The 55,836-nt window shown below is 64.1% G+C and carries 56 protein-coding genes and 1 pseudogene (1 of these 57 only partly in view); 28 read left to right on the top strand and 29 right to left on the bottom strand.

Going from position 1 to position 55,836, the window contains the following annotated elements:
• From BLR51_RS22655 to BLR51_RS22630, 6 genes are all read right to left on the bottom strand, one after another.
• On the bottom strand, nt 1-390 hold the 5' end (the start) of the coding sequence (locus BLR51_RS22655; protein WP_089851312.1) for an ABC transporter permease. It extends 435 nt beyond the left edge of the window; the window shows 390 of its 825 coding nt (coding positions 1-390); its start codon is at nt 388-390; its stop codon lies off the left edge, out of view.
• A gap of 14 nt (nt 391-404) precedes the next feature.
• Nucleotides 405-1,358 carry an ABC transporter permease gene (locus tag BLR51_RS22650; RefSeq protein WP_089851271.1) on the bottom strand — a complete coding sequence of 318 codons (954 nt, stop codon included), beginning with the start codon at nt 1,356-1,358 and terminating at the stop codon, nt 405-407.
• Nucleotides 1,359-1,452: 94 nt separating this feature from the next.
• Nucleotides 1,453-3,018 carry an ABC transporter substrate-binding protein gene (locus BLR51_RS22645; RefSeq protein ID WP_089851269.1) on the bottom strand — a complete coding sequence of 522 codons (1,566 nt, stop codon included), beginning with the start codon at nt 3,016-3,018 and terminating at the stop codon, nt 1,453-1,455.
• Between the two features lie 52 nt (nt 3,019-3,070).
• Nucleotides 3,071-4,555 (bottom strand): aldehyde dehydrogenase family protein, encoded by a 1,485-nt coding sequence (locus BLR51_RS22640; protein ID WP_089851268.1) that lies wholly within the window; start codon nt 4,553-4,555, stop codon nt 3,071-3,073.
• Nucleotides 4,552-5,727 (bottom strand): mandelate racemase/muconate lactonizing enzyme family protein, encoded by a 1,176-nt coding sequence (locus BLR51_RS22635; protein ID WP_089851265.1) that lies wholly within the window; start codon nt 5,725-5,727, stop codon nt 4,552-4,554. The genes BLR51_RS22640 and BLR51_RS22635 overlap by 4 nt, the downstream gene beginning before the upstream one ends.
• A complete protein-coding gene (locus tag BLR51_RS22630) occupies nt 5,724-7,334 on the bottom strand; it encodes a GMC family oxidoreductase (protein WP_089851263.1) in 1,611 nt (536 codons plus the stop codon). The genes BLR51_RS22635 and BLR51_RS22630 overlap by 4 nt, the downstream gene beginning before the upstream one ends.
• Nucleotides 7,335-7,438: 104 nt before the next feature.
• Here BLR51_RS22630 and BLR51_RS22625 point away from each other — a divergent pair, with 104 nt between their 5' ends.
• Together BLR51_RS22625 and BLR51_RS22620 are read left to right on the top strand one after the other, a co-directional pair.
• Nucleotides 7,439-8,314 (top strand): LysR family transcriptional regulator, encoded by an 876-nt coding sequence (locus tag BLR51_RS22625; RefSeq protein ID WP_089851261.1) that lies wholly within the window; start codon nt 7,439-7,441, stop codon nt 8,312-8,314.
• A 175-nt stretch (nt 8,315-8,489) separates the two neighbouring features.
• Nucleotides 8,490-9,266, top strand: a complete 777-nt coding sequence (locus BLR51_RS22620; protein WP_089851259.1) for a transglutaminase-like domain-containing protein — start codon at nt 8,490-8,492, stop codon at nt 9,264-9,266.
• A 14-nt stretch (nt 9,267-9,280) separates the two neighbouring features.
• Here BLR51_RS22620 and BLR51_RS22615 read toward each other — a convergent pair whose 3' ends face one another.
• The 8 genes from BLR51_RS22615 to BLR51_RS22580 form a co-directional block, all read right to left on the bottom strand.
• Nucleotides 9,281-9,919: an NrsF family protein gene (locus tag BLR51_RS22615; RefSeq protein WP_089851257.1), complete on the bottom strand. Its 639-nt coding sequence runs from the start codon at nt 9,917-9,919 to the stop codon at nt 9,281-9,283.
• The gene (locus tag BLR51_RS22610; protein ID WP_242656815.1) at nt 9,916-10,458 is read right to left on the bottom strand and encodes a sigma-70 family RNA polymerase sigma factor; all 543 of its coding nucleotides are present in this window, start codon (nt 10,456-10,458) and stop codon (nt 9,916-9,918) included. Before BLR51_RS22610 ends, BLR51_RS22615 begins: the two co-directional genes overlap by 4 nt.
• A gap of 209 nt (nt 10,459-10,667) precedes the next feature.
• A complete protein-coding gene (locus BLR51_RS22605) occupies nt 10,668-11,123 on the bottom strand; it encodes a DoxX family protein (protein WP_089851255.1) in 456 nt (151 codons plus the stop codon).
• A gap of 3 nt (nt 11,124-11,126) precedes the next feature.
• Nucleotides 11,127-11,876, bottom strand: a complete 750-nt coding sequence (locus BLR51_RS22600; protein WP_089851252.1) for an HvfC/BufC N-terminal domain-containing protein — start codon at nt 11,874-11,876, stop codon at nt 11,127-11,129.
• The gene (gene bufB / locus BLR51_RS22595) at nt 11,860-12,708 is read right to left on the bottom strand and encodes an MNIO family bufferin maturase (RefSeq protein ID WP_089851250.1); all 849 of its coding nucleotides are present in this window, start codon (nt 12,706-12,708) and stop codon (nt 11,860-11,862) included. The genes BLR51_RS22600 and bufB overlap by 17 nt, the downstream gene beginning before the upstream one ends.
• A gap of 60 nt (nt 12,709-12,768) precedes the next feature.
• Entirely contained in the window at nt 12,769-13,065 is a 297-nt protein-coding gene (locus BLR51_RS22590) for a BufA1 family periplasmic bufferin-type metallophore (protein WP_375342697.1), read from the bottom strand.
• Nucleotides 13,066-13,182: 117 nt separating this feature from the next.
• Nucleotides 13,183-14,421 carry an amidohydrolase family protein gene (locus BLR51_RS22585; protein WP_089851246.1) on the bottom strand — a complete coding sequence of 413 codons (1,239 nt, stop codon included), beginning with the start codon at nt 14,419-14,421 and terminating at the stop codon, nt 13,183-13,185.
• 147 nt (nt 14,422-14,568) lie between these two features.
• Nucleotides 14,569-15,066 carry a cupin domain-containing protein gene (locus BLR51_RS22580; protein ID WP_089851244.1) on the bottom strand — a complete coding sequence of 166 codons (498 nt, stop codon included), beginning with the start codon at nt 15,064-15,066 and terminating at the stop codon, nt 14,569-14,571.
• Nucleotides 15,067-15,240: 174 nt separating this feature from the next.
• On the opposite strand from BLR51_RS22580, the gene BLR51_RS22575 reads away from it, so the two are divergent.
• Together BLR51_RS22575 and BLR51_RS22570 are read left to right on the top strand one after the other, a co-directional pair.
• Nucleotides 15,241-15,789: an AAA family ATPase gene (locus BLR51_RS22575; protein WP_089851242.1), complete on the top strand. Its 549-nt coding sequence runs from the start codon at nt 15,241-15,243 to the stop codon at nt 15,787-15,789.
• 529 nt (nt 15,790-16,318) lie between these two features.
• Entirely contained in the window at nt 16,319-17,416 is a 1,098-nt protein-coding gene (locus tag BLR51_RS22570) for a hypothetical protein (RefSeq protein ID WP_089851240.1), read from the top strand.
• Nucleotides 17,417-18,138: 722 nt separating this feature from the next.
• Here the strand turns inward: BLR51_RS22570 and BLR51_RS22565 are convergent.
• Both BLR51_RS22565 and BLR51_RS22560 read right to left on the bottom strand, forming a co-directional pair.
• Entirely contained in the window at nt 18,139-19,269 is a 1,131-nt protein-coding gene (locus tag BLR51_RS22565) for an SAVED domain-containing protein (protein ID WP_089851238.1), read from the bottom strand.
• A 163-nt stretch (nt 19,270-19,432) separates the two neighbouring features.
• Nucleotides 19,433-20,779 (bottom strand): nucleotide-binding domain-containing protein, encoded by a 1,347-nt coding sequence (locus BLR51_RS22560; protein ID WP_089851237.1) that lies wholly within the window; start codon nt 20,777-20,779, stop codon nt 19,433-19,435.
• Between the two features lie 92 nt (nt 20,780-20,871).
• On the opposite strand from BLR51_RS22560, the gene tnpA reads away from it, so the two are divergent.
• From tnpA to BLR51_RS22540, 4 genes are all read left to right on the top strand, one after another.
• On the top strand, nt 20,872-21,252 hold the full coding sequence (tnpA, locus tag BLR51_RS22555) for an IS66-like element accessory protein TnpA (RefSeq protein ID WP_089851235.1): 381 nt from the start codon (nt 20,872-20,874) through the stop codon (nt 21,250-21,252).
• Nucleotides 21,249-21,596: an IS66 family insertion sequence element accessory protein TnpB gene (gene tnpB / locus BLR51_RS22550; RefSeq protein WP_089851233.1), complete on the top strand. Its 348-nt coding sequence runs from the start codon at nt 21,249-21,251 to the stop codon at nt 21,594-21,596. The genes tnpA and tnpB overlap by 4 nt, the downstream gene beginning before the upstream one ends.
• A gap of 62 nt (nt 21,597-21,658) precedes the next feature.
• Entirely contained in the window at nt 21,659-23,284 is a 1,626-nt protein-coding gene (gene tnpC, locus BLR51_RS22545; RefSeq protein ID WP_089851232.1) for an IS66 family transposase, read from the top strand.
• Nucleotides 23,284-23,580: a hypothetical protein gene (locus BLR51_RS22540; RefSeq protein ID WP_089851230.1), complete on the top strand. Its 297-nt coding sequence runs from the start codon at nt 23,284-23,286 to the stop codon at nt 23,578-23,580. Before tnpC ends, BLR51_RS22540 begins: the two co-directional genes overlap by 1 nt.
• Here the strand turns inward: BLR51_RS22540 and BLR51_RS28045 are convergent.
• The 9 genes from BLR51_RS28045 to BLR51_RS22495 form a co-directional block, all read right to left on the bottom strand.
• Nucleotides 23,558-23,806, bottom strand: coding sequence for a nucleotidyltransferase family protein (locus BLR51_RS28045; RefSeq protein ID WP_089851228.1), 249 nt, complete (start codon nt 23,804-23,806; stop codon nt 23,558-23,560). The genes BLR51_RS22540 and BLR51_RS28045 overlap by 23 nt on opposite strands.
• A gap of 92 nt (nt 23,807-23,898) precedes the next feature.
• The gene (locus BLR51_RS22530) at nt 23,899-25,767 is read right to left on the bottom strand and encodes a hypothetical protein (RefSeq protein ID WP_207543677.1); all 1,869 of its coding nucleotides are present in this window, start codon (nt 25,765-25,767) and stop codon (nt 23,899-23,901) included.
• 67 nt (nt 25,768-25,834) lie between these two features.
• Nucleotides 25,835-26,995 (bottom strand): T6SS phospholipase effector Tle1-like catalytic domain-containing protein, encoded by a 1,161-nt coding sequence (locus BLR51_RS22525; protein ID WP_089851226.1) that lies wholly within the window; start codon nt 26,993-26,995, stop codon nt 25,835-25,837.
• A gap of 301 nt (nt 26,996-27,296) precedes the next feature.
• Complete coding sequence (locus tag BLR51_RS22520) at nt 27,297-29,216, bottom strand: UvrD-helicase domain-containing protein (RefSeq protein WP_089851224.1); 1,920 nt, start codon at nt 29,214-29,216, stop codon at nt 27,297-27,299.
• A complete protein-coding gene (locus BLR51_RS22515) occupies nt 29,203-31,506 on the bottom strand; it encodes an AAA family ATPase (protein WP_089851222.1) in 2,304 nt (767 codons plus the stop codon). Before BLR51_RS22515 ends, BLR51_RS22520 begins: the two co-directional genes overlap by 14 nt.
• Nucleotides 31,507-31,846: 340 nt before the next feature.
• Nucleotides 31,847-32,890: a nucleotidyl transferase AbiEii/AbiGii toxin family protein gene (locus tag BLR51_RS22510; protein ID WP_089851220.1), complete on the bottom strand. Its 1,044-nt coding sequence runs from the start codon at nt 32,888-32,890 to the stop codon at nt 31,847-31,849.
• Complete coding sequence (locus BLR51_RS22505; RefSeq protein ID WP_089851218.1) at nt 32,883-33,476, bottom strand: DUF6088 family protein; 594 nt, start codon at nt 33,474-33,476, stop codon at nt 32,883-32,885. Before BLR51_RS22505 ends, BLR51_RS22510 begins: the two co-directional genes overlap by 8 nt.
• A 135-nt stretch (nt 33,477-33,611) precedes the next feature.
• On the bottom strand, nt 33,612-33,875 hold the full coding sequence (locus tag BLR51_RS22500) for a pyocin activator PrtN family protein (RefSeq protein WP_020043354.1): 264 nt from the start codon (nt 33,873-33,875) through the stop codon (nt 33,612-33,614).
• Nucleotides 33,876-34,112: 237 nt separating this feature from the next.
• Entirely contained in the window at nt 34,113-35,342 is a 1,230-nt protein-coding gene (locus tag BLR51_RS22495; RefSeq protein ID WP_207543676.1) for a hypothetical protein, read from the bottom strand.
• Nucleotides 35,343-35,782: 440 nt separating this feature from the next.
• On the opposite strand from BLR51_RS22495, the gene BLR51_RS22490 reads away from it, so the two are divergent.
• The 14 genes from BLR51_RS22490 (at nt 35,783) to BLR51_RS22430 (ending at nt 49,222) form a co-directional block, all read left to right on the top strand.
• Nucleotides 35,783-36,745: an ArdC family protein gene (locus BLR51_RS22490; protein ID WP_089851214.1), complete on the top strand. Its 963-nt coding sequence runs from the start codon at nt 35,783-35,785 to the stop codon at nt 36,743-36,745.
• Nucleotides 36,742-37,137 (top strand): DUF2958 domain-containing protein, encoded by a 396-nt coding sequence (locus BLR51_RS22485; protein ID WP_089851212.1) that lies wholly within the window; start codon nt 36,742-36,744, stop codon nt 37,135-37,137. Before BLR51_RS22490 ends, BLR51_RS22485 begins: the two co-directional genes overlap by 4 nt.
• Nucleotides 37,138-37,247: 110 nt before the next feature.
• Entirely contained in the window at nt 37,248-37,736 is a 489-nt protein-coding gene (gene radC, locus BLR51_RS22480; RefSeq protein WP_188758804.1) for a RadC family protein, read from the top strand.
• A 116-nt stretch (nt 37,737-37,852) separates the two neighbouring features.
• Nucleotides 37,853-39,979 (top strand): ParB/RepB/Spo0J family partition protein, encoded by a 2,127-nt coding sequence (locus BLR51_RS22475; RefSeq protein WP_089851207.1) that lies wholly within the window; start codon nt 37,853-37,855, stop codon nt 39,977-39,979.
• Nucleotides 39,980-40,075: 96 nt separating this feature from the next.
• On the top strand, nt 40,076-40,381 hold the full coding sequence (locus tag BLR51_RS22470; protein WP_089851205.1) for a hypothetical protein: 306 nt from the start codon (nt 40,076-40,078) through the stop codon (nt 40,379-40,381).
• A gap of 414 nt (nt 40,382-40,795) precedes the next feature.
• The gene (locus BLR51_RS27225; RefSeq protein WP_009573755.1) at nt 40,796-40,960 is read left to right on the top strand and encodes a hypothetical protein; all 165 of its coding nucleotides are present in this window, start codon (nt 40,796-40,798) and stop codon (nt 40,958-40,960) included.
• Nucleotides 40,961-41,332: 372 nt separating this feature from the next.
• Nucleotides 41,333-43,087: a relaxase/mobilization nuclease domain-containing protein gene (locus BLR51_RS22465; protein ID WP_089851203.1), complete on the top strand. Its 1,755-nt coding sequence runs from the start codon at nt 41,333-41,335 to the stop codon at nt 43,085-43,087.
• Between the two features lie 27 nt (nt 43,088-43,114).
• Nucleotides 43,115-45,100, top strand: a complete 1,986-nt coding sequence (locus BLR51_RS22460) for a conjugal transfer protein TraG (protein WP_085816333.1) — start codon at nt 43,115-43,117, stop codon at nt 45,098-45,100.
• Nucleotides 45,101-45,102: 2 nt separating this feature from the next.
• Nucleotides 45,103-45,534, top strand: coding sequence for a hypothetical protein (locus BLR51_RS22455; RefSeq protein ID WP_043870020.1), 432 nt, complete (start codon nt 45,103-45,105; stop codon nt 45,532-45,534).
• Between the two features lie 384 nt (nt 45,535-45,918).
• A complete protein-coding gene (locus BLR51_RS22450) occupies nt 45,919-46,497 on the top strand; it encodes a DsbE family thiol:disulfide interchange protein (protein WP_236549773.1) in 579 nt (192 codons plus the stop codon).
• Nucleotides 46,494-47,015 carry a TlpA family protein disulfide reductase gene (locus BLR51_RS22445; protein ID WP_035746432.1) on the top strand — a complete coding sequence of 174 codons (522 nt, stop codon included), beginning with the start codon at nt 46,494-46,496 and terminating at the stop codon, nt 47,013-47,015. Before BLR51_RS22450 ends, BLR51_RS22445 begins: the two co-directional genes overlap by 4 nt.
• A 115-nt stretch (nt 47,016-47,130) precedes the next feature.
• Nucleotides 47,131-47,832, top strand: coding sequence for a cytochrome c biogenesis CcdA family protein (locus tag BLR51_RS22440; protein WP_373282748.1), 702 nt, complete (start codon nt 47,131-47,133; stop codon nt 47,830-47,832).
• Nucleotides 47,833-47,836: 4 nt separating this feature from the next.
• Nucleotides 47,837-48,451: a class I SAM-dependent methyltransferase gene (locus BLR51_RS22435; protein WP_067631010.1), complete on the top strand. Its 615-nt coding sequence runs from the start codon at nt 47,837-47,839 to the stop codon at nt 48,449-48,451.
• 111 nt (nt 48,452-48,562) lie between these two features.
• A complete protein-coding gene (locus BLR51_RS22430; RefSeq protein WP_082849320.1) occupies nt 48,563-49,222 on the top strand; it encodes a cation diffusion facilitator family transporter in 660 nt (219 codons plus the stop codon).
• On the opposite strand, the gene BLR51_RS22425 is transcribed toward BLR51_RS22430, so the two are convergent.
• Genes BLR51_RS22425 through BLR51_RS22415 form a run of 3 tightly spaced genes read right to left on the bottom strand, consistent with a single transcriptional unit; the run spans nt 49,206 to nt 51,808 of the window.
• Nucleotides 49,206-50,453, bottom strand: a complete 1,248-nt coding sequence (locus BLR51_RS22425; protein ID WP_089851199.1) for a cytochrome P450 — start codon at nt 50,451-50,453, stop codon at nt 49,206-49,208. The genes BLR51_RS22430 and BLR51_RS22425 overlap by 17 nt on opposite strands.
• A gap of 3 nt (nt 50,454-50,456) precedes the next feature.
• Nucleotides 50,457-50,957, bottom strand: a complete 501-nt coding sequence (lspA, locus tag BLR51_RS22420) for a signal peptidase II (RefSeq protein ID WP_035714444.1) — start codon at nt 50,955-50,957, stop codon at nt 50,457-50,459.
• Nucleotides 50,954-51,808 carry a cation efflux transmembrane domain-containing protein gene (locus BLR51_RS22415; RefSeq protein WP_089851198.1) on the bottom strand — a complete coding sequence of 285 codons (855 nt, stop codon included), beginning with the start codon at nt 51,806-51,808 and terminating at the stop codon, nt 50,954-50,956. Before BLR51_RS22415 ends, lspA begins: the two co-directional genes overlap by 4 nt.
• A 56-nt stretch (nt 51,809-51,864) precedes the next feature.
• On the opposite strand from BLR51_RS22415, the gene BLR51_RS22410 reads away from it, so the two are divergent.
• The 6 genes and pseudogenes from BLR51_RS22410 to BLR51_RS22385 all read left to right on the top strand — a co-directional run.
• Complete coding sequence (locus tag BLR51_RS22410) at nt 51,865-52,209, top strand: ArsR/SmtB family transcription factor (RefSeq protein ID WP_089851196.1); 345 nt, start codon at nt 51,865-51,867, stop codon at nt 52,207-52,209.
• Nucleotides 52,206-52,394, top strand: a complete 189-nt coding sequence (locus tag BLR51_RS22405) for a multicopper oxidase domain-containing protein (RefSeq protein ID WP_035746442.1) — start codon at nt 52,206-52,208, stop codon at nt 52,392-52,394. Before BLR51_RS22410 ends, BLR51_RS22405 begins: the two co-directional genes overlap by 4 nt.
• A 560-nt stretch (nt 52,395-52,954) precedes the next feature.
• Entirely contained in the window at nt 52,955-53,902 is a 948-nt protein-coding gene (gene trbB / locus BLR51_RS22400; protein ID WP_425352949.1) for a P-type conjugative transfer ATPase TrbB, read from the top strand.
• A complete protein-coding gene (locus BLR51_RS22395; RefSeq protein WP_043870011.1) occupies nt 53,899-54,231 on the top strand; it encodes a TrbC/VirB2 family type IV secretion system protein in 333 nt (110 codons plus the stop codon). The genes trbB and BLR51_RS22395 overlap by 4 nt, the downstream gene beginning before the upstream one ends.
• Nucleotides 54,231-54,512 carry a VirB3 family type IV secretion system protein gene (locus tag BLR51_RS22390; RefSeq protein ID WP_009573786.1) on the top strand — a complete coding sequence of 94 codons (282 nt, stop codon included), beginning with the start codon at nt 54,231-54,233 and terminating at the stop codon, nt 54,510-54,512. Before BLR51_RS22395 ends, BLR51_RS22390 begins: the two co-directional genes overlap by 1 nt.
• A 6-nt stretch (nt 54,513-54,518) precedes the next feature.
• Nucleotides 54,519-55,484 (top strand): annotated as a pseudogene (locus BLR51_RS22385) (conjugal transfer protein TrbE); the annotation flags it as partial.
• A 67-nt stretch (nt 55,485-55,551) separates the two neighbouring features.
• On the opposite strand, the gene BLR51_RS22380 reads toward BLR51_RS22385, so the two are convergent.
• Nucleotides 55,552-55,836, bottom strand: a 285-nt coding sequence (locus BLR51_RS22380; protein ID WP_165616902.1) for an ATP-binding protein, incomplete at its 5' end; no start/stop codon positions are given.

Raw genomic sequence — 55,836 nt, 5'->3', positions numbered from 1 at the left:
GGCCAGCATCATCAGCGCAAGGATCAGCGGCGGCACCGCCATCACCACATCGATGGCGCGCGACAGCAGCTGGTCGGTCCAGCCGCCGCGCAGCGCCGCCAGCATGCCCAGCACCGACCCCGCGGCAAAGGCCATGCCGGTGGTCAGCATCGCCAGCCCCACGGTGTTGCGGGCGCCGAAGATCATGCGCGACAGCATGTCCCGGCCCAGATTGTCGGTCCCGAGCGGATGCGCGGCGCTCCATGGCTGGAACTGCGCGCCGACGATCTCGGTCTCGGCATAGGGGGCGATCCATGGCGCGCCAAGCGCCACGACGATGGTCAGCGCCACCACGGCCATGCCGAACCATGCGGTGGGCGGGGCGGATTTCAGGGTGGTCGTCACGGTCATCACATTCATCTCGGTCAGCCGCGGCGCAGGCGGGGATTGGACAGGATCGACAGGATGTCGGCCAGCACGTTCAGCGTCACATAGGTTGCGGCAAAGAATAGCCCGACCGCCTGCACCACCGGCAGGTCGCGGCTCGACACCGCATCGACCAGCAGCTGCCCCATGCCCGGATAGGAGAACACCGCCTCCACCACCACGACGCCGACGATCAGATAGGCGAGGTTCAGCGCCACGACATTGATGATGGGGGCTGCGGCATTGGGCAGGGCATGGCGCAGGATGATCCGCCAGCGCGGCACGCCCTTCAGCCGCGCCATCTCGATATAGGGGGAGGCCAGCACGTTGATCACGGCGGCGCGGGTCATCCGCATCATATGCGCGACCACCACCAGCATCAGCGTCAGCGCGGGCAGGAAACAGCGATAAAGCGCGTCGCCAAGCGACTGCGCCTCGTCGATGCGCGCCAGCGTCGGGAACCAGCCCAGCTGGATCGAGAAGACGAGGATCAGCACATAGGCGACAAAGAATTCCGGCATGGAAATCGCGCTAAGCGCGCCGACATTCACGCCCCGGTCGAAGATGCCGTTGCGCCAGAGCGCCGCAAGCAGCCCCAGCACCACCGCGACGGGCACGGAGATCACCGCCGCATAGCCCGCAAGGAACATCGTGTTGGCCAGCCGCTGCGACAGCAGATCCGCCACCGGACGGCGCGAGGCCAGCGAATTGCCCAGATCGCCCTGCATCACGCCGCCCAGCCAGTTCAGGTAGCGGACATGCGGTGGCAGGTCGAGGCCAAGTTCCGCCCGCCATGCGGCAAGCGTGTCGGGGGTGGCGGACTGGCCAAGGATCTGCTCGGCCAGATCGCCGGGCTGCAGTTCGATCCCGACAAAGATCAGCGCCGAAACGAGGAACAGCGTGACCACGCCCAGAACAAGGCGCTGCAGGATCAGTTTGGGGACAGGCGACATCGGGTGTTCTCCGCAGGCCGCCCGGCCAAGGACTGGCACGGGCGGCAAGGTGGTGTCAGGGCGACCGGATCCGGTCGCCGCCATGGGGCTGGCGTCAGGCCATCCACCACCGCTCGATGAAGCGGACGCTGTCGAGATCCCACATTTCCGAGATCTGTTCCGGCATGTTGATGCGGGTGCTCATGGCCGAGACATACTGCCCGAACGCCGGGATCAGCGCGCCGCCATCGGTCTGGCACAGCGTCTGCATCTCGGCATACATCTCTGCCCGGCGGTCCTGATCCAGTTCGGACCGGGCGCTGACCAGCAGGTCATTGAAACGCGGATTGCTCCAGCTTGTCTCGTTCCAGTCGGCTTCTGCGGCATAGGCCGAGCTGAACATCAGATCCGCCGTCGGGCGCCCGCCCCAGTAGCTGCAGCAGAACGGGCTTTTCAGCCAGACATTCGACCAGTAGCCGTCATCGGGTTCGCGCGAGACGCTGAGGGTGATATTGGCCGCGCGCGCCGCCTCGCCAAACAGCACCGAGGCATCCACCGCCCCGTTGAAGGCCGCGTCAGAGGTCTGCAGCGTCACGTCAAGACTGTCGAGCCCGGCCTTGGACAGGTAATGCTTGGCCTTGTCGGGGTCATAGGCGTGCTGTTCCAGATCGGCATTGTAGAACCGCATGGAGCTTGCGATCGGGTGGTCATTGCCCACCGAGCCATAGCCAAGCAGGATCTTGTCGACGATGGCCTGCCGGTCGATGGCATGTTTGAGCGCCATGCGCACGTTCACGTCGTCAAAGGGGGCTGCGGTGACGTTCATCGGCATGGTGTAATGCAGCGTGCCGTTCTGGGTATGCACGCGCAGGTTGGGATTGCGCGCCATCAGCGGCAGGGTCTTGAGGTCGGGCCGGTCGATCAGATCCACCTCGCCCGTCACCAGCGCGTTCATCCGCGCAGCCGGATCACCGACCTTCAGCAGCACCACGCGGTCGAAATGCGCGCGGCCCTGCTTCCAGTAATCGTCGCGGCGGACCAGTTCGATCCGCACACCCGGCTCGAAGCTTTCGATGACATAGCCGCCGCTGCCGATGCGGCTGTCGGGGTCGATGCGGCCGTCCATGTCCTGACGGATGGTCAGGTGATAGTCGTTGAGGATCAGCGGGAAATCGGCGCTGCCCGCCTTCAGGTCAAAGATCACCACCTTGTCGCCATCGGCGCGGATGTCGGAGATCTGGTCCAGCAGGCTCTTCACGCCGGATTTAGAACCCTCGCCCATATGGTGCCGGATCGACGAGATGACATCGGCCGCCCGCACCGTCCTGCCATCGGAAAAGGTTGCATCGTCGCGCAGCCGGAAGGTCCAGCTGGCGGCATCGGCGCTTGGCTCGAAGCTTTCGGCAAGATCGGGCTGGGCGGTGCCATCCGGGCCGATCTCGACCAGCGTCGAAAACACCGCATAGCTGGTGGCGAACATGAAATCGTTGGAATAGGTGGCGGGATCCAGCGAGTCAGAGCTTTCGCCCTGCGTGTAGCCCACCCGCAGCGTGCCACCCTTCTTGGGCGTGCTGTCCTGTGCGCGGGCCGCACCCGGCAGAGCCATGCCCAGCAGCAGGCCCCCGGCGGCGGCCCCTGCCATGAAATCGCGGCGCGAGGCGCCCCATGTCGAACTGGTCATTGTCAGATCCTCCTCTGTGTATGTGTGGCGGCGGCCCCGTTCCGGGGCGTTCTCAGACCGCAAAAGCGATGGATTTGGTGCGCGTGTAGGCCTCCAGCCCTTCGAGCCCCTTTTCGCGGCCAAAGCCGGATTTTCGGTTGCCGCCAAAGGGCAGCTCTATGCCGCCGGCCCAGTAATCGTTGATCGCGATCTGGCCGGCGTCGATGCGGCGGGCCGCCTGCAGCGCCGTCGAGATGTCCGGCGTGTAGATGCCGGCATTCAGCGCAAAATCGGTCCCGTTGGCGAGCGCTACGGCCTCGTCGATCTCGTCAAAGACCTGAACCGTCAGGACCGGCCCGAAGATCTCTTGTCGCACTGCCGGGTCGTCGGATGCAACACGATCAAGGATGGTGGGGGCGTAGAACCAGCCCAGCCCGCTTTCGGGATCCTGCAGGGCATGGCCGCCGGTCACGATGTCGAGCCCGCGGTCGCGCGCGGCATCGACATGGGCCGCCACCCGCGACAGGTGCAGCGCGGAATTGATCGCGCCCATGTCGGGATTGCCCAGCCCATGCCCCAGGCGCAGCCCGCGCGCCCGCTCCACCAGCCGCGACAGCACCTCGTCATGCAGCGAGCGGTGCAGGATCAGCCGCGATCCCGCCGAACAGATCTGCCCCGAATTGGAAAAGATCGCCCAAAGCGCGCCTTCGGCCACCTGATCGGCCTTGGCATCGCCAAAGGCCACCAGAGGCGACTTGCCGCCCAGTTCCAGCGTCAGCCCGGTGACATTGGGGGCGGCGGCGCGCATCACGTCGATGCCGGTATCCACCGACCCGGTAAAGGTGACATGGCGGACACGCGGATCGCGGACCAGCGCCGCCCCCGCCTCGGCGCCGGTGCCGGTGACCACATTGACCACCCCCGCCGGAACCCCCGCCCGCACCAGCAGGTCGGCGAGCAGCAGCGCGGTAAAGGGCGTGGTTTCAGCAGGTTTCACCACGGCGGAACAGCCCGCCGCCAGCGCCGGGGCGATGCCGCGCACCAGCGTGGAGGTGGGGTAGTTCCACGGCACGATATGGGCGGTGATGCCCACCGGTTCGCGGCTGGTGAAGGCCACGGTCGCCCCGCCCAGATCGGGGCTGCGCCCGTCAAGCTTGTCGGCGGCGCCCGCGTAATATTCGAAAAGCCGCGCCGATCCCGCGATGTCGCCCTGCGCTTCGGCAAGGGTCTTGCCGCTGTCGAGCGATTCCACCACCGCCAGCAGATCGGCCTCTGCCCGGATCAGCATCGCGACGGCGATCAGGATGCGGCAGCGCGTGGCGGGGGGCGTGTCGCGCCAGACCGCAAAGCCGCGCTCCGCCGCGCTCAGCGCCCGGTCCACATCGGCGGCGCTTCCGGCGGCAAAGCGGCCCAGCACCTGCGCGCGGCCCGGATCAAAGCTGTCCATCTCCGCGCCGTCAAGCGCGGGATGCAGCGCCCCGTCGATGAAATGCCCCTGCGGCAGATGGGGCAGGGTGCCGGTGGTGCGATAGGTGTGGATCAGATCGGCGGCGGTCATGAAGGAGCCTCGCTGCTGTGATAGGTGGCGCGGGCAAGAAAATCGGCGGTGATTTCCACCCCCCAGCCCGGCGCGTCGGTGACCGTCAGATGACCGTCGGTCACGGTGTAGGGATCGTTGCGGAACAGCCCCTCCTGCCACGGGTAATAGTCCGGTCCCTCGATGGAGAATTCCAGATAGCGGCCCGGATTGGGCACGGCGCGCAGCAGATGCAGGGTGAACAGCGTGACCAGCGACAGGTTGGCGGCATGGGGCGTGCAGGGCAGGCCCGCCGCATCACCCATCCGCGCCACCTGCATCGCCCGGATCATGCCCCCGACATAAAGGATGTCCGGCTGCACGATGTCCACCGCGCGCAGCGCGATCATCCGGCGCCAGTTGACCAGATCCCAGTCCTGTTCGCCGCCCGCCACGTCAAGGTCCAGCGCGGCGCGGACACGGGCGGTCTGCTCCATCTCCCAATAGGGGCAGGGTTCCTCGAAATGCTCGAAGCCGTGATCCTGCAGCAGCCCGCCCACGGCGATGGCGCGCTCCGGCGAGAAGCCGGAATTGGCATCCACGAGCAGGCTCGCCTCTGGCCCCATGGCGCGGCGCAGCGCGGGGATGATCGCCTCGGTGCGGCCCGGCCATTCGTCGCGGTCATGGCCGCATTCGGCCCCCACCCGCACCTTGAAGGCGTCAAAGCCGTGGCGGTCGCGCAGGGCCTGCATCCGCCGCGTCTCCTCCTCGGCGGAGATGTCGCGCCGCATCGAGGAGGCATAGGCGCGCACCCGCCCGGGCGTGCCGCCCAGCAGGGTGCAGACCGGCAGGCCCGCGACCTTGCCGCGCCAGTCCCAGACCGCCGTGTCGAGCCCGGCCATGGCGCGGCACAGATAGGTGCCGGGGTATTTGTGTTCGCGTTCGGGGATCTGCGCGATGACCTCTTCCAGCGCGTCGGTGCCGCGCCCCAGCGCCCAAGGCGCCACCTGCCGGTGCAGAACCTGACAGGTGATGTCGGCATTATAGGGCGACACCTGCCCCCAGCCGGAGGCGCCATCCTCGGTGGTGACGCGCACGAAGCCCACCAGCGGCGTGGTGAAGGTCTCGATCCGGGTCAGGCGCGGGCCGGTATCTTCGGCGCCGGAGGCGGCGCGCAGCGGGACGGCGCCCGAGGCGGAATAGGGCTGTGTCATGCGTCCTCCAGAATCATGTCGGCGGCGCGCCATGCGACCATCATCGTGGGCGCGTTGGTGTTGGCGGAGGTGAGGTTGGGAAAGACCGACGCATCGACCGCGCGCAGCCCGCCGATCCCGTGCACCCTGAGCCGGGGATCGACCACCGAATCTGCGGCGCAGCGCCCCATCCGGCAGGTGCCCACCGGGTGAAACACCGATCCGCTGCGGTCGCGGAAATCGGCAAGGAGGGCGGCATCGTCCATGCCGCGCAGATCGGCGCCGATGGGTCCGGCGATCAGCGGCGCCATGGCCGCGCTCTGCATGAAGCTCTGGCAGAGCCGCCCGCCCGCGATGACGGCGGCGCGGTCTTCGGCGGTGGCAAGGCTGCCGGGCCGGATCAGCGGCGCATCGCCGGGATTGGCCGAGGTGATGTCGATGCGGCCCCGGCTGGTCGGGCGGGTGGGCGAAAAGCCGATGATGAAGCCCGGAAACGGATCGGGATTGATGACCGTCCGCGTGCCCTTGGGCGTGGTCGTATAGGTCACCGGGTTGAAATAAAGCTGCTGGTCGGGCCGCGCCAGCGCCGGGTCAGAACGGAAATAGCCGCCGCACTGGTTCACCGACAGCGCCAGCGGGCCGCGCCGGGTCAGCAGATATTGCAGCCCCGCCCGCAGCTTGCCCGACAGCGGCGCCAGCGCGTTGTTCAGCGTGGGTTCGGTGGCGCGGTACAGATAGCTGATGCCCAGATGGTCCTGCAGATGCCCGCCGACATTGGGATTGTCGTCGAGCACGGCAAGCCCCGCCGCGCGCAGCGTCTCGGCAGGGCCGATGCCCGACAGCTGCAGCAGCCGGGGCGAGGTCACGGCGCCTGCCGCCAGCAGGATCTCGCGCCCCGCCCGCGCCTCGGTCACGCGGCCATGGCGGGCATAGCGCACGGCGACGGCGCGGCGCTCTTCGATGCGCAGGCCCTGTACCAGCGCGCCGGTTTCCAGCCGCAGGTTGGGGCGGCGCAGGGCAGGGCGCAGCATGGCGCGGGCCGAGGAATGGCGCTGCCCGCGCCGGGTGTTGATGCGGTAGGCGGCAGCACCTTCGGCATCGGCGGCATTGGGATCGTCGCAGGTGCCAAGCCCCAGATCGCGCGCGGCGTCGAAGAAATGCCGGGTCACCGGGTGGATCTGGTCCGACACGTCCTGCACATGCACCGGGCCGCTGCCCTGCCGTGTGCCGTCCGGGGCCACCTGCGTTTCGATCTGCGCATAGGCGTCGCGGACCGCGTCCCAGCCCCAGCCCTCGGCGCCAGAGGCCTGCCAGTCGTCAAAATCCTCGGGGCGGCCCCGCGCGTAAAGCATCGCGTTGATGGATCCGGACCCGCCCACCACGCGACCGCGCGGCCAGTAATCGCTGCGCCCGTTCAGCCCCTCGTCCGGGGCGGCGCTGTAGCGCCAGTTGACGCGCGGGTGATAGAAGGTCTTGCCATACCCCAGCGGCATGGTGATCCACGGCAGGTGGTCGCGGCCTCCGGCCTCCAGCAGCAGGACCGAATGGCGGCCCGACCGGCTCAGCCGTTCGGCCAGCACGCAGCCTGCCGATCCGGCGCCCACAATGATGTAATCGTACTGCGTCACATGGTCCCCCTGTTGTGCCGCCAGTGTGACAGTTTGACGGCGGAAGGGGCTAACGAATAATAATTTGCCTCAGCATCGAAATTTTTCGCAGAAGGGTCTGCCCCATGTTCAACGATCTGCCGCCCCTGCCATGGCTGCGCGCGTTCGAGGCCAGCGCCCGGCTGGGCAATTTCACCCGCGCCGCGTCGGAACTGAACCTGACCCCCTCGGCGATCAGCTATCAGGTCCGCGCGCTGGAGGCGCAGCTGGGTCAGCCGCTGTTCACCCGGCACCGGCGGGAGCTGCACCTGACGCGGCTCGGGCAGAGCTACCTGCCGATCGTGACGCAGGCCTTTGCGACGCTGAACAATTCCACCGCCGGGCTTTTCGGCAAAAGTCACACGCATACGGTCACGCTGCGCTGTCTCAGTTCGCTGACCATGCTGTGGCTGCTGCCGCATCTGCAGAGCTTCCACCTGACCCATCCCGAGATCTCGCTGCGGCTGCTGTCGACCTCGTGGTCCGAGGATGCCGGGCGCGACGGCATCGACATCGACATCCGCTATGGCGACGGCACATGGACCGATGGCACGGTCTCGCGGCTGATTCAGGGCCGGGTGCTGCCGGTGTCGACGCCCGCGCTGGTGGCGCCCGCCGCCGAGATCGCGACCCGCCCCCTGATCGAGATCACCGGGGTTCTGGACAGCTGGGAGGAGTTTTTCAGCTGCCATGTCCCGGATGTGGACCTGCCGCCGCCCGCGCTGATCGTGGACCAGTCGCTGATCGCGCTTGATTACGCCGCCTCAGGGCGCGGCTATGCGCTGGTGGCCGAGGTGTTTGCCCGGCCCTATCTGCGCGACGGGCGGCTGGTGCCCGCCTGTCCGGAAACCCTGCCCGAACGGCTGGGGCATCACATCGTCATCCCGCACAGCACCAACCTGCACCGTCCCGAGGTGGCGGCCATCGTCGCATGGCTGACCGACTCCGCGACCGAGGCGTGACGGAGCCGGTCTGTGGTGCCCTCAGGCCCGGTTCGCCGGTTGTAGCGCGGCTGAGGAACGGTTAGGGCACGGGCCATGACCTGCGCGGCCCGTCACGCGGCGGCAGGACGCTCCGGATCCGCAACGCAGGATCCGCCCGAGCGTCGCAGGCAAATGTCTGGCAATAGGAGTCTTGATGCGCATCCAGATCGACGTGGCCCTGCATTACCGGTTCCAGCGGTCCAACACCGTCTTTCTGGCCCTGCAGGCCGGACAGACCGAGGGGCAGAGGCTCGTGCAGGAGACGCTGGATCTTGGCACAGCCGATGTGACCCGCATCACCGGCGATGCCGGGGTCGGCGAACGGATATGGGCGCGCGTGCCGGGCGACGAGATGCGTCTGAGCTATCGCGCGCTGCTGGACATCACCCGGCGCAGTCAGGTGCTGGACCAGCTGCAGGCCGATCCGCTGCATCTGCTGCCCGGCGAGGCGGTGCCCTATCTGCGCCCCTCGCTTTACTGCCAGTCCGACAAGTTCGTGTCCTTTGTCGAAAAGCGCTTCGGCGGGCTTGGCGGCGGCGCCAAGATCAGCGCCATGCGCGACTGGATCGAGGCCGAGCTGGCCTATGTGCCGGGCAGTTCCGATGCCAGCACCACGGTGCTGGAAACCTTTGCCGGGCGGCAGGGCGTGTGCCGCGATTACGCCCATCTGATGTGCGCGCTGACGCGGGCGGCGCAGATCCCGGCGCGGATGGTCGCGGTCTACAGCCCCGATGTGACGCCGCCGGATTTCCACGCCGTGGCGCAGGTCTGGCTCAGCGGTGGCTGGCATCTGGTCGACGCCACCGGCATGTGCCGCGCAGACACGATGGCGGTGATCGCGGTGGGGCGCGATGCCTATGACGTGGCCTTCATGGAATCGCAGGTGCCTGCGGAAATGCTGTGGCAGTCGGTGCAGGTGTCCCGCGTCTGAGCGGCGGGCCTGCGCTACCAGCGCAGGTGGCGGTGGCCCAGCCACGCGCCAAGCGCGCTTGCAAGGCAGAGCGCGAGCCCATACCAGCTGACATAGAACAGCGGCGAATCCTCGGTGCAGTGCAGCGCATAGCCTGCGGCGGTGCCCGCGCTGGCGGCAAGTCCGGTCAGCGCGCCGGACAGCACCGGACGGGTGGGCGCGCCACGGCGCAGCAGCGCCAGCCCCGCCGCCAGCGGCAGCAGCGACAGCGTGACGACGGAAATCAGGCAGGCCAGCGCGGTCTGCCCCATCAGGTCGGGCAGCAGGCGCTGCGGCGGCAGGTCGATCAGCCGCGCCGCAAAAAGCCCTGCGGCCAGCGCCACCGGCACCAGCAGCGGCCAGAGCGGCAGCCGCGCGCCCGGTCGCACCGAAAGCAGCGCCAGCGGCAACGCCAGCCCCGCCAGCGCCAGCGGCAGCAGCGCCTTGGCGGCGACCACGGGCCGCGCCATCGCCCCGGGATCGGGGCGCAGGCCGAACAGCGCAAAAAACAGCGCCAGCCCGGCAAGGATTGCACCCGCCACGGCCAGCGCCACCAGCGCCGGACGCAGCGGCGCGGGGGCGGGGCGGCTGGCCAGATCGCGGATGAAAGCTTCGGTCGGCGGGGAATTGGTCATCGGTTCATCCTTTCGGCAAGCTGTGACAGGCGCTTCAGCGCGCGGTGCAGGGCGACGCGCGTCGCCCCCGCGCTGAGCCCCAGCCTGCCGCCTGCTTCTTCGGCGCTGTCGCCGTCCAGCGCAATGGCCCGCACCAGCGCGGCGGACCTCGTGTCGATCTGGTCCAGCAGGCGGTCGGCATCGCGCGCGGCAAGCGGCGTGTCGGGCATGTCCTGTTCCAGACTGTCGGCGTAATCGTCAATGGGCAGATGGATCGCGGCGTTGCGGCGCCGGAACGCATCCACGATCTTGTAGCGCGCCACCGCGTAAAGCCACGGGCGCACCGGCGATCCCTGCCGCCAGCTGCCGCGCTTCAGATGGATGGCCAGCAGCACCTCCTGCAGGATGTCCTCGTGCTGATGGGCGGGCAGGGCGGTGCCGCGCGCCCGGATCAGCGCGCGCAGGCTGGGCGTGATCTCGGTCAGAAAGCGGGCAAAGGCCGCGCTGTCGCCCGCATTGGCGCGGGCCAGAAGGCTTTCCCAGCTGGGGTCTTTGTCCAACCCGGCCTCCCGCGACCTGCGTGCTGTCGCGGGCAGGCTAGCGCGGTCGGCGGGAGTCGCGCAATCGGGGATGCGCGGGGGCGCGCAATCCGCCATGCGCGGCGGCGCGCAATCGGGGATGCGCAAGGGGGCGCAGTCCCGAAGGCGCGGCGGCGCGGAGTCCTGCCTGCGCGGCGGCGCGGCAGCGCAGGCGACACAAAGCGCGTCCATCACCGCGGCCCGCAGCCCCGGTCAAGCCGCAGCGCATGATCCAGCGACCAGCGCCCCGGACCCATGGCGACCAGCGCCAGCAGCGCGGCAGCCCAGAGCCCGTGGGTGACCCACGCGCCGGGATAGACGAAGATCTGGATGACCGCCGTCATCGCCAGCAGCCCCAGCGCCGAAAGCCGCGTGAGCAGCCCCGCGATCATCAGGATCGGCAGCAGATGTTCGGCAAAGGTGGCCAGCACGGCGGCGATCTGCGGCGGGATCAGCGGCAGGGCGTATTCCTGTTCGAAGAGATACCACGTGCTGTCCTTGATCGAAAATAGCCCCTCCACCTTGGTGCGTCCGGACTGCCAGAACACCAGCGCGGGAAACACCCGCAGCGCCAGCGCCACGGCATCGCGGGGGATCGCGCCCGCCAGCGCATTGAACCGGCCAAGCGGCTGAAGCAGCATGTTCATGGGTCAGACCTTTGCATCGACAAGCGCGCCGTGGCGCATCAGTTCGGGAAGGGTGCGGGCGGGATCAAACCCGGGATCGGCGGCATGGGCGTGGGCGGCGGCCTCTGCCAGCGGCTGGCCCTGCACCAGCGCCTCGATCAGCGCGGCCTCGCCCGCCGTCACGGCGCGCAGCTGCACCTCATAGCCCGGATCGCGCAGGATCAGCGCGATCTGCGGGCCGCGCGCCAGCGGCAGATCCGCGCCGCCGGGCTGGTTGCGCGCCCAGATCGACACCGCCGGATGTGCCAGCCGCAGCAGGATCAGCGAGGGGTGCAGCCCCAGCCGCAGCGTCTCGGGATCCGCTCCCGCCAGCCGGGCGGGGTGCAGCGGGGCGGCATCGGCGGCGTGAAAGGCGCGGCCCCGCGCATGTTCGATCCGCGCCACATCGCCCATATAGGGATAGGCGGCAAGCGGCGGAAATCCTTCCAGAAACTCCGGAAACTCCGCCCCCCATTCGGCGATCACCGGGCTCTGCGGGCGGTGGGTTTCCGCAAAATGCCGGGCCAGAGCCGCAAAAAACGCAGGCCCCACCAGCCGGGCGATCACCGGGAACCGCGCCGCCAGCGCCCCGGTCAGGCTGACGGTGACGTTGTTGCGATAGACGGCAAAGCGCCGCTCGGCCTCGGCGGGGGCGCGGGCGGTCACGCCGGGAGGCAGCGCGCCGCCGCGCAGCGCCGCGTCGAACCGGGCCAGAAACTCAGGATGCGCGGGCATGGCGGCCAGCCTCGCGGAGCAGATGGTCGGCCCGCGCCGCTTCGGCGGCCAGCACCGGCCAGTCGGGCAGGTCATTGTCCCATTCCACCAGCGTCGGCAGCGGGCCGGTGCGGGCGATGACCTCTGCGTAAAGCGTCCAGACCGGATCGGCCACCGCCGCGCCATGGCTGTCGATCAGCAGCGGGCCGGAGGGCAGATCCTCTGCCGCGTGCCCGCCCAGATGGATCTCGGCCACCGCCGCCAGCGGAAACCCCGCCAGATAGGCGCGGGGATCGGTGCCGTGATTGGTGCAGGACACAAAGACGTTGTTCACGTCCAGAAGCAGCCCGCAGCCGGTGCGCCGCGCAAGCTCGGCCAGAAACTCGGTCTCGGACAGGGTCGACTGGTCGAACAGCACATAGGTCGCGGGGTTTTCCAGCAGCATCCTGCGGCCCAGCCCCTCCTGCACCTGATCGACATGGGCCGCGACCAGATCCAGCGTCTCTGGCGTATAGGGCAGCGGCAGCAGGTCGTTGAGATAGTCGGCGCCATGGCTGGACCATGCCAGATGTTCGGAAAAGCTGTCCGGCTGGTAACGGTCGCACAGGGCGCGCAGCCGGGCCAGATGCGCGCGGTCAAGCCCCTGCGCGCCGCCGATGGACAGGCCGACGCCATGGATCGACAGCGCATAGGCCTCGCGGATCGCGGCCAGCTGCACATGCGGCAGCCCGCCCGCGCCCATGTAGTTTTCGGCGTGAACCTCGAAAAAGCCGACGCGGGGCCGGTCGGCGCGGATGGCGGCGAAATGCTCGGGCTTGAACCCGACACCTGCCGCGGCGGGAAGGGCTGTCATGGCGCTGCTCCTGCGGGGGGTGGGGGCTGGGGCGCGGAGCGAATCCGCGCCCCAAGGGGATCAGGCCGGGATGTCGCGGGTCAGCGGCTCCAGCGAGCCCATGCGCGCCATGCCGTCATCAGCTGCGGGCAGGTCCATGGTCATGCAGGTGCCTTCGGGAACCAGCGTCCATGCGTTGCCCTGATAATCCACCTTCGAGGTGCCGGCACAGGTGGTTCCGGGGCCAGCCGCGCAGTCGTTCTTGCCGGCAAGCGACACGCCGTAGCATTTTTCCATCGCCTGAGCGTGGACCGGCGTGGTGGCCATGGCGCCAAGCGCACAGGCCAGCGAAGCGCCAAGGATAAAGCGGGGGGTCATCGCGGTCATGTTCATCTCCTTGTCAGACCAGAAGGACTGTCTGCTGCCCTTCACTAGGCAATTCGCAGGACAGGGCCTCGGCGTTACAAGGATCGCGGTTTCGTGATCGGTTGGCGGTCAGCGGTGGCGCAGGATCTCGGCGCGGGGCTGGTCCAGCACCAGCCGCCCCGCCTTCCAGACGGCGCGCACCGGGGCGCCCATGCGCACCGCCATGGCGGGATCGGGCGCATCAAGCAGCACGATGTCGGCGGGTGCCCCGGGGACCAGCGCCCGGTCGCGCCCCATCAGCGCTGCGGGCGCGTCGGTGATCATGGCAAAGGTTTCGGCCATCTCGGCATCCGAGGCGAGCTGCGCGATATTGGCGTAAAGCCCCGCCATGCGCAGCAGCGAGCCATCCCCCAGCGGCGTGAACGGGTTGAGCACGTTGTTGGTGGCCAGCGTCACGGTGACGCCCGCGCGCGCCAAGGCCAGCGCCGGGGCCAGCCCGCGCGGACGCAGGCCTTCGGGGCCGGGCTGGCGCCCGTTCAGGAACAGGTCGGTGGCGGGCAGCACACAAAGCGCCACGCCCGCCGCCTGCATCTGCGCGGCGATGCGGGCCACCTCGTCCGGGGGCAGGGCACCGAGCTTGGTCGCATGCCCCACCGACACCCGGCCCGCCATGCCGCGGGCGCGGGTCTGGGACAGGATTTCGGGCAGGATCGCGCCTGATGGGTCAAGGTCGAAATCGGCGTGGAAATCCACCGCCACCCCGTGCCGTTCCGCCAGATCGAAGATCTGCGTCACATGCGCCACCGGATCGCTGTCGGTATAGGGGCAGCCGCCCAGCAGATCGGCGCCCTCGCTCAGCGCGGCATGCAGCAGATCCAGCGTCTGCGGCTCCTGCGTCAGCCCCTCCTGCGCGAAGGCGCAAAGTTCGAGGTCGATCACATCGGCATAATCGGCGCGCAGCCGCGCCAGCGCGTGAAAGGACCGCAGCCCGGCGCGGGGATCCACCTCGACAAAGCTGCGCATCACCAGCGTGCCATGGCGCACGGCGCGTTCCAGCAGGGCAGCGGCGCGGGTATAGACATCTTCCTCGGTGAAGGCGGCCTTGGCGGTGGCGGTCAGCCGCACGGCCTCGGCCAGGGTACCCTCGCAGATCGGGCAGCGGTCAAGGATCAGCGCCTTGTCCAGATGGATGTGGCTGTCCACGAAGCCCGCGCAGGCCAGATAGCCGCCGCAGTCGCGCCGCGGCAGATCGTCCTCCAGCGCGCCGGCACCCGGTCCCCGCTCCACGATGCGGCCCTGCGCGATGCGCAGCGACTGCGGCCCGCTTTCGCCCGCAAGGCGCAGATTTTCCAGAATGAAGTCGGTCATGGCTCTGGCTCCGGTGGGGCGGCGCGGCGCCGCGGCTGCTGGTCGGGGCCACCATGGCGCGCGGGCAGGGGGAAGGCAAATGCCGACCGGGCCGGGTCAGGCCCGAGCCTCAGGCGTGCCGCGGATCCGGGCAGGGGCGGAAGCGCGTCACTCTCCCTCCCAGTAATCAACCGCGTCTTCCTGCAGGAACGAGGCCGCGATGCGCCGCGCCGCCTTGTCGCCGCCGGGGGCGGCCCCGGCAAAGACGGTGATCTTGCCGCTGTCGGGATATTCCATCACATCGGGTTCGCGCATCGTGCTGATCGCGAGATAGCGCAGGGGCTGATCCCCGGTGGCGGTCAGCTGATGCGCGGTCTCGGCCCCGCCCGCCGGGCAGACCGCCACCATGCCCGCCGCGACCGCATGGCTTTCGGTGCCAAGGCGCAGCGTGCCGGTGCCGGACAGGATCACGAACATCTCGTCATTGGCGTGATGGCTGTGGAAGGGCCATGCCGCCTTGCCGGGCGGCACCTCGACCAGCCGGGCGCCCAGATGGGTCGCGCCAAGCGGCGCCGCGATGGCGGCCATCGCCGCCTCGAAACGGGTGCCATGGTGCTGCGGCGACAGGGTCAGATCGGTCAGGCGGATCACGGGGGACTGGGTCATGGTCAGGGCCTCCTGTCCGGCAGTGAGCACCGGAGGCCGCGTTTTGGCAATCGCGAAATCGGGGCGCGTCCGCGCAGCCTTGACGGCGGGCTGTGGAGAGCCGATGCTGTCCGGGCTTCCGGCAGGGCACCCCATGGCGCCGGCGGCAAACTCCCCCAAAGCACAGGCAGGACCATGAGCGCGCGGTTTTTCGTCATCACCGGCGGCCCGGGATCGGGCAAGACAGCGCTGATTTCGGCGCTGGCCCGTCAGGGTCTGGCCACCATGCCGGAGGCGGGGCGGGCGATCATCCGCGACCAGAGCCGGATCGGCGGCAGCGGCTGGCACGGGTCGGACCGCCGCCTTTTCGCCGAGCTGATGCTGCAATGGGAGTTGCGGTCATGGCACGAGGCGCAGGCGCTGGAGGGGCCCGTGCTGTTCGACCGGGGCCTGCCCGACGTGGTGGGCTATCTGGAGCTTTACGAGGGCGGTGCCCCCGGCCACATGCACCGCGCGGCGGAGCAGTTCCGCTATCACGGCACGGTGTTCTTCGCCCCGCCATGGCGGCAGATCTTCGCGCAGGATGCCGAGCGGGGGCAGGATTTCGATGAAGCCGTCGCCACGTCGGAGGCGCTGCAGCGCGCCTATGCCGCCGCGGGCTACAAGCTGCGGCCCCTGCCGCTGGCCCCGGTCGCGGAGCGGGCCCGCGTGGTGCTGGACCATATCGCCCGCGCCACAGCCTAGCGCCGCGCAAGTTTTTCCCGCGCGGTTGCAGGGATCCCCGGGCCCATAGGCGGCATCGGCACTCGGCCAGGTATGGTAAACCCGGCTCGACAGGGCGGCGGCGCCTTTCCTACGGTCCCGCACATGGCAATGCTTTTCATCACGGTTTCCAACCTCCACCCCCGCGCCCGCATCGCGGCGCCTCAGAAGGCGTTGGCGCCGCTCTGCACCATCGGCCCGGTCTCCCTCGGTGGTCTGGCCTGTGGACGTCTGTCCCCCCGCCACGCTCGGCGGGCGTCGGGCGGGCCGGTGGGGCACCCGCAGCGGGCGGCGCAGGGTCAGTCCCCCGCGCGGCCCGCTCCTGACCCGTCCACCCTCCGACGGCGCCTGCCGCGCGCTCGCAGGGGCTGTGACCTTCCCCCAGTCTTTCCCTTACCAAACAGGATCTTGAGATGAGGCAATTCCGGATCGGTCAGGCGATGGACGTCCTGCGGCGCGGCGCGCCCCGGCCTCTGTCATGGGGCACCGTCTGTCTGGGCGGGGCCACGGCATGACGGGGGCGGGCTGGTCGATCCTTGGCACGCTGTCGCGCCTGCGCGGGCCGTGGCGGGGGCGGCAGTTCGGCGATCCGGGCCGTCCGCGCGCGATCTCGCCGCGCCTGACGGCGGCGGAGGCGGAGGCGCTGCGCGTGCGGCTGACCCCGGTGCTGGCGCGGCTGACGGCCGAACGCGCCGCCATCTTCCGCCGGGCCGAGACCGAGCTGCGGCTGAAAACCGGGGTGGCGGCGCTGGCGGGGCTGGGGCTGGGCTGGACCATGGGCGGCCTTTCGGGCGCGCTGGGGCTGGCGGCGCTGGCCGCCGTCTTTGCCGTGCTGCTGCTGGCGGGCCGGGTGCAGGAGGCGCCGCGCAGCATCGCCAAACATGTGATCCTGAACAAGATGGGGCAGATGCTGTACGGTCTGTCCTCGGTCGCGCCGGGAGCACGGGCGCAGGCCCTGCCGCTGGGGCGGATCGACGGCTGGCGGCTTTTTGGCCCCGTCCATACCGTCACCATCGACGACCGGCTCGAGGGTCTGCGCGACGGGCAGCGCGTCGCCGTGTCCCGCGTGGGGCTGCAGTTCGGCACCGCAGGCAACCGCAGCACCGAAAACGGCGCTGGCCTGTGTTTCGTCCTCACCGAGATCACCGCCCCCGAGGCACCCGACGATCTGTCCGGCGCCCTCACCGTTGTCGTGGCCGAGGATGCCCCCGCGCAGGCGCGCGCCGCGCCGGGCCTGACGCATGGCCTGTCCGTAAGCCCGACCGGAGATGCCGGGTTTGATGCGCGCTACCGGGTCTATGGTGATGCGGAGGTGCTGGGCCCTGCCGCGCGCGCCGCCTTTGCCGGGATCGAGGCGCTGGCCCGTGCCGACCGCACCGCCACGCGGGAGGTGGCGCCGGGCAGCGGCCTGCGGCCTTGGGTGGTGATCCGTCCCGGGCGGCTGGTGGTGCTGACCCCGCTTGCGCTTTTTGACGGCGCGCTGGAGCCGCCGCTGCTGCCGCAGCCGCTGCTGGCAGAGGCGCTGATCCCCGCCTTTGCCTCTGACCTTGCCAGTCTGAACGACCATCTGACCGTCGCCCTGACGCTGATGAAGGGCCTTTCCCGATGACCAGACCCTTTTCCCCCGTGGCGGCGGCGCTCCTGCTGGCCACCCGCGCCAGCCCGGTTCTGGCGGACCGGGCCAAGGTGCTCGTCTTTGACGCCTCGGGCTCCATGTGATCCCGGGTGCAGGGCGATCTGAGCCGGATCGAGGTGGCGCGGGAGGTAAGCGTTTCGCCACGGCACCAGTGATCCGGTGCGGGCCACGCTGACGGGGAGCGGTCTGGAACAGCGCGGCCCTGATCCTGACTTTGGCGGCGTGGGCTGCGCGATACCACAACGGCAGGCGGCGTGCCCGCCAATAACGCGACGCTGGCCGCGCCCTGATCCGGGGCAGGGGCCGCCTTGCCGTGACGGGGTGGTTTCCCTCTGGCGCGCGGATCGGCTATAGGACGGCCGATCAGGTCACCGGGCTCAGGCAGGCGGGGGCCGTGGCCCGCCCCGGTCCTGCCTCTGCCCGCAGGCAGGCCGAGGCCGTTCTGTCTGCGCCCCGCGTGCAGGAAATCGTCGTATAAGGAGACATCCCAAGATGTCTTGGCGCTGTCCGGAGCAGGGGCAGGGCCGGTCAACGGATGGAATTGCTGGAACCATGAAAGACCATAAGCCCTACAGACTGTCCGTGGCCCCGATGATGGATTGGACGGGTTGATCGTAAATAATGCTTTGAAAGCAATTTGTAAGCCGTGACTTGTCTGTACCAAGTACCAAATCCTCTTTAGATTTGGTCTGCGGCTACCCACCGATAGTGATTGCCGCAACGAACGCCTTGGCCTCTCGGCTCTGGTCGAAGATGCGCATGGGCAGATCGGCCTTGGGCATCCAGGCGCGACCGGTTTCCACGGCCAGGGACACCGGAACGGCGGGGAAGACGTTGATGAGAGCGTTTTCGCCATGGTGCGCCTTGATCCGATCAAACATGCCGCGAAGATGTCGTTTGTAGACCGATAGATCGTCTTGCCGCCTCATGATGTCGTTATGAGGGGTCTCCGCGGTAATCGACCAGATGGCGGCATGCTCTCCTAGGACAGAAAAGATCCTGCCGTCATCAATCGTGGCGCTCACACCCAGTTTCAGGGCGACGGGCAACTCCTTCGCACCGAAATGGTCTTGGGTTCGGAATGTGATAGCAGGTTGCTGTGACTGCCATTTCCAGGTCGCCGGTTCCCGATATTTTTGATGAACCGACACCGGCATGATGTCTCCGAGCAGGGTACCGAGTTCAATCAGAAGCGGCTGCGGTGCAAGCGCGAAGACGCTCAGCTGCTGGATTTCCCTCTGTTCGACCCGTTCCTTGACCTTGCGCGCGAACTGCCTGCGTAGGTGCTCGCTTTGCATGGCCCAAAAGGCCGGCTCCCCGTCACGCACCTCGGCGTTGAGCTCGATGTCGATCGTGCGTCTCTCCGCCGGATGCCGGTCAGGCGGCATGGCTGCGAATATCGCCTTGGTGGAGACAAGCGATTCGAGCTGTCCGATATTGGCGGCGAACCGCAGAACGTGTGCCGCGCGGTCGGCATCCATGTCCGTCACGATCTCGATCCGGCTCTCATGTTCCTGCTTCATCGCGATGAGCGTGGCCTCCGGGTAGTCGTCCACATGATCTACATCGATGAGCTTGTGATGGATCGGGCACATCAACATCAGGTTGCTGATGTCCTGTTTCAGCAAAGGGGACCTGACCTTGTCGCCACGCGGGCCGTTTTCGCTGTCGGCCACGATATGGGCGATGAAGCCGAACTTGCCGTCTTCCTTTCCGGCGATAAGGTCGCCGATCAGCAAGCGGTTGCAACCGGCGAATTCACACCGTCCGGCCGCGAGTGTCCAAAGGGAAATCTGCGTCGCCTTCGGGATATAGGAACTGGACAAGGGTCATCCTCCAAATTCAGGCCGCCCTTGGAATGGCGAACGATCTCATATTAGAACGGGTCGGGGTGGTTACCATCTTCATACTTGGCGGACAGTCGAATTCACCCGGGAGGGTCTTACCAATGACAAGGCCTCCGTCGCTTCATCTTGCCAGCATTCCGCATCAGGCGATGTTGACGATGAACTGGCCGCTGCGCGCCGCCAGCTTACCGTTCTTGACGATGAAACATTCAATACTGTGCTGACCGCGATAGAGTGTGCTCTCGGTATGGGTCAGCCCGCCCCGCACCGCTGAATCCAGGTTGAATCCGCCGCGTAGACAATCTGCCACCTCTGCTTCACGCCCGGTGTTCACTACCTGCCAATAAACCTTGAACCGGCCCGTCAGGGTCGTTTCGGCCTTGAAGTTCAGTGAGCTGTGCTTCGGCAATGCAGCGCCGCCACTGATGAAAGGCTGGGGACGAAACCCCTTCTGCGTGAATGTCGCGGTGTCGATGGAGACTCTGCCTTCCGGCTTATGGGGCCAGCGCGGTTTGCGCATATAGGCCGGCGCTAGGATAAGGTTGGCGGCGCGCACAAGCGGCGCTACGTATCCCGATTTCTGGACCGGATTGCGCCGCCCGAGGGCCCGATTGACCAGTGCCGTGCCCATGTGCTCGCTCAGGATGGTTCCCGCGACATCGGCGGTGGCGGCCCGGTGAGCGGACGCGAAATCGGCGCGGGCCTGCGCGAGCCATTCGTGAAATGCGTCCCGCCGCTCCGGATTTTTTTCCCATTTGTCCGCGAAGTTCTCCGCAGGGTCGGCCGGGTTCTCGACCCAGTCAACACCTTCGCGCTGCATGATGTACCTGTCCATGTTGCGGAGGATGGAAAAGAGTGCACCAGAGAGATCATCTTCTTGATTGTAAGCGTGGGCGGAAAGCGTCGTAATCAGGATCGAGATCGGTTTCTCGTCAGTTCGGTCGCTGAACATCATATCACGATGACGCTTGAGGATCTGGATGGTCCCTTGCAGAGGCGTGCGCACGCGGTAGGTTGGCACTTCCTCGACGCTGGCCCGCATCTTGTGGGCCTCGTTCAGGGCACGGGTTCGGAAGGCTTGGCCCATGCGATCCCTGAACCACAGAGCGTAGCCTTTCGGATTGCTGCGCGGCCAGTCTCCCGCAATCCGCTGGAAATCAGGGTGTTCATTATCCGTGATGGCGAGGGCGGTGGCCCCGAGACGGGCAAGGACCGGACCTGCTTCCCTGAGGTATCGCCTCTTCTCGGAATCCGGCACGGCCGGCAGAACGTCCATGTGAAACTGAGCACCGTCGGCGTAGACCAGCGTCCAGCACCGCCGACCGTCATCCGGCTTGCTCATGCCGTGGCGCTTTGCATAGGCCCTGATTTCGACGCCGACCCGCCGCTTGAGCTCCGCCTGGCTCAGGGAGGACTTCTCGTAGCCGAGACGGCAGACCATATCGATGTCGTAGTCTTCCTCGTCCGACGCGGGCTTGATCGTAACCACCCGGTTGGCACCGCCTGCCGGATTTCTGCGTGTGGTTCTAAGATACGTGCATAGCGACGTCGCAAACGACGTGTCTTATGCGCGGAGGGGCGATGCGGGGCGAGGTTCTGGGCGTTGAGCGCCGCCGGCGTTGGGACGACGAGGTGAAGCTGGCGGTTGTGAGTGCCGTGGGAGTAGACGGCGCGACGGTCACCCAAGTTGCGCAGCGCCACGAGGTGACGCGCCAACAGATCTACGCCTGGCGTCACGAACTGAAGCGCAAGGGTTTATGGTCGCCTGATGCTGGGGCACTGTTCCTGCCCGCCGGCATGGTGCCCGCGATGGAGCTGTCGATGATGGAAGCTCCGGCCCCAGCCGCTGCGCCTGTCGCCTGGGTTGAACTGCGTCTTGCGAAGGGCCGTATGCTGCGGTTCGAGAGCAGGATCGATGAGGCGGTGCTGTCGGGTCTGATCCGGGCGGTGGAAGCGGCATGATCGGGCCTGGGACCGGGGTGCGGGTGTATCTTGCCTGCGGGCCGACGGACATGCGCAAGGGGATCGGCGGGCTGGCGGCGCTGGCGCAGGACGTGCTGCGACAGAAGCCGACGGGTGGTGCGGTCTTCGCCTTCCGGGGGCGCAAGGGTGACCGGCTGAAGCTGCTTTACTGGGACGGTCAGGGGTTCTGCCTTTACTACAAGATCCTTGAGCGCGGGCGCTTTCCCTGGCCGAACACCGGCTCGGGGGCAGTGCGACTAACCTCGGCGCAACTGGCGATGTTGTGGGAAGGCATCGACTGGCGGCGGCCTGACTGGGGTGCGCCACCGGCCCGGGTTGGATGATTTATCCGCCTGAAACGCTTTGTTTTTATGGCGATATCTGACCGGGTGTGGTAGGTGATGGCATGTCGAGCGACACACCCATCCTTCCCGAAGATCCTGCTGTTCTGAAGACGATGATTGCCGCCTTGCAGGCGGAAAACGCGAAGATGTCGGCGACGATCCGGGCGCATGACCAGCTGATCCAGACGCTGCGTATGCGGATCGCGAAGCTCAAGAAGCAGGCCTTCGGCAAGTCTTCGGAAAAGATCGAGCGCGAAATCGAACAGCTCGAACTGGCCCTCGAGGATCTGCTCATCGCCAGCGCCGAGAGCGTCACCACCCCGGCGGACGAAGACGCGGCGGATACCGTCCTTGAGGTCACGACCGGTGACATCGACGAGGGCAGGCCGCGCCGTCGCCCCCGCGTGTCAGCAACCACCCCGCGCGAGCGGCGCGAGCTCGACCCGGGCAGCTGCTGCCCGGATTGTGGCGGTGACCTGCGCCTCGTGGGCGAGGACATGAGCGAGATGCTCGACCTGGTGGCGGCACAGCTGAAGGTCCTGCAGATCGCACGTCTGAAGAAGTCCTGCCGCCGTTGCGAAAAGATGGTGCAGGCGCCCGCGCCCAGCCGTCCGATCCCCGGCAGCATGGCGAGTGCGGCCCTGCTGGCCTGGATCCTCGTGTCCAAGTTCGACGACCATCTTCCCTTGTATCGCCTGAACGAGATCTTCGCCCGCATGGGCGCCGACATCCCGGACAGCACGCTGGTCGACTGGTGCGGGCGCGCGATGAAGGTGCTGGCCCCGCTGATCGAGCGGATCGAGGCCGATGTGATGGCCAGTGACCTCCTCCACGCCGATGATACCCCGATCCGGGTGCTGGACAGGTCCCTCAAGGACCGTGGCCTCGGCAAAGGGGTGAAGCAGGGACGGATCTGGGCCTATGTCCGTGATCCACGACCTTGGGCAGGCACAGCGCCACCCGGGGCGGTCTACCGCTTCGCCCCGGATTGGAAGCAAGAGCATGTCCATGGGCATCTCGCCCAGACCCGCGGTATCCTGCAGGCCGATGGATACAAGGGCTACGCCAAACTTTACGAACCCGATCCCGACGGTACGCCCCGCCTGCAAGAGGCGTCATGCTGGGCGCATCTGCGGCGCGACTTCCATGACGAATGGGACAAGACGAAATCCGCCATCGCGCGCGAGGCGCTCGACCGCATCGGCGCGCTCTACGACATCGAGCGCGAGATCAACGGGCAGCCCGCCGAGATCCGTCTCACCGCGCGCCAGAAGCACAGCGCGCCGAGGGTCGAGGCCTTCTTCGCCTGGTCCGAAAGCCAGCTCACGCGGATCCCCGGCAAGGGCGACCTCGCCCGCGCGTTCCGCTATGGGCTGGCACGCCGGGCTTCGTTCAGCCTCTTCCTCACCGATGGCCGCGTGGCGATCGACAACAATCCGGCCGAGCGTGCCCTGCGCCCGATCGGCATCGGCCGGAAGAACTGGCTCTTCGCGGGTGCCGACACCGGCGGCGAAACGCTGGCCCGCGCCATGACGATCATCGAGACGGCCAAGCTGAACGGCCTCGATCCGCAGGCCTATCTCGCGGACGTGCTCGACCGCATCCACGATCACAAGATCAACCGGCTCGACGAGCTCCTCCCGTGGAACTGGGCGCCGATGGGCACTGCTCAGGCCGAGGTCGCCTGATGGCGACTGTCACTCATGTCTTCACCATTGACTATGTCGCGAAGATGCTCGGCGAAGACCCCGAGTTGCTAGAAGCCATCGTCTCCAACGACGACAATCTGACCTACGGTGACATCATCAGCGTCTACACCAGTTCGGAGGAAGCCATTACGGCTCTCACAGACCGCGGCATCGAAGAACTCCGAGACATGCTCAGGGCCGCGCGCATGACCCCCGAAACTTGGCATGAGTTCCTCGACGACTTCGTCCACGACGCAGAACTCGTCGCCCGCATCAAGGCAAAATCACCGCGGTAGCAACCGGCCGGTTACGCTTGATCGCCGTCCCCAAGCGGAATGAGCCCTGCACATAAACGTCAGGATCGCTCTCCCGCACGGTTGACTCCGGCCTGTGCAACCACTCACCAAGCGACTTGTAGCTTCTCTCGGCCTGCTCGTAGCGGCCTGGCGGCACCTGCAGTTCCTCGACAAGGTCTTCGAGCAGATCGTCGAGGGGTCGGGTATTCGGCAGCGTGAACGCCATGCAAATGGCCTCCTTTTAATCAAAGCGACAAATGGTACACGAGATCCCGAGGGTCCTGCGGGGGTGTTTTTGTGGATGGCCGACAATCCTGGCTAGCTATCATCCGCAATCACGCGGAACTCCGCTCCCAGCGAAAAACAATCAGCCCGCGCTCCGAGAAGAAGAGCATCCAGTTGCTGCATGCGACGGACATCTGATCGGTTCATGTCACCATCATCCATCCTTCCTCGAATGCTGTTGAAAACGGAACGGCGCGCCCGCGGCTGGAACACAACCACAGTCGTTTTCATGTTTGAGCCCAACCCATCGAGCATGGCGAGTAACGCGCCTCGGTTTTCCTGCCTTTGACCATTATGCCAGACTGCGTTCTCAAGTACGCCGTCGGCGTTTGCCCCCAACTTCTCTCGCAGCAACCCGCGGTCGATGTGGCGGAGATTCTTGATCGCCTGACCGACGACAACCTCATAGTCGGACACGGACAGCCCGCGGTTGTTTTTGTCAGACCCGCTTCCTTTCACGTGGATCAATGTCAGTTCAGGCGGGTTACTCGCGTCGTCGATATGGATGAAATCGGCCGACTCCATGGCTCCGTCGTCGCACACGAGCCAGCCGGTCTGCGGACCTCGTTCCGCCAGATTTGGCCAGTGCCTTGCAACCATGCCAAAAAGGGATTTGTCTTCGGCATTGCCGGTGTTCTCAACCGCAAACCGTTTGCCGTCCAATGGCTTCTCTTGCCAAAAGTCAGTTTCATCGTGTGCCATCGAAACCCACTGCCAGTCGGAGAACCTGGCGTCTCTGAAGCGGGCTTCGTAGAAATGACCGCGCGAGTACGTATGGCCCGTGTCGAAATAGACCGTGAGGTTTCCTGGGTCCCGGCAGATCGTAAGAATTTCAGGATCCCGGTCATTGTTGTTGAAACCGTCCACCTGCCGAATTTTGAGTCGGATATCTGCGCCTGTGGATTGCTCGAAGTCGTAGGCCAGTCGCCCAAGCCTGTCTGTTGCCCAGTATACGTCAGCCTCAAAGTTTGCGCTTCCGGCGACGGCTGTGACCTCAAACCGAGCTGCATCGCCAAACTGCTGGAGCCATCGAAGTTCGCCCTCATCTGCCTCGCCGTCGCCATCGTGCACCTGTTCGGGTACAATGAACGCGAGGTCGTAGGGCTGCTCAATTCCATCTAGAGTAGAGATCGTCGAGGCGAGAATTGGGAGAGGTTTGTCCGGCCGCGCAGCATCGTTCATGCAGGTGGCCGCTCGGTCGAGAATGATGCCGATGGATCTGGTGAATTCGTTCCAGGACCGGGTGGGGCCAATCCAGATACGGCCTCCCGACGGGCTTGCACCGACGACCGCACCCGTCAAGTCGTCTGATAGCGACATCGTACTGCGGACCGAGCTGAAGTAATAGGTCTGGTCCCCAAGCGGATCGAGGGAGGTCTCCAATTCGAGTCCCGAGAGAATCTTAGAGTCAGGCTTGATTGCGGTTCGACGGTGTGTCCCGCTGAGCCAAAGCGTCCGAACCTCGCTCTCGACAAATGCCTTGTTGATCTGGCTCGAGCTGAGCCGCGTGATGCTCGCAAAGGGTCCGTCGGCGGCTCGTAAGACCTTCTTTGAAACCGAGCTTCGAAGGCCATTGTCGGAGAACAGTAAGGCGTACAGACTTCCGCGTCTGGCGACGATGATCAGCTGATTTAGTGTGTCTGTAATACCTTCACCAACGAACCAACTCGGAACTCTCTTTTCGACATAGTGCGCCAGGGCGATCGTCGTTCCCTCAACTTCGATCCAGGGGTCCAGAACAGTCGGAAATCTAGGCTTTTCCTTGCCTTTCTTCTCAGCATTTTCCTTGGCAAAATCGCGGATCGCAGTGAGCAAATCGCTCGGTCCAATCGCCTGTTCATTTTTTGCACGGTAAAGCGCAACAGACAGGTACGGTGTGCATTGATCGCTGGATATTGCCATTGGGATCTCTCAGCTTGCCGGTCTTGGGTGGATGACCAGTAGGGGTCTAATCAGTTTCTCCGCGCGCTCATGCCTCGATCTCAAATGATTTTGGTAAATTCTGCGGCTGGTAGGCTGGAAGGGTATTTTTCCGCTGGAATACCGACTCGTGGATAAGAGCATTTTCCGGAATCAAGCGCGGTTCGCAGTGCGGCAGATACAATCCGAACATGGCCTTGCGCGCCGGCCACTCTCGCAATTTCACCTCCTTGGGCAGCCACTCGAGGATGCGCCAGGCACCGGTTGCTGATTTATGCAGCTCTGCACCCGCGTAAGGTTCCACGTATTCATGCTCGCTCCCACGTCTCGCCCGCCCTTCTACAAGATGATTGAACATCGACGTATTTATGTTCAACCCATATGCCTTGGCGTGTTGGGTCATCCAACGGAGCGGAAACTTTGACAGCCCGCTTTGAGATTCGGGATACCCCCCACCGATGTCGGAATGGCAGCCCGCGAACCAAACCTGTCGACTGTCCTGCTTTTGAGGCTCCGACGTCGAAAAGCGGTTCGGCCTAAAATCTTGGTCATCTTTCCAGGGCCGCAAACGGAACATCCGGCGGGATTCATCGATAGCGATCGCTTGACGAAAGACTTCAACACTGGGGTTCTGCAGTGTGTAGGGCAACGTCTCCAGGCTAGGGATATAGAAGCGGTCTGGACGTGGCACGATGACCGATGCAACGGTATCCCATACGCCAAGAAATTTGATCGGCATCGTCCGCCCCCCTACGATTCTTCGGAAATGCCAAGCGACAGAAAGATCCTCCCCATCCATAGCGGCGCGCTTGTAGGCGGCAAATGCGTAGCCGACGTAATTCAGCTGATCCGGGCGCAGCAACCCAAGGAGATGAATGAAGCCGGCTAAGATGCGAACGCTGTAGGCGCCGCGGCTAAAGCCGAAAAGAAACACCTGGTCACCTTCACTGTAGTTCTGGGCCAAAAAGCGATACGCGCCTAGGACATCGTCGTCCAATCCATAGCCAGTGGCGAGGCCCAATATGCCTCTTGCGTTTTGGGTAAGTCGTCCCCACGTCTTTCGTTGTCCTAGCGTCCCGACGCCGGGGTCGTAGTACACAACTTGGTCGTCGTCCTTCTCAAGGGTTCGATACAGCTTGAGGACATTTGACATCTTGACGCCAATTTCATTACCCGTCCCGTCACAGCAAATGACAATGTTCTTCGGCATCAAATATCTCCTCTAGCTATGGATAGAGAACCTACCAACGAATGGGAAGGCTCCAACTCAATCGCGCATGACCAGCCGCGATCGCGGAGCTCCGTCAGACCAAAGAGGAGCAGACCGGGCCGGCTGGCGGTGAAAGATTAAGGGTTGGTGAGAGGTTCGGCGGCGCCTGTCATGAAGTGATCCGGATGACTGAAGCAGGTCTTCACAACACAAGGGCAGCGGAGGTTTTCTGACCCACTGTACTGTCGCTGGGTGCTGGACGAATTGTCAGACAATCGATCATATTCTCCGTGGTCCGTGCTCAAAATCGTTCGATCTCATGAACTTCGAACCAACCGTTACGAAGTGCGGAGGCGACGAGAGTATCGGGATCTTCGGAATAGGCGACTAGCGCCAAGCTTTTCTGCGCTCGTGTACAGGTGACGTAGAGGAGGCGCCGCGTGCGCGTGATGCCGCCTTCGGTGCCATCGGCAAGATGCTTGCGGTCAGTGCCCGACAGCGGTTTGGCTTCGAACAGCTTATCGTAAGAAAACAGAAAACCACGCGCGTCGCTATCGTCAAGAATTACCAATACGCGGTCGAATTCAAGGCCCTTTACGCCCTGATGGGTTCCGAAGGGACCACGATCGCTGACATATTCTGCGAAAGGGACCGTTTGGTGGTACGGTGTCTCAAGAAATGCCCGCCAAGCCTCCAGGCTCTCGGGAGATGCCTCCGCGACTGCCTCCTCCTCGTTCGACTCTGCATCTTCACTAGTTGGCTCAGGCGCGGCCGCATCGGCCTTCGGTTCATCAGCGACAAACGGCTGCAGGGCAGCAGGAATTTCGAACAGTCCATGTTCCGCCACGCATTGGAGAACGGTGAGAAAGGTTGCATCTGGGCTTTCGGTGTCGAGGCCCAGCAGCGCGTCTACACCTGCACGAATTGGCTGCAACGGATCGTCGGCTATCGACCTCTCAGCAATCGCTGATCGCTTCAGAAGGGGAGAAGTTGCGCGGAGGTGAGCCATGACCGCGAAGGCATTGTTCGCCTGTGCAGCCGCGACTAGCGGAGCGACGCGTTCGGTAAAAAGCCTTAGGCCCGCCATCTCTCCTGTCCGAAGCCCGGTCGATAGGCGCGAGTCCCGGTCAAGCGCCTGGAACATTTCAAGGAACCCGTACCTTGACGCCGCCATATGGTGTTCGAGCGTGAGCGCCTTCACTCCTGCTTGGTCCCGCCAATCAGGATCGCCGCAAAATTCAGCCATTCGCTCCTGAACCTGCCGCTCGAACGCCGGCTTGTCGGGCGTGCTGCTGGAGGCGACAAACAAGCGAACAAGCCCGACATCGCTATCTTCGCGGGCCACCTGGCTTTGATGATCAATCGGAGCGCGAAGCACATTGCCAAGCGCGATCACGCGCTGAGGTGATCTGTGGTTCAGTCGCTTTACGGGACGGGCCCAATCTTCCGGAACCAGGCGTTCCAGTTCCGGATGACCGTCGAGAAAAATCCTTTGCATCATATCCCCGAACAGGCCCACAGCAAACATGCCCTTGTTCGAAGCTGCGAGTGCGAAAAAGGCCTCGAGTAGGCCCTTGTTTGTGTCCTGACTCTCATCGATGAGCAGGAAGGGATACTTGTTGACGAGGACCGCCTGCATCGATGGTTTGTTTTCAATGAACGCCGCCGTGATCTTCAGGACCTCGGAATGGGACAGCGAGTCTTGGCCGAAATTGTCTCCGTTCGGATTGTAAGTGAACCGCCGGGGAGTTCTAAGCCATTCGAGACGCCGCGTAATAGAGGCAATTGCGCGTTCGCGATCCAGCGCCGCCTTGGTGCCGGCGCGCCCCCTTGCTTGCTTCTCGTGCAGTTCGGCCAGATCGACAGGGAGCGTCGCGAGCAGCCACGCCTGGATGTCGCTATGGTAGGTTCCAATATGCTTCCAGCAGAAACTGTGGATTGTCGAAATCGGAAACACGGGATCCTCACCTACGCGTTCAGCGATTTCATTGGCTGCTGCATTCGTATAGGTGATCACCGCGATCTTCTTACCGCTACGCCTGAAAGCTGTGCCGTGATCTTCGCGGAAAGCATCCAGTGCGTTCTTAAGCGAGCGCGTCTTCCCTGAGCCCGCTCCCGCGTACAGGAAGAAGCTCTGTGGATTGGCGGGGTTCAAGCAGTCTCGTATCTGGGCGTCAGCGCCATCATCGAAGTCCGCCGGCGCAGTCTCAATGTCCGCCATCTGCTTTACCCGTCTTGAGTTCGCTTTCCGCAATATCTTTGCTGACGGCCCGCTCGAACCATTTAAGTCCAGCCGCGATATAGCTCGGTGGTTCCAAGGCCGTGGGGTTCTCAATCATCAGACAATCGAGTGCGAATGCCGCTTTTTCAGCGGTCTTCAACAACTCGAACAGTTCATCCTCAAGATCATCGCCCGAAAGGCCTTGCGCAACGATGGATCTGACCTTGACCGACGTCACAGAGCCCTCGACATTTCCGATAGTGGCGAGGTTCTCCAAGATCAGGGCGTCCTCGAATGTTCGTGGAATGATGATGTCATCGCCCGGACCGAGGGACTTGATTTTCACCGGCTTCTGATAGGCGACGTAGAGCTCGTAGTCCTCTCCTTCGTCCGATACATGCCCTTCGGGCGCGAGCGCGACCAATTCGTCGATCAGCTTCTTCTTGGGATGCCATTCCTTGAGGACAGAGTTAGCGGTACGCTGCTCCTTGCCTTGTTCGGGGCGCGCCGACTTCCAGCGCGTTGCTTCCTTGCCATTCTTGTCTATGATCTTGACTGCCGCAGTAGCGTCGAGGTCGCCGATGATCAGGGTCGCGATTCCAAGAGCATCGATCAGATCCCGAAAACTGTGCACATGGCTGCCGCCGAGCTCAAGCAGCGTGACATATCGACGAGATAGTTCGGGGAAATGATGGCGAATGAAGTGCGGCACAAGGATGCGTTCGGCTTGGCCTTCCACAAATATGACCCCGTCCGCGAAAAACAGGTCGCAGTGCGTCGCCTTGAGGTACCGTTTTACGAAGCGCTTTGTGTCGTCGCCGTCACCAAAAATGTGAGAGAGGTTCGCGACCGTTGTGGTTGGCGTTTCTCCTTTGCTCGCAGCGGCTCGGCGCCGAAAATATCGCAGGCTCGCGAAATCGGCCTCGTGCGCAACATGGCTGGAATGGGTGCTGACGACGAGCTGGGTGCAGTAGCTTTCCTCGGCACCTAGATCGGGATGCTTTCTGAGAAGGTTGTAGGCTTTGTTGATGAAGACCTGCTGGACCTGGGCATGGAGATGGGCTTCAGGCTCCTCGACAAGCACCAAGTGGAGAGGTTGAATCTCGTGTGACACATCCACGCCTTCGAGGAGGCCAGCCTTTTCGACGCGCATCCACTCGTCGCGAAAACCCATCAGCATGAACACCATTGCGATCAGATTCTGATAACCGAGACCCGAATAGTCTTCAGGGAGTTTGAGGGTCTTGGTGCCATCACCGGAAGGATCCGCGACTTGATACTGTACGGAGGAGCCATGTTTCAGCCCATCCGTCGCGCGAAGGAGCGTGGAGAGTTTAAGCTTGGGGTTGTTCATCCCCGGATATCCAAGATCTTCTAACTCTTCAAATGCAGTCGCGAAGCCTGCCTCAAGTCTCGCGTCAAAGCTTCGTTCGGCGGCCTGTATTGCCCCGAGCGCCTCATAATCCTTGTCGGACGGGGTTTTGGATGGGTCGAGATGGCGATCGTAGTAGGAGCGCAACTGGTCGGACAAACGGCGCTTAAAACGACGGCTGGTTGCCTCGCCTTTGTCTTCTCCACCTTCGTTGCCGACCGCATCGGCGAAGTCACGCTGTGCCGCGATCTCGTCGATCTTTATCAGTTTCCTGAAAGGCGGCTGATCGAATGCAAGAGCACTGGCGGGCAGGGTTTGCGGTATAGCCAGACCGTTCTTGCCCGGTGGCGTGACCTCAGCCGGATCAAGCGGATAAGCCGAAAGTTCGATATGCGCTCGCAACCGCCGTTCGAGAAAGTCGGTTAGGTTGCGAGGCCACACCGCTATCTTGATCGCTTCTCCATTCGGGCCGGCAGTTGACGCATCCCGAGCAGCACTTCGCTGCGCGAGATATTCAGCCTTTAGCTTTTCCAAGTCTTTGGCATGATATTTTAGTCGAACGCCGAGCAATCCGCCGGACCAATCCAGCGTTGGCAAAATGTGAACGACGTGCTGAATCTCGCTAAGCGGCACGTCTAGCCAGACGTCCACCGAGGGAAGGAGCGCGTCAAAATCGACTGTCGCCTCGGCATCCGTCTCCCAGTCCTCACCCAACAGGTCAATCTTAGTCCAGTTGGCGATCGTCACGTCACGCAGTGCAAGGCGGTTCGGCGAAAGGAGAAAGATGCGTAGAGCGACCATCGCGGAAGTCTTGCCGCTATTGTTGGCGCCGACCAAAATTGTTGTTTTTTGATCAAAATCTAGATGAGTGGATTTCAGTTTCCGAAAATTTGAGATCTCAATAAATTTGATCCGCATGATGCTGCCTCCTTATTTCAATGTAGCACCAGGAGGCTGATCTATCGACGGTATTTCGCGCCAAGCGGGCGCTTCTTTGCTTTGGATCGATTAGCAGCCATGGCCTGTTCGCACGCCAACGAACGTCCGTTTTGGTCGGCGGCAGGTCGGAGCCAGCCAGTCCAGCACCGGCCCTGAAGCCATCATCGCATCAGGCAGGACAGATGGCAGCTTTGTCCGCTGTCACCAATTACCCGATCGACATGTTGCCGCCAAGATCGAACGTCAGGTTCGACGAAATGAGATGTAGCATTGATCTCCAAGGTGATCGGTTGGGAAGGAGCCAAATGCGCCTGTAAGGTTATACATTGGGCGTATGGATGTGTTGATTGCTTTCCGTGCGGTTTGCGCGCTCGGCAATGGTTGCGCAACGTTCGATGAGGTCGTCAAAGCGCTCAGCGTCTTCAAGCAGGAGGCCGTCGTCGACCATATGCTCGTAGTCGGCCGCGAGCGCGGTCCGAGCCTCTCCGTTTGGGACCAGTTGCAGATTGCCATGAACCGCGGCTTCATAGTCCACGGGCGTTCCGTCGGCCGACTTCTCCGGAAAGAACATGCGCTTGTGCCGCGCCACTGCAGAGGCGAGGGGGCGGTCCAAAATAGCCACATCCGCGATGCCTGCATCGTCGAGGCGTACCAGGTCATGCCAATGGCGCGCGAAGCGCTCCCCGCGGAGCCGTCCCTGTACGCAGAAGACATGGATCGCCGTGGCCTTCTCCCAAAAGGTTCGTTCGGCATGCATCACGCGCGGTGTCGCGGTCGGAAAGGTCACGCCCTCGATCAGCCTGTTCGCGTCGCAGGCGACGTCACGCAGGCTCGCCGGTTCGCCCGTCGACCTCGCGCCGAATTCCAGCATCACGCTAGGGGCGACATAACCGGAGCCAGAAGAGGCGGCCTCGTAATCGATGAAAAGCTTGTCGCCATCTGCCCGCGTCGAGGCTGACAGCCCTTGCGCTGCAATGGCGTCCTGGATCAAGGGCTGTGTTGTTTCGACGACCCATTTCGGCAATCGATTTCGGACCGCTTTCGACCAGCGCTTTTCCTCACTGCGTGTGGTTGGCAGGGCTTCGGCGCGTGCGCCCACCATATCGGGCGCAATTGCTCGAATGTCATAGGTCAGATCAACATCTTCGGAGAAGCGCTGGATCACGTCATAGGCTTTGGAAAGGGATGTTCCGCCCTTGAAGACGAGGTGCTCACCGAGCTTGGATCTGAAGAGGGTCTGAAGGGCCCAGACAACCCAGACATCCTTTTCGAGCAGGTGCGCGGGCCGCCCGGAGCGATCTGCAGAAACGGCCAGGGCTTCCTTGCGGTCTTCAGACGACAAAGACAGGAAGGGCTCAGACATGCGCCGCCTTTCCGACACTGCGTGCAAGCCAGGTCGGGAACTGCGGTGCAGCGGTTACCAATTCGTCAAAGGCCGCTGCGGGCAGTTTCTGCTTCAGCGATCTGAGCGCGGCTTCCGCCTGTTCCGGTCCGAGCCAGGCCAGGGCGCGAACAGCACTGCCTGCCGGCCTCTTCCCTAGGGCAAGCTGCCATCGGGGGGCGTGGCGCAGTTCGACGAGTTGTTTGCCCAATGATAGCGTGCGGCTGCGACCCGAGGTCAGGTACACGGATCGAACAGGCACTTGCGTGGTCAGGCCGAGTGCATTCGCTTCGGCGGCGCCGGTTGGAACGATGACTTCGCCACGTTGCGCCGCGAGGGCCTCGACGGCCTGTTCTACGGACGGCGCGCGCGTTCCAAACCGGCTTTTGATCGGTCGCAGGTAAACTCCGCGCCCGGCACGGATCAGCTCGCCGCGCTCGGCAAGTCGCGACAAGGCCTGGTCCACACCGGCACGGCTGCCGAGGTGCAGCAGGCCCTTTGCGGCAATTGGCGCTCCTTCCGGAAGTCCCTCTGCATGGGTCAATATCTGTTCTGCAAGGTGCTGCATGATCGTTCTCCTGTCAGAAATATACGCAGTTTTCTGACAGAATTCAATCCGTGCTATTGAGCGAGCTGAGGAGGGTGGTGGCTTCGCGCCAAGGGTATCAGCCTCGCCTTCGGCGAGTTTCAAAGGGGAACATGCCTACCGAAGGCCCTGCAGTTGCAGGCATTCCTTGACGGCTGCAGCCCGCCTCTTGTCGAGGTATTCGGCCAGATCGTCGATATGGACGCCTTTGGCGCATTTCTGCGACGCTTCCATGCGGACGAGGGGGAGGGCGATGGAACCGGCCGAGACTTTGCGGATGAACTTGTCAGTACTCAGACCGAAAAAATCCCTGGCGACATCCTCCGCAGGAATGATCGGTCGCCCGGAATACATTGCTATCAAGAGAAACGCCGTGTTCATGATCCCGGAGTGAAGCACGATGGCATAGTTGGGAGAAGGGCGCGCAGCGGGTTGGCGGGGAAGCGGATAGCATGGCGCGCAAATCGGACGGGAGCGTTGGATCCGGGAGACTGTCTGCAGCATGTGAAGGGGTAGGGAACCCGTGCCTGGGTGGTCGTGCATAAGGCGTACTTCGGGTCGCAAACATCCTCGGGTGATCGAATGCGAGCACCTTCGGTGCATTCGGCATGAAGTCTTTCACGCCTTTGGACCCTTCGACATCAGTTGCTCCAGGGTCGGCGGTGGATCCGTGTCGTTTTGGATCAGTGTCTGGGACCAAAGGATCGAGGTTTCGTAAAAACTTCGACACACCGTCTCACCGTCTTGGTCGAACCAGTGTGTTGCCTCCGGCAGAAGCTCAAATGGCAAGGGGTGGTGCGCGAACGGATTGTGAAAAACCTCGATTTCAGCCGACCACGGCTCACTCCCTATCGGCCAAAGGTTGCGATATTCATCGCTGGTCACATCCAGGCAGAAAGGGATGCCCCTGAGAGCGCCCGGCGTCCTGTCAAAGAAGTTGCCAATCCGCATGTATCGCAGTCCACTCGGTGCGCCCTGACCCGATACCGCAACGCGGTTGAGCTTGGCCATCGAACACGCGTTCGAAAAGATTACTGCGGAGAGCTCGGCGTGGCCCGCATCGGCAAACAGGCCGGCGGGAAATCTTGCCTTGCCCTTGAGGTGGGATGCCTTCGTCGGACGCGCATGCATGCGCCCGTCGATTTCAACCTCTTCTGCGCCCTCGCCATAAAGATATCCGATCAGTCCTTCCCGGCTCCAGATCATTGATGCCGGTGCCTGAAAGTCCGCAATCGCCAGGGCGAAGGGCTGACCCTTTACATGCGGCAATTGATCGTAATTGCGAGCAAGCTTGTTGCCGATCGTTTTGGCAAAGCGCAAAGCTCCGGCGCCGAAAAACGCCTCTTCCCGGTCGGCTGGCAAGGCGCTCGGAGGCGCGTTCACATGGTTGTAAGGATCTGCCGGATTGGCCGTCACGGCTTCCACCCATGCCGAACCGCCATGCCTGTTCTCGATGCGGAAATCCGGGGACTCATATGGTTGGGTCACGAGCAATCCCTGCTCGCGAAACGTCGCCAGCAACTGCGCCTCCCACAACCGCGTGTGAAAGTTATTCGTCTGGCAATCACCTGCCCAGTTTCGATCTGGCTTTGGAAGCGCGAGATAGAGCTGGTTGAGCGTCCATGCCGCGGGGTGATGGGACGGCAGCGTCAACGTTGCGAACACTTCGCTCGCCGTCCTCCCTTCCAGATCATAAAGCGCGGGCCGCTGCATGACGCCGGGTGGAACAGGTTCCGGAGACTCTCCGTCTTTCAGGAGAGGCGTCAACTGGGCGAGGGCTTCCTTTTCAGTGGCATAGCCTTCACGCTCGGCCGTCAACGTCCAGACTCGGTCGGTTCGCCGCCGCATGACCAGCACCCCAAAGGAGCGATCGTTCAGATCGTGCCTGAGAATGCCGCATGAGAGACCGTCTTCGCTTAGCCATGCGCCGACAGGGGGCCGGTTTCCGAACCCATGCCCCTTGGGGAGGGACAGCGCATAAATGCTGAATTCCCATTGCGGTAGCGCTCTCAAAACTTCGTTCCGTCAACTCAATTGGGGTACGCCGATTGAGCGTTTCAAGCCTGCTCCCACGACGTCCAGAGATATCCAGTTCTAGTCTTTAAAACCCCCGGTGAATAGCCGGGAGGGGAAAGCCTTCCCCCTGGTCGGCACTGGCGTTGCCGACGCACCCCCATCAGCGGGGAGACCCCGCAACGCCCCCTGAGAGTGAAAGTGCGGGCGGGTTTTCCGTGACGGGTTGAGGGCTGGAGGAGAGGCCTCCGGCGCCCGTCGCGGAGATCAATCCGATGGCGAGAGAGCATCGCGCTGCCCGCAAGAGCGGCCCGCGCACGAACCTTTATGACGACATCACCGACAAGATCATCGCCGAACTGGAGGACGGCCGGCTGCCCTGGATTCAGCCCTGGGGAACGGCGGCGGCGGAGGCGCCGCTCACCATGCCGCGCAACGCCAGCACAGGTCGGCAATACTCCGGGATCAATGTCCTGATCCTCTGGGGCGCGGTCATCCAGCAGGGCTATCCAACCCAGCACTGGCTGACGTTCCGCCAGGCGTTGTCGCTTGGCGGCAATGTCCGCAAGGGCGAGCGGGGCACGACCGTCGTCTATGCCGACCGTTTCACGCCTGAAGACGAGAAGCGCCGTGCTCGGGAGACTGGGGAAGCCGCCAACAGCATCCCGTTCCTGAAGCGCTTTACCGTGTTCAATGCGGCGCAATGCGAGGGGCTGCCCGACGACATCGCCGTCGAGGCACCGCCACCGCCGCCCGGGCTGATCGAGCCGCGGGTCGAGGCATTGATCGCGGCGACCGGTATCGACTTGCGGATCGGCGGCAACCGCGCCTTTTATGTTCCCTCGCAGGATTATGTGCAGGTGCCGCCTCCGCAGGCGTATTTCGAGCCGATCAACTGGCACCGCACGGCGCTGCATGAGATGGGGCACGCCACGGGGCACAGCTCCCGACTGTCTCGGGATCTCTCAGGCGGTTTCGGCACGAAGAAATATGCCTTCGAGGAACTGATCGCCGAGATTTCGAGTGCGTTCTGTTGCGCGTCTCTCGGTATCATCCCGACTGTCCGTCATGCCGATTACGTCGGTTCGTGGCTGGAGGTGATGCGCGAAAATTCCCGCGCCATCGTCCGTGCCGCCTCGCAGGCCAGCAAGGCGGCCGACTGGCTGCTCGCCCATCTGCCGGAGAATGGCAGCGCCGCCGCAGAGCAAACCTCGACCGACGGGAGGGCTGCGGCATGATCCTCCTGACGGCGTCACAACGCGCGCAGCTTTTGGCCAATGGTTGCCAGGCTGATACCGACCACATTCCGGTCGTGAAGTTCTTCAATCCCTTCGGCGCCGGTGTCTGGCTCGCGACCGAGCTCGACGAGGACGGCGACATCATGTTTGGCCTGGCCGACATTGGCTACCCGGAGCTTGGCTCCTGGAGCCTCAACGAACTGCGCTCCATTCGGCTGCCCTTCGGCATGGGTATCGAGCGGGATCTGCTGTTCACGGGCGATTTTCCGATCTCGGTCTGGGCCAAGGCCGCCCGCGAAACCGGCAGCATTCGCGATGCCGAGCGCCTGCTTTATCGCTCGGGCCGCCTGTCAGGTGGGACACGACCCGACACGGAGCCTCCGCGTTCCTGAGGGGTTCTGCAGCTTCGGCGCTGCTCTCTTCGCAGGAAGAGGGCGGCGCTCCTCCTCGTGACGCGGTGAAAGCTCGGCGCCCGGCCGACTGCCCGTTGGAGGACAGGACCATGACACGAAAGATGAGAACACCCGCCGTCGAACCGCAGAGACTCCGCTTCTCTGCCCAGGAGCAGGCCGTAGTCTATGAGGCCCGGCAGATCCTGCTGCGTCACCTCAACCAGAACCCTGTCCTGACGTCCTGGCAGGCGGTGCTCGACTATTGCGCGCTCACCATCAGGGGCGATGTGGAGCGCTTCCATGTCCTCTATCTCGACCGGAGGAACCGGCTGATCTCCGAAGAATGCCTCGCCGTCGGCACCGTCGATCATGTCCCGGTCTATCCCCGGGAGATGCTGCGGTGCTGCCTGGCGCTCAATGCCTCGGCGCTGATCATCGTCCACAATCATCCGGCCGGTGATCCCGAGCCGTCGTCCGCCGATCTCGCGATGACGAAAGAAATCGGGAAGGCCTGTGCGTCTCTGGGGGTAGTGCTGCACGACCACATCATCACCGGTGCTGGCCGGGAGACCAGCCTGCGTGCCCGCGGCGAGCTCTGATGGGTCTGCGCGTTCATCCGCGGCTCGGCCGTGAGAGGGAAAGGAGGGTGGGGGTTTCGTGACGGGCTGGTTGCCGGAGAGAGAGGCTCCCCGGCGTCCGTCATGGAGACACTGACATGGCCACTGCCACGCAGAAAATCACCCTGTCGTCCTCGCGCGACATCCCCTTCAACAAGCTGGTGCTCAGCCAGTCCAACGTCCGGCGGGTGAAGGCCGGCATCTCGGTCGAGGAACTGGCCGGGTCCATCGCCCGCCGCGGGCTGATCCAGTCCCTGCATGTCCGACCCGAGCTCGATGCGAAGGGGCAGGAAACCGGCCTCTTCGAGGTGCCGGCTGGCGGCCGCCGCTATCGTGCGCTGGAACTGCTGGTCAAACAGAAGCGCCTCAACAAGACCACGCCGGTGCCCTGCATCGTTTCGGATGCCAGCGACGACATCCTGATCGACGAGGTCTCGCTTGCCGAGAATATCGAGCGCGCGCCGCTGCATCCGCTCGACCAGTTCCGCGCCTTCCAGGTGCTGCGCGACAAGGGCATGAGCGAGGAGGAGATCGCCGCGGCCTTTTTCGTTGACAGCAAGGTGGTGAAGCAGCGCCTGCGCCTGGTCTCGGTCTCGCCCGTGCTGCTCGAAGTCTATGCCGAGGACGGAATGACGCTGGAACAGCTCATGGCCTTCACGATCTCCGAGGATCACGTCCGGCAGGAACAGGTCTGGGAGGCGATCAAGGATGGCTGGCAGAAAGAGCCATATACCATCCGTCGTATGCTGACCGAGACCACCGTCCGGGCCTCCGACAAGCGGGCGCTCTTCGTCGGCATCGAGGCTTACGAGGCGGCCGGCGGCTATGTGCTGCGCGATCTCTTCCAGCGGGACGATGGCGGCTGGCTCCAGGACCCGGTGCTGCTCGACCGGCTGGCGGGCGAGAAGCTGAAGGCCGAGGCGGAGACCATCGCCGCCGAGGGCTGGAAGTGGATCGAGGTCGCCGTGGACTTCCCCTATGGCCATACCAGTGGCATGCGCCGTCTGGCCGGCACCACCATCGACCTGACCGACGAGGAGCGTGCCGAGCGTGAGAAGCTGCGGGACGAGTTCGACGCGCTGGAAGCGGAATATGCCGAGGCCAGCGAACTCCCCGACGAGGTGGACGCGCGCCTCGGCGAGATCGAGGAAACGCTGGATGCCCTGGAATCCCGGCCAATGGTCTATGACGCCGACCAGATGGCTCGCGCCGGTGTCTTCGTCAGTATCCGCCATGACGGCCAGCTCGCCGTCGAGCGCGGCTATGTCCGTACCGACGACGAGACGGTGGAGGGTCAGGAAGGGCAGGGTACCGATGGTTGTGCTCCCGAGGGCGGCGAGTCTGGTGGTAAGAAGCGCGCTGTCATCACGGTGGGCGGTACGGCGACCGAACCCGAGGAGGACGAAGAGCTTGAGACCATCCGGCCTCTGCCCGATCGCCTCGTCAGCGAGCTGACCGCACATCGCACGCTGGCGCTCCGCGATGCCGTGGCAACGAACCCGCATATCGCGATGACGGCGCTGCTGCATCGACTGGTCACCGATTGCTTCCTGCCGCATTCCCCCAAGGGCTGCCTCGAGGCTCATGTCCGGGAGGTTCACTTCCCGGCGCAGGCCGACGACCTCGCCGAAAGCGTCTCGGCGCGCGCCATCGCCGAGCGGCACGAACGCTGGGGTGATCATATCCCGGCTGACGATGCGGCGCTCTGGGACTGGCTGGTCGATCAGGACGACGACACCCGCATGGAGTTGCTCGCCCATTGCGTTAGCTTCGGCGTCAACGCCCAGCACGAGAAGCCCAACCCCTATGGCGGCATGGGCGTCAGCCAGCACGGGCTCGACGTGCGCCTGTCCCAGGCCGACCGGCTGGCGCGGGCAGCTGGCCTCGACATGGTGGCGGTGGGGTGGCGGCCGACCGTCGGCAACTATCTCGGTCGCGTGACCAAGCCCCGGATCATCGAGGCGGTGCGCGAGGGCGCTGACGAGCGGGCCGCCCAGCTCATCGACCACCTCAAGAAGGGCGATATGGCCAAAGAGGCCGAGCGGCTACTGGCAGAAACCGGCTGGTTGCCGGCGCCACTGCGCATGGTGGATCGCGATGCCGATATCGCGGTGGATGCCGGGGTCGACATGGAGGCGGACGATTTGCCTGAATTCCTTGCCGGCGATGGCGAGGATGAAGACGCCACGGAGGACGAAGAGCAGTCGATGGTCGCCGCCGAATGATGCTCAGGCGGGGTGGCCTTCGCTGCCCCACCTCATCCCTTCCGTTTCCGCAACTTGCCCGGTCCTCGTGACCGGGCTTTTCTTTGGAAAAATCCGATGTCCGCAGATATCGATATCGACCAGATCTTTTGCAAGGACAGCGCCAACCCGCCTTCGGAACGGACGCTGCCATGGGAGGAAACCTGCGACGGCATCACGGTGGTGGTGGAGCCGAAGCCGCATTGGGCGGACGACATGCGCGCCTTCCGTCTCGAAGCCCGCGAATATTGCCGCTACGCCGATTGGACCGCGAACGGCGGTCATGCTCGGTTCTACAGTCATATCGACACCAGCGGTGATGACGTGATGATGAGCGCGCGCGCCATGATCGCCCGCGAGATTGCCGATGGGCTCTGGGACTGAAGGCCCGATCACGTCTGACGGTTGCCGCCACCGTGGACCTGTCATCGGCCTGTATGGCTTCAGTTCCAGCTTCACCACGGTGCCGCTCATTATGTTCGGCATCGGTGTCCGCCCCCGTCCTCGACCACATTCCTGATGGCAGCGTGGCGGCAAGGCTGGCCGGGCGAAGCATCTGCAAGGGGGGATCCGGCGCCTGTCGGATGCAAAACACCACCCCCGCTTCCATTCGCTAACCTTGGTCTGGTCCGTCTCTTTGACATTCAACCCCGGAGGGGTCGGCTTACGCAAACGTGCCGCCCTCGGGGATTCGGAAAAAGTCCGAACGCCGAGGGTGAGTGCAGATCCGGTCAGACACGTCGGGCGCCTGTCGCGCGGGGGATGGTCCCCCGCCTCCAGTGACAGGAGCCAATCCCGATGTCCTATGCAGATGCAACCGCTTTCGCCGCCAGCCTCGCCACCACGCTGATGGTCGTAATCGTCGTGTTCCAGGCCGGGGACGGAACCCACGGCGCCATGCCCGCCGACGAGTTCGACGGCGATGAGGACATGGTGAAGCTGGAACTGGATCCATGGGAGTAAGGCGCGAAAGCGCCTCACCGGACCGTCGGCGGCGCTTCTCCCCCCGTCCCGGCGGTACCTCAGGCGGGCCTCACCCCGCAGCCCGAGGGCCTCTTCGTCCGGCGAGAGACTGCTGAGGCCCGGCCATGACCCGGGAGATCACACTTCGCATTCCGACGTACTCTGGCGTGCTTTTGAGGGGGCAGGCGGTGGTGGCGGGCACCACGACCGAAGGATGGCAGGATAAAAGGGCGCACGGTGCGCGGCGGTTGGGCGGTTGTTTTTGTTCATGTTTTTGCCGCGCTCCGCACCGTGTGGCGCGTGCCTGCACCGTGCGAGATGTGCCTAACACTCTGATCTTTTGCGTTGTTTCGCACTGTGCGGGGATTTCATATGCCCGATGATCGCGAGTTCCGCATCCGCCCGGGGCGTATCCGCTCTACCCGGGCGCAGCAGGCCCGGCCCTTCATCGCACAAGCTCTGGCTGCCGCGAAAAAGGCCGGCGGTGGCGTCTCGCGGGCCGGGCGCGTCACCACGGGCAATCGGTCCCGCTTCGGGCGCGGTCAACGCGCCAGTATTCAGGCCAACCGCCTCATCACCGCCCGCACACGCGGCGCGGTGGTCAAGGCGCGTGTGGTCCGGCACAGCGGGAAATCCGCGCCCCTCGGAGCCCACCTCGATTACCTGCGCCGGGACGGCGTGACCCGGGAGGGGGAGAAGGCCAGGCTCTTCGGGCCGGGAACGGAGGATGCCGATGGCCGGGCCTTTGCCGAGCGGTGTCGCGATGACCGTCATCATTTCCGGTTCATCGTCTCACCCGACGACGCGCCGGACATGTCCGACCTGCAATCCTTCACCCGCGATCTCGTCGGGCGGATGGAGCAGGATCTCGGCACGTCGCTTGACTGGGTCGGCGTCGATCACTGGAACACCGCGCATCCGCACGTCCACCTGATCGTTCGGGGCGTACGCGACGACGGCCAGGATCTCGTGATCTCGCGGGACTACATCAAGGAGGGCATGCGGGACAGGGCACGGGATCTCATCACCCAGGAACTGGGCCCACGCAGCGATCTCGACATCCGCCGCACGCTTGAACGTCAGATCGGGGCCGAGCGCTGGACGCAGCTCGATCGTCAGTTGCTCCGGGATGCCGGGCGTTCCCGCATCCTCGACATGGCGCCGGATGCGGATCGGCAGCCGGATGCGTTTCACGCGCTGAAGGTCGGGCGGTTGCGCCGGCTGGAAGTGCTCGGCGTCGCCGACCAGATCGGACAGTCGCAATGGCACATCAGGGATGATGCAGAGGCAGTCCTGCGGGAGATGGGGGAGCGTGGCGACATCATCAAGCGGATGCATCGGGCGCTGACGGAACGCGGGATCGAGCGCGGGTCCTCGAGTTTCGTCCTTGCCGCAGAGAGCCTCGATGTTCCTGTCATCGGTTGTCTGGTCCAGCGGGGCCTCGATGACGAGCTGAAGGGGACAGCCTATGCCGTCGTCGATGGTGTCGATGGCCGGAGCCACCATATCCGTCTGCCCCATCTCGACGCCGCCGGCGACAGCGCCCCCGGCTCTATCGTGGAACTCCGCACCTATGACGATGCGCGCGGCCAGCGTCGTGTCGCACTGGCACCTCGGTCCGACCTGGAACTTGCTACTCAGGTCACCGCGTCCGGGGCCACCTGGCTCGACCGGCAGGCAATCGCGCGCGCCCCGCTCGCCTTGTCGGACCAGGGCTTCGGTGCCGAGGTCCGGGAGGCCCTGGAAGCCCGGGCCGAGCACCTGGTCACGGAAGGGCTAGGAGAGCGGCGGGACGGCAGGGTGGTCTTTGCCCGGCGCCTGCTCGGAACCTTGCGCGACCGCGAGCTGCAGGCGGTTGGCGCGCAGCTCTCGGGGCAAACCGGTTTGCCGTTCAACAAGGCTGATCCGGGTGACTACGTCAGCGGCATCTATCGCCAGCGTCTCGTGCTGGCTTCGGGCCGTTTTGCCATGATCGAGGGCTTTGGAGCTGACGGCGCGCTCGGCTTCCAGTTGGTGCCCTGGTCTCCGTCTCTCGAAAAGCACCTCGGCCGGGATGTCACCGGCGTCGCGCGCGGGGACAGCGGAGTGGACTGGGACTTTGGCCGCAAGCGCGGTCTTGGCCTTTGATCAACACACCGGAAAGGAGCGACAGTCATGTCCGCGACCAAGATCCTCTGGGGGCAAATCTCTATCGTCTTCCTCATCATTCTGGCCACCACCTGGGGCGCGACGCAATACGTGGCCGCGAGCCTCGGCTATCAGGCACAGCTGGGACCGCCCTGGTTCGAGCTGTTCGGGACGCCCGTCTACTATCCTCCCGCCATCTTCTGGTGGTGGTATTTCTACGAGGCCTACGCGCCGCCGATTTTCGCGACAGGCGGGATCATCGCCGCCTCTGGGGGCTTCATCGCCATCGGTGTGGCCATCGCCATGTCGGTCTGGCGTGCCCGCGAGGCCCGCAACGTTGCGACCTATGGATCAGCCCGATGGGCCGAGAAGGGCGAGGTGAAGGCGGCTGGATTGCTGGACCCGGATGGAGTGGTCCTCGGCCGCTATGAGCGGGAATACCTGCGCCACGATGGGCCGGAGCATGTACTCTGCTTCGCGCCGACGCGATCCGGCAAGGGGGTAGGGCTTGTCGTACCCTCGCTTCTCACCTGGCCCGGCTCGGCCATCGTTCATGACATCAAGGGCGAGAACTGGCAACTGACCGCAGGGTTCCGCGCCCGGCACGGTCGGGTCCTCCTCTTCGATCCGACCAATCCGAACTCCTCGGCCTACAACCCCTTGCTGGAAGTGCGCCGTGGGGAGTGGGAGGTTCGCGATGTCCAGAACATCGCCGACATCCTCGTCGACCCCGAGGGGAGCCTGGAGAGGCGAAACCACTGGGAGAAGACCAGCCACAGCTTGCTCGTCGGTGCGATCCTGCATGTGCTCTATGCCGAGAAGGACAAGACGCTGGCCGGTGTCGCCAACTTCCTGTCCGACCCGCGGCGCCCCGTGGAGGCCACACTCCGCGCGATGATGCGGACGCCGCACCTGGGCGAGGCGGGGCCGCATCCCGTGGTCGCCAGCGCCGCCCGCGAGTTGCTCAACAAGTCCGAGAATGAACGCTCCGGTGTGCTTTCGACGGCGATGTCTTTCCTTGGCCTCTATCGCGACCCCGTGGTCGCGCAGGTCACGCGCCGCTGCGACTGGCGGATCGGTGACATTGTCGGGGGAGTGCGCCCCGTCACGCTGTATCTCGTGGTGCCGCCCTCTGACATCAATCGCACCAAGCCGCTCATCCGGCTGATCCTCAACCAGGTCGGCCGACGCCTGACCGAAGACCTACAGGGTAAGGATGACCGTCATCGGCTGCTTCTGATGCTCGATGAGTTCCCGGCGCTTGGCCGGTTGGATTTCTTCGAGAGCGCGCTGGCCTTCATGGCGGGCTACGGGCTGAAGAGCTTCCTCATCGCCCAGTCGCTGAACCAGATCGAAAAGGCCTACGGCCCAAACAACTCGATCCTCGACAATTGCCACGTCCGGGTGAGCTTCGCGACCAATGATGAGCGCACGGCGAAGCGGGTATCCGACGCTCTCGGCACCGCTACCGAGATGAAGGCGATGAAGAACTATGCCGGGCACCGTCTGGCGCCGTGGCTCAGCCATCTCATGGTGTCCCGATCGGAGACCGCGCGGGCGTTGCTCACCCCCGGAGAAATCATGCAACTGCCGCCGTCCGATGAGATCGTCATGGTGGCCGGCACACCGCCGATCCGGGCGACAAAAGCACGGTATTACAAAGATGCGCGGTTCACCGAGCGGGTCTTGCCGCCACCCGATTTGGGGAATGTGGGCGCTTCGGGGAAGGATGACTGGAGCAGTCTGGCAGTCCCAACGCAGAACGACGAGTTGGAGCCAGTATCCGAGACGGGATCGGAGGATGAGGACCCGACTGCGTCAGAGCGCCGTCTTCAGCCGGAGCTGGCGCAGCCTCGGCCGGTCGACAGGCAGTCCCCCATTGAGAACGAGTTTGAATTCGACCCACCCGAGGATGAGGAGGACGGTGCCATTCGCAATCGCCGCATCATGCAGCAGATGCGCGGTGTCGCGCGGCAGGTCTCCCTCAATCCCGACGACGGCATGGAGCTTTGATCATGACCACCAGCCGCAAGAAGACGAAGATCTCGGTCTACCTCGATCCCGAGGTAATGCAGATGCTGGCAGACTTCGCCGCCCGGCGTGATCGATCCCAGTCGATGGTGGCCGAGGCCGCGATCGCATCCTTCCTCTCTCCGGATGACGGAGAGCGCCGCGAGGCGGTTCTGGCCCGACGCCTGGATCAGATCGACAGGCGGATCACCCGGCTGGAACGCGATGTCGGGATCTCCATCGAAAGCCTGGCGGTGTTCATACGTTTCTGGCTGGCAACAACACCGGCTCTGCCGGAACCCGCAGCCAAGGCGGCTCGGGCCAAGGCAGGGGAGCGTTACGAGGCATTCATCTCGGCTCTCGGTAGACGCCTGGCCCAGGGGCCGAAGCTGCGGCAAGAGGTGTCCGAGGATGTTGATGGCGGGGCAGGTAGCTGAAAAGATGTCACCTGCCGCCGCCGCAGACGTGGGAACTGTAGCCGTGATCAGCATGTCCGGGTTGCTCGCCCCTGAGCGGACCTCCGTGATCACCTCGAATTGCTGCTGCGTTCGCGACAACGGCCATTCGCGGCGGCTGCGAAGGTCCCGATGAGGCTAACGTGCGCTATGCGGGACGAAGGGGCCGTTCAGAGGTCTGAATTCAACGGCCTCTTCAGATACCGACCTTTCGCTGATTTCTTAAGAATCTAGACAGTAAGTATGGCTCGGGTCTGCGAAGCCGCGGCCAAGCCTCCCCCATCGTTCGGCATTGTGATCGGCGACGGTTTGCTTCATATCAGCGGTTGCTGATACCTTATTCCTTCCAAGCATTGATGGCAGGCTATGAGTTCGAAGGATAACCAAGAAAAGCGGCGCCGGAGCGGACGGCCGCTCATGATTTTGCCTATTCTTCTGTTTGGGTTGCTGGGCGTAGTCTTCTACTGGGGCCTCTGGAACAACGACGACCGGTTGCCCTCGACGCTGATCGGAAGACCAATCCCGGAATTCGCGCTCCCGCCCATCGAAGGGCGGCAGGACGGCCTAGCCTCGGCGAACCTGCAAGACCAGGTTTCTCTCGTCAACGTCTGGGCGTCGTGGTGCGTCCCCTGCCGCACGGAGAACCCGCTTCTCGTCGATCTTGCCGAAGCGGGCACCGTTCCGATCTACGGTATCAACTACAAGGACGATGCCGAGGAGGCGCTGGGTTTCCTCGAAGAGCTCGGCGATCCCTTCACCCGCATCGGCGCGGACCGATCAGGCCGCGTTGCGATAGACTGGGGCGTCTATGGAGTGCCGGAAACATACATAATCGACGCCGAGGGGCGCATTGCATACAAGCATGTCGGCCCCTTTGATCAGGCCTCGCTTGAGGAGGACATTCTGCCGGTCGTGCGCCGGTTGCAGGCTGAGAGCGACCCGTGAGGCGACGTGACGTCCTTGCCGGAGTCTTGGCGCTTGCGGCAAGCCCTGCCTCCGCCCGACCACCGATCCCTAATCACGGGACTCCGCGTGATCTCCTGTCGCCGCCTTTCGTGGATGGAGATGGACGGAATCTGACGCTGGCGGACTTCGAGGGACGTGTCGTGCTTCTGAACATTTGGGCGACTTGGTGCCCGCCTTGTCGCGAGGAGATGCCGACGCTCGACGCGCTGCAAGCGCGCCTCGGCGGATCGGATTTTCATGTTCTGCCGCTGTCGATCGATCGGGCCGGTCTCGAACCTGTGCGCCGCTTCTACCGAGAGACCGGCATTCGCAACCTCGATCTCTATATCGCGGAGGATACGCGCGCGATGCTGGCCTTGGCCGTGGTGGGTCTGCCGACAACGATTCTGATCGACCGCATTGGGCGCGAGCGGGGGCGCCTCGCAGGCCCGGCCGAATGGAACAGCCCCGAAGCCGTTGCGCAGATAAGCGCTCTTATTGACGAACGTAAGCAATAGGACATGGAAAAGCACGACGACCGCGCCAGCCGTTCCGCTCCGTGCGCACACGTGGTGGCGGTCTACCGATCAGTTTGGAGATGTGGATTTGATTGAACTTTCCGTTCTTGGACTAATGGCGGCATTGCTGGCCGGTGCCGTTTCCTTTCTGTCGCCCTGCGTGCTGCCGCTCGTGCCCGGCTACGTATCCTACGTTGCCGGACGTACGGTCGCCGGCAGTGCAGCGCCTTCGAAGGGGCGGGCCGTCTGGCTCAGCTTCTGTTTCGTCCTTGGCTTCTCCACGATATTCATCGCGCTTGGGGCCTCTGCCACCGCGCTCGGTCAGACGCTGCTGCAGTGGCGCTACGAACTCAACCTCGTCGGCGGCGCGATCGTGATCCTGTTCGGTCTGTTCATGATCGGGGCAGCGCGCCTGTCGGCCATGGAGCGCGACCTGCGTTTCCATCTCGACCTGCCGGGCGGGCAACCGGTCGCCTCCTACGTGCTCGGACTCGCCTTCGGTTTCGGCTGGACACCGTGCATCGGGCCGATCCTCGGTGCCATCCTAACCGCCAGCGCGACAAGCGCGACGATTGGCGAGGGCGTCGCATTGCTTGCCGTCTACTCGGCCGGCCTTGGGATCCCGTTTCTGGTCGTCGCGGGGTTCACCGACAGTATTGCCGGCAGGCTGCGCGGCATCGGTCGTTGGGGTCGCCGCCTGCATCAGGCTGCGGGCGGCGTCATGATCCTGATGGGCCTGGCGATGATGACCGGGCGGTTGAGCGCACTGGCCTACTGGCTGCTGGACACCTTCCCTGTCCTTGCGCGGATCGGGTGAACAGATGCGACTGTACGAGAAACATATCCTCCCTCGGCTGACGCATCTGGCGATGGGCCAGGATCAACTTCTTCCCTACCGGCGCCGCGCCATCTCCGGGCTGCATGGGCGTGTGCTGGAGATCGGAATCGGCTCGGGCCTGAACATTGCGCTCTACCCCGAGGCCGTGCGCCAGATCATCGGTATTGATCCGTCGCCCGAACTCCTCTCTCGGGCCGCGCAAACCTCCCATGGACTGATGCCCGCGGCCGAGATGATCGAGGGCGTGGCCGAAGCATTGCCGCTCGAAGATCGCAGCGTCGATTGCGTCGTCGCCACCTGGACACTCTGCAGCGTTTCGGAACCGGAGAAGGCTCTCGCCGAGATCCGGCGCGTTCTCAAGCCGGATGGCGTCTTCCGCTTCGTCGAGCATGGCCTGGCGCCCGGACCCCGTATCCGGCGCTGGCAACGCTGGCTGACGCCTGTCTGGAAACACTGCGCCGGGAACTGCCATCTTGACCGCCCGACGGCCGACTTGATCGAGACAAGCGGCTTCCGCATGGAGCGGCTCAACACCGGTTACGCGACAGGTCCGAAGCCCTTGGTTTTCATGTATGAGGGACAAGCTCGCCTCTACTGAGGAAGCTTGGAAACAGGACAATCTCGGCTTTCGATCCGTGGCGCAACTGATGGCAAGGTAGCCAATTCTCGCCTCGAACTTTCGCCGAAAATTTTGCGGTGATGAGGTGTTATGAGCAGTCATCAAGATAACCGGCAGGCCAATCTGACGCGCGGCATCCGGGTCGAGATCGCCAGCCTCGTCTACAACATCATCGAGGTCGTCGTATCCGTCACCGTGGGACTTCTGACCGGCAGCGCAGCGCTGGTGAGTTGGGGCCTCGACAGTACGGTCGAGGCCACCTCGGCTGCGACTCTGATCTGGCGCTTGAAGAGTGAGGTGGACGGTGCCGACAAGCGCACGGTCCTGCACCGCAAGAAGGTCGCGCTCTACGTGGTTGCCTGTGCCTTCTGGATCGTCGTCGCGGCGATCCTCTACGAGGCGGTCTCCGCCTTCATTTCGCAGAAGGCGCCGGGCTTCAACTGGTGGGGTATCGCGATTCTGGGTGCTTCGCTCGTGGCCAACCCGTTCCTCGCCTGGGGCAAGTATCGCTACGGCAAGCGGCTCGATGCGCCCGCCCTGAAGTACGATGCCAAGGACACCATGATCTGCCAGTATCAGACGATCGTGGTGTTGGCCGGGATCGGTCTGACGCAATGGATGGGCTGGTGGTGGGCCGACCCGGTGGCGGCGCTTCTGATCGTGCCCTACGTTGCATGGGAGGCGTTCGAGGCCACGAAGGATGCGCGGTCGGTCGATCCGGACGAGGGCGAAGCTACTGCCGAGGCCTGACGTTACGCATGATGAACCGAGATTTGGGCATGGGCGGCAGTTCTCCGGTTTCCAGATCCAGATCCTGATCCGGCACTTCGTAGTCGATGGCGTTCACGAAGAAACTGCAAAACGCCTTCATCTGGCTGATCGCGATCCACTCGCCCGGACAACGGTGGTTCCTGTGGTGATCGCCACCGCCCTGCGGAATGAACTCGTAGGGAGTGACCTCCCGATCGTGAAACCGCTCGGGCCGGAACTCTTGCGGCGCGTCCCACGAACGAGCGTCGGTATTCGTGCCGTAGAGGTCGAGCAGAACCCTGTACCCTTTGGGAAAGCGATATCCGCGCCACTCGAAATCGCTCTTCACCCGTGCCGCAACCGCGGGAAAGAACGGATACAGACGGCGGACCTCTTGCACGAAAGGTTCGAGCTGTCCCTCGTCGTCCTTCAGCTTTTGCCGCCACTCGGGATGCCGATGTAAAGCATGCGCCGCCTGAACTATGAACACGGATACCGCGACGGTCGGGCGCAGGACATTCAACAGCTCTACGGCGGCCACCCTGGGGGTCAACAACTCCCCATCGAGATCGCGCCATGTCGCGATGATATGAAGGGCACTTTCCTGCGTCGGCTGAAGCTCACCATCGCGGACCTGTTGGATTAGCCGTGCTGCCCATTTTTCCAGGCGGTGGCGCGCCAGACGCGCGCGCCAGTGTTTGGGGCCAAGGGCCCCGGCGTCCTGAAAAAGCGCTGTAAGCTGCGCCCTTCGGGTCGCCACCTCAGCTTCATCAAGCGGCACCCTGGCCCAGGCGCAGACAGCTCTTGTGAGCATTTCGCGCACTTCGTCATAGAGGACGACCTCGTTCCTCGCCTCCCAGTCCGGCGCATATTTGTCCAACATGTGAAGCGACGTGCCCTGAAGCGCGGCGATCCGCTCGGTCCCCATGAGTGACATGAACATCTTCTTGCGGTGCTGGTGGGCAGCGCCGTCCAATCCCTGAACGCCGCCTTCGCCCAGCAGGGTCTTCTGTATGCGGCCCGGCATCGAGCCCGCGCGGATCAGTTTATCCTCGGAATAGAAAACTTCCGCTGCCGCCGCGCCGGTCATGCAGATCGTCTCTTGAAGGAGGATGCGGGTTTCGAACAGGTCTGTGTCGAGTGCGCGGCAGGTCTCCGAGATGAACCCATATGGGTTGCGCAGCAGGGCGAGTGTGCTGTCAAAGCCTTTCGCAGATGGTATGCCGAACATGGGTTACACCCCCGTTGTGTTTTCCTTGCGTTCACTCTGACCAGGCTTGTCCTTCGCAGAGCGGAAGCTGTCCCAGAACAGCAGGGCTGCGCCGCAGAAAATCGTTACGTCCGCGAGATTGAAGGACGGCCAGTGGTATGATCCGTAATGGAAGTCGAGAAAGTCAGGAACGGCCTGATAGCGTACGCGGTCAAGAATATTGCCGAGTGCGCCGCCGATGATCAGACCGAGAGCGGCAGCTGTCAGCCTGTCCGGCGCGCGCCATAACCAGATCAATAGCCATGCCACGATCACGCCAGCAAGCGCGATGAGACCCCACCACGGTACGAACCCGCCGAGCATACCGAAGCTGACCCCATCGTTCAGAACCCGCACGAGGTTAAGAAAGGGTAAAACCTCGACCCCGCTCTCGAGCGCCGGTGTGGTCAGGGCGAGCGCCTTGGTGCCCTGATCGAGACCGAGCGCTGCGATTGCGCAGAGCCCACCGAGAACGCGACCGTTCATGCCGTCGCCTTCAGATCGCCCCGCGCGTCGCGGATGATGGCCCAAGCGGAGTGCAGGAACAGTCCGGCGATACCGAAGGCGACGATAAGGTCGGGCCACGCGCTGCCCAGCCACGCCACGAGACCGGCGGCGATGACGACCGCCGCATTGCCGATGGCGTCGTTGCGCGAGAATAGCCAGACGGCCCGCATGTTCGCGTCGCCCTTGCGGAACCGCAGCAGCGGCAGAACGGAGATGACGTTGACGACAAGGGCGATCATGCCAAGCAGGCCCATTAGACCTGCATCCGGCGTCGTCCGTTCGAAGACTCGCACGATGGTCGTGCCGAGGACGCCAAGGCCGAGCAGGCCGAGGAAGATGCCTTGGATCAAGGCCGACCGTGCCCGCCAGGCGAGGCTCCAGCCGATGGCCAGCAGGCCGAGGAAGGTGATCGCGCCATCGCCGATGAAATCGAGCGCATCGGCCTTCACGGCCTGCGATCCGGAAATGAAACCGCCGATCATTTCGAGGACCCCGTATCCCACGTTCAGGATCACGACGATCCAGAGGGCACGGCGGTAGGCCGGGTCCTGATGGGCAGGATTCGGCGGAATGTCTTCATCGCCCTCGATCCGGTCGAAGCCATAGCCTGTCACCGCGACTGCCTTTTCGATGTCCGGCAGGCGCACTTCGGGTGCAGTCAGTGTCATGATGTGCGTCGCGGCCGACACTTTCACATCGCCGGGCGCGACCCCGGCTGCCTGTGCCGCCCGCTCGATCTGCGCGGCATCCTTGGCGCAATCCATACCGGAAACCCGGTAACGGACGGGCGGGACATCTGCCGTCGATCCGGCATTTTCGGTGTTGGCCATGGTCGCGCTATTCCTGCTAGGATGAATCGAAGAACAACATATCAGCGAGGAGTGATATGGCGCAATTGGTCGATGACCGCAAGAGCGCAACCATCGAGCGACGGGCGAAGCTGTTCCGCGGCTTCGCGGACCCGAGCCGCCTGGCCATCCTCGGTGCACTTTGCAACGAGCCATTGGCCGTTCACGAGCTCGTCGAGCGGACGGAACTATCGCAACCCAACGTCTCCAACCATCTGAGGTGCCTGCTGGAGTGCGGGCTTGTCGCCAGCGATCGCGATGGGCGTTTCATCCGCTATCGTATCAGCAGCCCGCGCATCACGGTCCTTCTGAACGATGTGGACGCACTTCTCGACGTGGTCGCAAAGGGTGTTGAGGCGTGTGACAATTATCGTGAGGCGTGAGTCAGAACGGACGGCCGGTCGACTCGGCGCAGATCGGTTGGAAAGATGTTGTCCGTGTGCAGGGTCCGACCGGAATCCTGCTGAGGTTCGACAAGCTGGCTTCGGAAGAGACACCATTCATGTATCACTGCCACATCCTCGAACACGAGGATGCGGGCATGATGGGGCAGTTTACGGTCACATAACAGGACCCCACCCGCTCGACACCGGGCGTCGTCAAGAGCTTACGTCTTCTTGCGGCGTTCTATCAGGTGCCGGTGTCGCCTTGTTGAAACGCATTACGGAGTATGTCTAGACCCGAACGGAGAACACCTCGCTAAGCTGCGGGTCCGCCGAAGCGGCCGTCCAGTCGCTCGGCAGCATTCGTCAAAAAGGGCTCCGAGCGGTCATGCGGAGATGCGGCAACGCCCCGGTTTTATCGTCCGGTGGAATGGCCGCTATCAACAAAACGTCCATCTCGGTTCGCAGGTGCGGAGAACGGCCGGTCTTCGCCCGAAACCGCCATGTTCTCATGACGGTGGCCGCGACGCCTTCCTCCTAGAGTGGATCTGAGGATCATTCCGCCGTTTTCCTGTCTTTGCACGCCACGCTACTACGCCCCGCGGAAACCTGTTGAGCCGTAGGCATTTACGACTTTCTTAATCGACCCCGATCCAGGGCCGCCTGTTGGAGGCGCCCGTAAGGGAACGGGGCCGGCATGGCAAAGAACGATCAGAGACCAGAGGTGATCCGGAGAGGCGCGCGGATGCTGCGCACCGCGCTCGGGCCGGCGATCGCCGGGTTTCTGGACGACCCCATGATCGTCGAGGTGATGCTCAACCCCGATGGGCGGCTCTGGATCGACCGACTTTCCGAGGGGCTGGCAGACAGCGGCAAGACGCTCAGCGCAGCCGATGGCGAGCGCATCGTTCGGCTGGTCGCCCATCATGTTGGCGTCGAAGTTCATAGCCAGTCCCCGCGAGTCTCTGCGGAGCTTCCGGAAACAGGCGAGCGTTTCGAGGGGCTCCTGCCACCCGTCGTCGCAGCCCCGGCCTTCGCCATCCGCAAGCCCGCTGTCGCTGTGTTCACGCTCGACGACTATGTCTCTGCTGGGATCATGACCCCGACGCAGGCCGAGGCGCTGCGCCAAGCAGTTGCGACCCGTGCCAATATCCTGGTGGCTGGTGGGACCTCGACCGGCAAGACCACGCTGACCAATGCGCTGCTCGCCGAGGTGGCCAAGACCTCTGATCGCGTCGTGATCATCGAGGACACCCGAGAACTGCAATGCGCCGCGCCGAACCTCGTGGCGATGCGTACCAAGGACGGTGTTGCCAGCCTGTCCGACCTGGTGCGCTCCTCGCTGCGTCTGCGCCCCGATCGTATTCCGATCGGTGAGGTGCGTGGCGCCGAGGCGCTGGACCTTCTCAAGGCCTGGGGCACGGGACATCCCGGCGGCATTGGCACCATCCATGCCGGTACCGGGATCGGCGCGCTGCGTCGTCTCGAACAGCTCATCCAGGAAGCCGTCGTCACCGTGCCCCGCGCCATGATCGCGGAGACCATCGACTTCGTCGCTGTATTGGCCGGTCGAGGGTCCGCACGGCGTCTGGCTGAACTCGCCCGCGTCAAGGGCCTCGGGCCGGACGGCGACTACCGGATTTCACCTGTCATTTCAGAACCCACTACTCACGAACCAGGAGACCTCGAATGATCCGTCACACCCTGCGCATTCGGCGCCACATCGCCACTGCGGCCACCGCCACCTATGTCAGCCTGTTCATCGCCCCGGCCGCTCATGCCTCCGGTTCTTCCATGCCCTGGGAAGCGCCTCTGCAATCCATCCTCGACTCCGTCGAGGGGCCGGTGGCCAAGATCGTGGCGGTGATCATCATCATCGTCACCGGTCTGACGCTGGCCTTCGGCGATACCGGCGGTGGCTTCCGGCGGCTGATCCAGATCGTATTCGGGATTTCCATCGCCTTTGCGGCCTCGTCCTTCTTCCTGAGCTTCTTCAGCTTCGGTGGCGGAGCGCTGATCTGATGGCGGTGAGTTTTGAGGCCCTCGACGCGGTGCCGGGGTTCAGCGTGCCGGTTCACCGTGCGCTGACCGAGCCGATCCTGCTCGGCGGCGCACCGCGCTCGGTTGCCATTCTGAATGGCACGCTCGCCGGTGCGGTCGGCCTCGGGCTTCAGCTCTGGCTTGTAGGGATCCTGATCTGGGCCGTCGGCCACATCGCTGCTGTCTGGGCGGCCAGGCGCGATCCGCTCTTCGTCGAGGTCGCCCGCCGCCATTTGCGCATTCCCGGTCATCTCTCGGTGTGAACTCCCATGATGAAACTCGCAGAATACCGCCGCACCGCGTCGCGTCTTGCCGACTACCTGCCCTGGGTGGCGCTGGTCGGGGAGGGCGTGGTCCTCAACAAGGACGGCTCGTTTCAGAGGACAGCGAAGTTTCGGGGTCCCGATCTCGACAGCGCCGTCGCGGCCGAACTGGTCGCGGTGGCGGGACGGCTGAACAACGCCTTCCGCCGGCTCGGTTCCGGGTGGGCGATTTTTGTTGAAGCACAGCGCTCTGAGGCTGCCACCTATCCGGCAAGCATCTTCCCGGATGCGGCATCGGCGCTGGTCGATGCCGAGCGCAAGGCCGATTTCGAAGAGGAGGGGAGCCACTTCGTATCCGGCTATTTGCTGACCCTCCTCTGGCTCCCGCCCGCCGAGGATGCAGCACGTTCAGAATCCTGGCTCTATGAGGGCCACGAAACCTCGGGTGTGAACCCCTGGGAACAGGTGCGCGGCTTCATCGACCGTACTGATCGCGTACTGGCGCTGCTCGACGGCTTCATGCCGGACTGCCACTGGCTCGATGACGCCGCTACGCTGACCTACCTGCATTCGACGATTTCGACCAACCGGCATCGCGTGCGCGTGCCCGAGGTGCCGGTCTATCTCGACGCGCTCTTGCCCGACCAGCCGCTGGCCGGTGGGCTGGAGCCGCGTCTGGGCGATCATCATCTCCGTGTCCTGACGATCACCGGCTTTCCCGGCGCCACGACCCCGGGCCTGCTCGACGAGTTGAACCGGCTGGCCTTTCCCTATCGCTGGTCGACCCGGGCCATCCTCATGGACAAGCTGGATGCGACGAAGCTGCTGACCCGGATACGCCGTCAGTGGTTTGCCAAGCGTAAGAGCATCGCCGCGATCCTCAAGGAGGTGATGACCAACGAGCAATCCGCGCTGGTCGATACCGATGCCGCGAACAAGGCCGCTGACGCAGATATCGCCCTGCAGGTGTTGGATGTCACTGAGAACTGACCCAGCATTGTCATCGAGATTTGACCCGCCTGTCAGTATGTCGGTCGGTTCATGATGGGGTCAACATTGGCGTCTCCTTCCTCTTCTTTTTCGCGGTCTCCGAGCTGGCCTTGAAGCGATAGCTGTCGTTTCCGGTTTCCAGGATGTGGCAGCGGTGTGTGAGGCGATCGAGGAGCGCGGTGGTCATTTTGGCGTCACCGAAGACGCTGGCCCATTCGCTGAAGCTCAGGTTCGTGGTGATCACGACGCTTGTGCGCTCGTAGAGCTTGCTGAGGAGGTGGAACAGCAAGGCGCCGCCCGAGGCGCTGAACGGCAGGTATCCGAGCTCGTCGAG

Source organism: Salipiger marinus (genome assembly GCF_900100085.1).
Lineage (GTDB): Bacteria > Pseudomonadota > Alphaproteobacteria > Rhodobacterales > Rhodobacteraceae > Salipiger > Salipiger marinus.
The sequence above is the reverse complement of the archived record's forward strand: the minus strand, read 5'-3'. Positions and strand labels throughout refer to the sequence as shown.

Bases quoted from the DNA above. Each gene is read 5' to 3' on its own strand.
- BLR51_RS22650 (WP_089851271.1), bottom strand. From the start codon at position 1,358: ATGTCGCCTGTCCCCAAACTGATCCTGCAGCGCCTTGTTCTGGGCGTG.
- BLR51_RS22645 (WP_089851269.1), bottom strand. From the start codon at position 3,018: ATGACCAGTTCGACATGGGGCGCCTCGCGCCGCGATTTCATGGCAGGG.
- BLR51_RS22640 (WP_089851268.1), bottom strand. From the start codon at position 4,555: ATGACCGCCGCCGATCTGATCCACACCTATCGCACCACCGGCACCCTG.
- BLR51_RS22635 (WP_089851265.1), bottom strand. From the start codon at position 5,727: ATGACACAGCCCTATTCCGCCTCGGGCGCCGTCCCGCTGCGCGCCGCC.
- BLR51_RS22625 (WP_089851261.1), top strand. From the start codon at position 7,439: ATGTTCAACGATCTGCCGCCCCTGCCATGGCTGCGCGCGTTCGAGGCC.
- BLR51_RS22620 (WP_089851259.1), top strand. From the start codon at position 8,490: ATGCGCATCCAGATCGACGTGGCCCTGCATTACCGGTTCCAGCGGTCC.
- BLR51_RS22615 (WP_089851257.1), bottom strand. From the start codon at position 9,919: ATGACCAATTCCCCGCCGACCGAAGCTTTCATCCGCGATCTGGCCAGC.
- BLR51_RS22605 (WP_089851255.1), bottom strand. From the start codon at position 11,123: ATGAACATGCTGCTTCAGCCGCTTGGCCGGTTCAATGCGCTGGCGGGC.
- BLR51_RS22600 (WP_089851252.1), bottom strand. From the start codon at position 11,876: ATGCCCGCGCATCCTGAGTTTCTGGCCCGGTTCGACGCGGCGCTGCGC.
- bufB (WP_089851250.1), bottom strand. From the start codon at position 12,708: ATGACAGCCCTTCCCGCCGCGGCAGGTGTCGGGTTCAAGCCCGAGCAT.
- BLR51_RS22590 (WP_375342697.1), bottom strand. From the start codon at position 13,065: ATGACCCCCCGCTTTATCCTTGGCGCTTCGCTGGCCTGTGCGCTTGGC.
- BLR51_RS22585 (WP_089851246.1), bottom strand. From the start codon at position 14,421: ATGACCGACTTCATTCTGGAAAATCTGCGCCTTGCGGGCGAAAGCGGG.
- BLR51_RS22580 (WP_089851244.1), bottom strand. From the start codon at position 15,066: ATGACCCAGTCCCCCGTGATCCGCCTGACCGATCTGACCCTGTCGCCG.
- BLR51_RS22575 (WP_089851242.1), top strand. From the start codon at position 15,241: ATGAGCGCGCGGTTTTTCGTCATCACCGGCGGCCCGGGATCGGGCAAG.
- BLR51_RS22570 (WP_089851240.1), top strand. From the start codon at position 16,319: ATGACGGGGGCGGGCTGGTCGATCCTTGGCACGCTGTCGCGCCTGCGC.
- tnpA (WP_089851235.1), top strand. From the start codon at position 20,872: ATGCGGGGCGAGGTTCTGGGCGTTGAGCGCCGCCGGCGTTGGGACGAC.
- tnpB (WP_089851233.1), top strand. From the start codon at position 21,249: ATGATCGGGCCTGGGACCGGGGTGCGGGTGTATCTTGCCTGCGGGCCG.
- tnpC (WP_089851232.1), top strand. From the start codon at position 21,659: ATGTCGAGCGACACACCCATCCTTCCCGAAGATCCTGCTGTTCTGAAG.
- BLR51_RS22540 (WP_089851230.1), top strand. From the start codon at position 23,284: ATGGCGACTGTCACTCATGTCTTCACCATTGACTATGTCGCGAAGATG.
- BLR51_RS28045 (WP_089851228.1), bottom strand. From the start codon at position 23,806: ATGGCGTTCACGCTGCCGAATACCCGACCCCTCGACGATCTGCTCGAA.
- BLR51_RS22530 (WP_207543677.1), bottom strand. From the start codon at position 25,767: ATGGCAATATCCAGCGATCAATGCACACCGTACCTGTCTGTTGCGCTT.
- BLR51_RS22525 (WP_089851226.1), bottom strand. From the start codon at position 26,995: ATGCCGAAGAACATTGTCATTTGCTGTGACGGGACGGGTAATGAAATT.
- BLR51_RS22520 (WP_089851224.1), bottom strand. From the start codon at position 29,216: ATGGCGGACATTGAGACTGCGCCGGCGGACTTCGATGATGGCGCTGAC.
- BLR51_RS22515 (WP_089851222.1), bottom strand. From the start codon at position 31,506: ATGCGGATCAAATTTATTGAGATCTCAAATTTTCGGAAACTGAAATCC.
- BLR51_RS22510 (WP_089851220.1), bottom strand. From the start codon at position 32,890: ATGTCTGAGCCCTTCCTGTCTTTGTCGTCTGAAGACCGCAAGGAAGCC.
- BLR51_RS22505 (WP_089851218.1), bottom strand. From the start codon at position 33,476: ATGCAGCACCTTGCAGAACAGATATTGACCCATGCAGAGGGACTTCCG.
- BLR51_RS22500 (WP_020043354.1), bottom strand. From the start codon at position 33,875: ATGAACACGGCGTTTCTCTTGATAGCAATGTATTCCGGGCGACCGATC.
- BLR51_RS22495 (WP_207543676.1), bottom strand. From the start codon at position 35,342: ATGCGGCGGCGAACCGACCGAGTCTGGACGTTGACGGCCGAGCGTGAA.
- BLR51_RS22490 (WP_089851214.1), top strand. From the start codon at position 35,783: ATGGCGAGAGAGCATCGCGCTGCCCGCAAGAGCGGCCCGCGCACGAAC.
- BLR51_RS22485 (WP_089851212.1), top strand. From the start codon at position 36,742: ATGATCCTCCTGACGGCGTCACAACGCGCGCAGCTTTTGGCCAATGGT.
- radC (WP_188758804.1), top strand. From the start codon at position 37,248: ATGACACGAAAGATGAGAACACCCGCCGTCGAACCGCAGAGACTCCGC.
- BLR51_RS22475 (WP_089851207.1), top strand. From the start codon at position 37,853: ATGGCCACTGCCACGCAGAAAATCACCCTGTCGTCCTCGCGCGACATC.
- BLR51_RS22470 (WP_089851205.1), top strand. From the start codon at position 40,076: ATGTCCGCAGATATCGATATCGACCAGATCTTTTGCAAGGACAGCGCC.
- BLR51_RS27225 (WP_009573755.1), top strand. From the start codon at position 40,796: ATGTCCTATGCAGATGCAACCGCTTTCGCCGCCAGCCTCGCCACCACG.
- BLR51_RS22465 (WP_089851203.1), top strand. From the start codon at position 41,333: ATGCCCGATGATCGCGAGTTCCGCATCCGCCCGGGGCGTATCCGCTCT.
- BLR51_RS22460 (WP_085816333.1), top strand. From the start codon at position 43,115: ATGTCCGCGACCAAGATCCTCTGGGGGCAAATCTCTATCGTCTTCCTC.
- BLR51_RS22455 (WP_043870020.1), top strand. From the start codon at position 45,103: ATGACCACCAGCCGCAAGAAGACGAAGATCTCGGTCTACCTCGATCCC.
- BLR51_RS22450 (WP_236549773.1), top strand. From the start codon at position 45,919: ATGAGTTCGAAGGATAACCAAGAAAAGCGGCGCCGGAGCGGACGGCCG.
- BLR51_RS22440 (WP_373282748.1), top strand. From the start codon at position 47,131: ATGGCGGCATTGCTGGCCGGTGCCGTTTCCTTTCTGTCGCCCTGCGTG.
- BLR51_RS22435 (WP_067631010.1), top strand. From the start codon at position 47,837: ATGCGACTGTACGAGAAACATATCCTCCCTCGGCTGACGCATCTGGCG.
- BLR51_RS22430 (WP_082849320.1), top strand. From the start codon at position 48,563: ATGAGCAGTCATCAAGATAACCGGCAGGCCAATCTGACGCGCGGCATC.
- BLR51_RS22425 (WP_089851199.1), bottom strand. From the start codon at position 50,453: ATGTTCGGCATACCATCTGCGAAAGGCTTTGACAGCACACTCGCCCTG.
- lspA (WP_035714444.1), bottom strand. From the start codon at position 50,957: ATGAACGGTCGCGTTCTCGGTGGGCTCTGCGCAATCGCAGCGCTCGGT.
- BLR51_RS22415 (WP_089851198.1), bottom strand. From the start codon at position 51,808: ATGGCCAACACCGAAAATGCCGGATCGACGGCAGATGTCCCGCCCGTC.
- BLR51_RS22410 (WP_089851196.1), top strand. From the start codon at position 51,865: ATGGCGCAATTGGTCGATGACCGCAAGAGCGCAACCATCGAGCGACGG.
- trbB (WP_425352949.1), top strand. From the start codon at position 52,955: ATGCTGCGCACCGCGCTCGGGCCGGCGATCGCCGGGTTTCTGGACGAC.
- BLR51_RS22395 (WP_043870011.1), top strand. From the start codon at position 53,899: ATGATCCGTCACACCCTGCGCATTCGGCGCCACATCGCCACTGCGGCC.
- BLR51_RS22390 (WP_009573786.1), top strand. From the start codon at position 54,231: ATGGCGGTGAGTTTTGAGGCCCTCGACGCGGTGCCGGGGTTCAGCGTG.